The following is a 57671-nucleotide window of genomic DNA, read 5'->3' on the forward strand; positions in this document are numbered from 1 at the left end:
CGACGAACAGCACGTCGCCTTTTTGCACCACCTGGTTGTCGCGCACTAGCACGTCCGTGACGGTGCCGGCCACGTCGGCGCTGATGTTGACGATGTCGGCCTTGATGCGGCCGTCGCGCGTCCACGGCGACTCCATGTAGCGGTCCCAGACGGTCTTGCCTGTCCACAGGGCGGCTGCCAATAGCAGCACGGTGATTGCATAGCGGGTCAGTTTGCTTACCATGGCGGCAGCCTTTCCTTGATGGGGTTGAACAGTTTTTTTATTTGAAGGTTATTTGTACAGCGACAGCGCCAGTGCGCCGAAGATGACGATGAAGATGCACAGCCGCGCCAGCGACGGGTGCCACACCATGCGGTACACGCCCAGCCAGCCCAGCACGCGGTCGAGCAGGGTTTGCAGGGTTATGCTGAGGAGGAACAGGGGCAGCAGGGTAGGAATCAGAATTCCGAACAGGGCGAATTCACGCGGCATGGTGGTCTCCGGCGCCAGGCGCCATGTGGTCGAGTAATGAGGTGTAGATCGAATGCAGGTCGGCCAGCGCCGTCTGCAGGCGCGCGCTGCGCTCGCCGGTCGCATCGGCTTCCGTCTGGGCCGCGCGCACGACGGCGCCCGCCTGCAGGGTGGCCGCCAGCGCCGCCTGCAGTGCCGTGTCGCTGCGCGTGCGCAGCCAGCCGGCGATGTGCTCCACGCACTGCTGCAGCGTGTGGCGCGTGGCGCCCGGGCGGGCGGTGGCGATCAGTTCGCGCAGTTCGATCACGGAGTGGCCGATTTCCAGCAGCGTCAAGGCCTGGCGCACGACGGCGCGCGTGGCCTCGCCCGGCGCCGGTCCGGCCGCCGCATTGAGCTGGCTGAGCAAGTCGCGCACGCGGTTGTCGAAGCGGTGCTTGACTCTTCGCGCCGGTGCCGTGCATGCATGCAGCGCTTCGCGCCACAGGGCGCGGCCGATGTGGTCTTTGTGGCCCATCGTGTGCTCGGGCAGCAGCACGGCAAACACGAGGGCGGCCAGCATCAGTCCCACGATCAGTGCCATGCCGGTGTTCAAAAAGGCCGCGCCATCGACGTGCATCACGTTCGTCGGCGCCATCTGCGTGATGAAAGTCGACACGCCCAGGCCCACGCCCAGCTTGGCGGGATTGGTCATCAGGTACAGGCCGACGGCGAGAAACGGTGCAAAGCTCAGTACCAGCATGGGGAAGCCGTCGCCGTGCACCAGCACGAAATACACGCAGACGAGCGACAGCGGCATGGCGATCAGAAAGCCCGTCAGCACTTGCCGGATCATCAGGATGGGGCGTGGCGAGGACGAGGCCAGCGCGCAGAACACGGCCGCCATCAGCATCGCCGTGCTGGCGTAGGGCCAGGCGAGGAAATAGGCGCCCACCGCCAGCAGGGCCAGGCTGATGGCCGCGCGCGCGCCGCTGGCGATGACCAGCGCGGGCGGCGTCTTCGGCGCATACGCCTGCGGCGTGCTTACCTCGAGCGGCGTGTCGTGCACGAGGCTGAAATACACTTCGTGAAAGCGGCTCATGTCGCGCGCGAAGCGTTCGAGCAGCTCGCACACGGTGTCGAAATCGATGCGCTGCGCATGCGCGACTGGAGCCGCTTCAATATCTGTGCGCGCCTGCGCCAGCGCCGTTTGCAGATGCCGCTGCATGGTGTCGAGCGAGTCTTGCGAGGGCGTCGTTTGCAGAGATTCGGCGACGATGGCGTACAGGGGCGCGCAGGCCTGCATGACCTGGGTTTCGCCATCGCGCTGCAGCCGGTCGAACAGGCGGTGGAAGGTGTAGAAGGTGGTCAGCGCCGTCATGAAGGTGGCGTTGAAGGCGTGCAGCTTGCGGTTTTGCGCGCGCACGTGGCTCACTTTACTGGTGACTTCGAACAGCGCGGCCGAGCGGCCCAGCTCCAGCGCCGCCACATCGGCGGCGAACTGCAGATGCGTCAGTTCCACCTGGGCTGGCGTGAGCTGTTGCTGCAGCACGTCCTGGCAAAAGGTGAGGAATTTGCCGTAGCGCGCCTGCACCGTGCGCATCACCTGCGTGCCCTGGTGGCGCGGCAGCAGTACGCTGGAGACGGCCGCCGAGCAGATGATGCCCAGGCTCACTTCAGCCACGCGCGTGACGGCCAGCGAGAACACCTGCATCGGCTGCTCGATGGCGGGCAAGACGATCATGCAGGCCGTGTAGCCGGCCAGCACGTACACATACGACTGGGCGTTGCGGTGCAGGGCCGAGCCGCTCGTGCACAGGCCCACCCACAGGGCCAGGCCGGCGAACAGCAGCACGGGCTGCTGCGGGAACAGGCCGATCAGGGTCAGCGCGGCCGTGCATCCCAGCAGGGTGCCGCACAGGCGGTAAAAGCTTTTTTCCAGCACCATGCCGCTGCTGGGCAGGGCCAGGATGATGGTGGTGGTCATCGCCGTGCTGGGCGAATCGAGTCCCAGGCGGTAGGCCAGCCACAGGGCGCAGAATGCGGCGATGAGGGTCTTGCCGACGTAGATCCAGCGTTCGCCTTCCGTCTTGCGCCAGTCCTGCAGCGCCAGCGCCAGCCAGTGGGCCGCCCGGCTCAGGGGGCCATATGTAGGTGTTGTGGCTGGCGTCATCGATAGGCTATCAGTTCTGGTTGTTGAGATTGTTCAAATTGCGCAACTGGCGCATGTACAGCTTGTCGAGCACTTGCAGCTCTTCTTGCGTGAAGCCTTCGTACAGGGCCGAGGTTTCCTGGTACACGTCGGGCAGCGCCGTTTCGATCAGCGCGCGGCCCTTGTCGGTCAGCGAGATCATCACCGAGCGGCGGTCGCCGGGGCGCGTGCCGCGATGGATCAGGCCGCGCGTTTCCAGGTCGTTGCACACGCGCGTCAGGTTGGCCGGCTTTTCATGGCAGGCCATGCCCAGGGTGCAGGCGTTCGAGGTTTCATCGTCCGTGCCGTACAGCACGGCCAGCACCATGTAGCTGGCATCGACCAGGTCGTGCTTTTTCAGCGCCGCGTTGGTCAGATCCTTCATGCCTTTTTGAATGTGGTACGTCATGCGCAACAAACGCATCAGTTCCATGGGGAAGGCTGGCATGCGCGTGCGGATGTTTTGCAGCCGCTTGGAGGTGGCGTCAAAAGCGGTCATGTCATATTCCTTCATGTGTGAATAAAGTGCCGATTGTATCTTGTTGAGCTAGGGCAATGCCAGGATTGCCACACTAGATGCCGCCTCCCAATGCATTCATCAAGGAAACGTACAGATCGAGCTCGCGCGCTCCATTTTGCGCCTGCTGCTGTTCTTCCGCCAGCAGCGCCACTTGTGTGTTGAGCATGGCGATGGCGTCGCTCATGCCCGCCTTGTAGGCTTTTTCCGCCAGGTCGCGCGCGCGCTGCGCCGTGGCCAGCGCCTGAACGGTCAGCTGGTGCTGTCTGGCCAGCGACTGGGCGCGGGTGACGGCATTGGCCACGTCCGACATGGCGTTGATGACGGTAGCGTTGTACTGCTCCACGGCGCCGTCGTACATGGCCGTCTGGCTGCCCAGCTGGGCGCGTAAACGGGCGCCGGCAAAGATGGGCAGGCTCAGCGCGGGCGAAACGCCGCGGATGTCCGAGTTGGCGTCGAGAAAGTGGCTGAAACCGAAGGCCTGGAAGCCGGCAAAGGCCACCAGGTTGACGTTCGGGTAGAACTCGGCCTTGGCCGCATCGATGCGCTGCGCCGCCGCCTCGACTCGCCAGCGCTGGGCGGCGATGTCGGGGCGGCGGCCGATCAGGTCGGCCGGCAGGGCGGCGGGAATGGCCAGCGGCTGGTCCAGGCGCAGCACGGGGCGCGTGAGCGCCGCACCGGCGGCCGGACCCTTGCCCGCCAGGGCCGCCAGCTGGTTGCGCAGCAGGGCCAGCGATTCGGCCGACTGTTCCAGCTGGCGGCGGCCGGCCGGCAAGGTGGTTTCGATTTGCGCCACGTCAATATCGGTGCCGATGCCGGCTTGCTTGCGCTGGCGCGTGATGTCGAGGATGCGGGCGCGCTGCGCCAGGCTGCGTTCGATCACGTCCTGCAGCTGGAATTCGTACGACAGCTGGATGTAGGTGCGCACCAGCGCCGTTTCCAGCGCCAGGCGGGCCATCTGCGATTCGGCCGACGCCAGTTGCACGTCGCCCAGCGCGGCGGACAGGGCGGCGCGGTTGCGGCCCCACAGGTCCAGGTCGTATGAAGCCGTGACGGTGGCCTGGTTGCGCCACGCGTAATTGCCGGCCAGCGGCGCCGGCGTGCTGCCGTGCTGGGAATACAGTTCGCGGTTGATGGAAACACTCGCGTCGGCCTGCGGGCGGGTCTTGTCTTCCGCCGCACCGGCCAAGGCCTCGGCCTGGCGCACGCGCGCCTGGGCGCCGCGCAGGGTGGGGCTGTCGGCCAGCGCCTGGTCCATCAAACGGTTCAATTGGGGGTCGCGCAAGTCTTGCCACCATTGCGCGCGCGGCCAGGCGATCGCTGCGCTGGCGGCGGCATCCATGGCCTGGCTCGCTTGCAGTTTGTTTGCGTCGAGCATGGCCGATTGCGGCGCGATATGGCCCATGTCGGCGCACGCGCTCAAGGCAAGGGTCAGGCTGGCGGCAAGCAAACGGCGGTGCAGGGACATGCAGGGACTCCGGAAGGTGGTGTTGGGGCGATGCTGACAGCTCGCCGCGGTGAGCGCCGGGAGTGGCCCGGCCGGGGTAGGCCCGGATGCTGCGCCGCAACTGAGTTGTTACTGACTGAAACCGGCTGACTGGTTTCTTATTGCACGACGTGCTTGGTGGTTTGCGCAACATCAAAGTCCGCTTCCGTTTGCGGGATCAGGCCAGCCTTGCGGGCGGCGTAGAACTCGGCCATGACTTGTTCGCGCGTCACCTTGCTGGCGGCGGTAGCCGGCATTTTCGGGTAGTCGACTTCGCTGGTGGCGATTTCGCCGGCATTGCGGGCGCGGATGTATTCGGCTGTGACTTGCTCGCGCGTCAATTGCTGGCCCGTGGTGGCAGGCGCGGCGCTTTGGGCAAAAGCCGACGTGGCGGTGGTGATGGCAAACAATGCTGCGATGAGTGATCTGGCTTGCATGATAAGACTCCAAAATGTGCTTGATGGCTGGGTGGATGGGCCGGCTCGCCACGTACCGGTCGGTTCGGCGGCATGGCGCTGGTGGGCGCCGTGCCGCCGATGAAGCAATTTCTGGATGAGAAGATGCTTACTTGAATTAACTATAGCAATGAATAGTACATTTGTGAAGTAATTTTTGAAAATAGTTGTGCGATGCCGCATTTCCCCTTGGTAGTGCCGTGCAGGCGTGCGCCGCTGGCCAGGGCAGGGGAGTAAGCTGGTTTTTTGATCAATGGGAGTCAGCCATGAGCAGCAGCACACTCGATCCGGACAATTTGCCCGTCATCCCCGACCGCGTGCTGGGCAGCGGGCATGGCAAGGGCGCGCTGGGGCCCAGCGACAGCTCCGACAGCGGCAGCGACATGCAGGGCGTGCCGGGCCAGGACCCGGAAGAGCTCGACAACGACAGCGATGCGGCCGGCACGGGCGAGCGGGCCGGCGTGGAGCCGCGCAATACGGCGCCCGATGGCGGCGACATCGACGTCGATCATGTGGAAACCCTGGCGCCCGTGCGGCCGGCAAAGGAAGGTGGTGGCGAATCGCCCCCATGAATTACTGCCTCGCCTGCGCCATCAGCGTAAAATGCAGGCAAGGCGGCGTGCGCGCCGCCATGGCCAGCCGGCCGGCACAGGATAGGATGTCAGAGGATGCAAACGCAGATGTCGCAAGAGAAAGAAAAAGGCTTGATGTCGATGTACCGCGAGACGCGGCCACGCGAGTTTTTTGGCGAAAAAAGTAACACCAATCACCTGGCCTGGAGCGTGCTGGTGGTGTTGCTGGCGCTGGTGTTCTGGCTCGTCGTGGCCCTGGCGGCGGCGGAAAACCAGCGCTATGCCCTGGAAACGAAGGCGTGCCAGGATCATGTGTTTCCTGCGGAGATCGACACGTCTTGCCTGAAGCAGGTCAGGTCGCGCGATCACTGGTGGCAGCACGTGGGCCACGCGCTGGTGCGCATGGGCGCCTGAGCATGGCGCAAGCTGGCTGAATAACCTGGCTGACCCTGCGGCGGCAAGTGCCGCTGCGGTGATGGGTGACGGGGGATACAGCGATAGTGCGGGAGGCATCATGCCACGCGATCACTCGCGCGAGCAGCCGCAATGGCTGCTGGCGCGCCACAGTGCCTTGACGGCGCGCCAGTTGCTGCGCGCCTATGGCTTGCTATGCCTGTTTTCCCTGACGATTGCCGCCGCCTTTGCGCTGCGCGGCATCTGGACCATTCCCATCTTTTCGTTCGCCGAACTGGGCCTGGTGGCCATCGCCTTGCTGCATTACCTGCGCCATGCGCGCGACTATGAGCACATCGCCTTGCGCGACGGCGAGCTGGTCATTGAACAGGTCAGTGCCGGCCACTGCCGGCGCCACCACTTTTCGCCGTGGCGCACGCGCATCGCTATGCCGCAAGGGCCGCGCCAATTGATACACATCAACGATACCGGAGCTGGCGGCGCGCAGGTGCAAGTGGGCGTGTACGCCACGCCTGAGCGGCGCCGGCAGGTGGCGCAGGAACTGCTGGCCCTGCTGCCACCGCCAATGTCGCCGCCAGCGCCACCGTGAATGCCTTACACGGCCCGCGACGGACCTTCCCACAGATTGATATGGCCTTCGCGCGCCTGCACGTCGATGGCGGCCAGCTCGTCGGCCGTGAACGACAACTGCTGCAGCGCGGCCACGTTTTCGCGGATTTGCGCGCTGCTGCTGGCACCGATCAGGGTCGACGTGACGCGGGGATCGCGCAGTACCCAGGCCAGCGCCATCTGCGCCAGGGTTTGCCCCCGCTGCGCGGCGATCTGGTTCAGTGCGCGCACGCGGGCCAGGTTTTCCGCGCTCAGGTGCTGTTGCGTCAGCGAGCCGCCGCCGGGCCGGTTGACGCGCGCATCCTGCGGCACGCCGTCCAGGTATTTGTCGCTGAGCAGCCCCTGCGCCAGCGCCGTGAACGTGATGCAGCCCATGCCTTGCTCTTGCAGGGTGTCGAGCAAGCCGTCTTCCTCGATCCAGCGGTTGAGCATGTTGTAGGCCGGCTGGTGGATCAGACACGGCACTTTCCATTCTTTCAGCAGGGCGGCCGCCTCGGCCGTTTTTTGCGGCGAATACGACGACAGGCCCACATACAGCGCCTTGCCTTGCTGCACGGCGGTGGCCAGCGCGCCCATGGTTTCTTCCAGCGGCGTGTCGGCGTCGTAGCGGTGCGAGTAAAAGATGTCGACGTAATCGAGGCCCAGGCGCTGCAAGCTCTGGTCCAGGCTGGCCAGCACGTATTTGCGCGACCCGCCGCCCTGGCCGTACGGACCGGGCCACATGTCCCAGCCCGCCTTGGTGGAAATGATCAGTTCATCGCGGTACGGCAGAAAATCGTCGCGCAGCAGCTTGCCGAAATTGCTTTCCGCGCTGCCATACGGCGGGCCGTAGTTGTTCGCCAGGTCGAAATGCGTGATGCCCAGGTCAAACGCTGTGCGCAGCATGTCGCGCTGCGATGCCAGATTATTGCTGTCGCCAAAGTTATGCCACAGCCCCAGGGACAGCAGCGGCAGTTTCAACCCGCTGCGCCCGCAAGTGCGGTATGGCATGCTGTCGTAGCGGTTCTCGGCGGCGTGGTAGGTCATGGCATCTCCTTGTCAATGAATCGCCTATTTTGGCGCAAAATCAAGGTGTGCGTGCATGCGCCTTGCGCGCGACGGGCCGCGCCTTACAATGGGCGTTGAGGAATCTCCAGGGAGCGGTCATGGAAATCGAATTGAAATTGCTGCTGGCGCAGGAAGATGCATGGCGTTTGCGCGCGCACCCGTTGCTGGCGCAGGCTGCGCAAGGGCCACTGGTGCTGCAGATGCACGATATCTATGTCGATACGCGCGATTTGCAGCTGTGCCGCCACCAGGCGGGCTTGCGCGTGCGCCAGGTGGACGGGCGCTGGGTGCAAACCCTGAAGGCGGGCGGCACGGTCAGCGGCGGCTTGCACAGCCGCCACGAATGGGAAGGCGAGGTGCCGGGGCCGCAGCCGGACCTCGCCGCGCTCGACGCTGCCATCGGCCGCAAGCAGCCCATCCGCGCGCTGCTGCGCCAGGATGCCATCCGCGACGCCTTGCAGCCCGTGTTTACCACGCGCATCGAGCGCACCGTCTGGCAGCTGCGCACGCCGCAGGGCGACGAGATCGAATGCGTGCTGGACCAGGGTGTCATTGAAAGCGGTGCGGACGGTGCCGATGGTGCCATACGCAGCGTGCCCGTCAGCGAGATCGAGCTGGAGTTGAAGCAGGGGCAGGCCGCCAGCCTGTTCGATGTGGCGCTGGCGCTGCTGCAGGAGGTGCCGCTGCAGCTGGGCCACATGAGCAAGGCGGAACGCGGTTACCGCCTGGTCGCGCAGCAACCCTTGCGCGCGGTCAAGGCCCAGCCCGTGGCGCTGGACGCGGCGATGTCGGTGGAGCAAGCGTTTCTGGCCATCGCCGGCAATTGCCTGGAGCAGGTCAGCGGCAACCAGGATGGCGTGGCGGGCGGCGCGGATGTGGAGAGCGTGCACCAGATGCGCGTGGGCTTGCGGCGCCTGCGCTCGGCGCTGGGCATGTTCAAGTCCCTGCTGGTGCTGCCGGACGCCTTGAAGAGCGAACTCGACTGGTTGGGCGGCGCGCTGGGCGAGGCGCGCGACTGGGATGTGTTGGCAGGCAATACCCTGGCGCAACTCGATGGCGAGGCGCAGGCGGATGCGGCAGCGCTGGCGCAGGCAGCGCACGCGCAGGCGCGGCTCAAGCATGTAGAGGCCGCCCAGGCCGTCACCTCGGCGCGCTGCACGGCTTGCATGCTGGGCTTGCAGCGCTGGCTGCAGGCGCGCGCCTGGCGCGACAGCTGTTCCGTGCGCCAGGCGCGGCGCCTGGACGCGCCCGTTTCCCCGTTTGCCCATGCTACCGTGCGCAAGGATCAGCGCCGCCTGATGAAGCGCGGCAAGCGCCTGCTGCATGCCTCGCCGCAGCAGCGCCACCAGGTGCGCATCGCGGCCAAGAAGACGCGTTACGCGACGGAATTTTTTGCCTCGCTGTTTGCCGCGCGCGCCGTGCAACCGTATGTGGGGCGCTTGTCGGCCTTGCAGGATGAACTGGGCTGGCTCAACGATGTGCAGGTGGCCGACCGGCTGCTGCAGCAATTGCCCGATGTCCAGGCCGACCAGGCGGACCAGGTTGACCAGTCCGCCCACGACGGGCTGCGGCTGCACGCGGCCTTCATCCGTGGCTATCTGGCGGCGCGCGCGCAGGCGCAGGGCAAGGATGGCCGCATGCACAAGGCGTGGCGGCGCTTCAAGGCGGCCCGTTTGCCGGCCTGAGCCCGCCCCGTTTGCGCCAGCGCAGCTTCAGTTCACAGCTTGCTGTTCTGGCAGCCGGCACTGACGCATTCGCGCACGCGGTCTTGCAGGAATTGCGCGCGTTCGATGGTGGTCTGGGTGGCGCAATCGAGGTTGACATAGAAGCCTGACGCTTCGCGTTTGGAACAGTTCTGGTTGCGGTTGGCTATCCACGCCAGCTGGCCCGATTTGAGCTTTTGCTTGCCGCCGGCATCGAGCTGGGCGCTCAGCTTCTTGTAGTTGGCGTTGAGTTCCTTGTCCGCTTCCTGGTACACCTTGTTCAGACAATACAGACCGTCGAAGTCGTTGCGCGGCGTGTCGCAGGCCGAGTTGGCGAAGGCGGAACCGGAGGCAAGGACGAGCAATGCAAGCATGAATTTTTTCATTATTTTCTTTCAGCAAGAGATGGCGGCGAGGCTGGCCGGCGAGCACGGGTGTGCACTTGCGTATTTTACAATGTCCCGCATGTGGATCTTGTTCGTTTGACCAGTGTGTGCCGCCTGCATGTACTTTCTGTCTGGACATAAAAAAAGCCCGCGCTCGCAAGCGCAGGCTTCTTTCCAGGACACGTCACTGCGGCGCAGGCCGCCGATACGTCCGGTTTACGTTGTCAGGAACCGCTTACGCGAAGTTCTTGGCAACGAAGTCCCAGTTGACCAGGCCCCAGAACGTTTCCACGTACTTGGCGCGCAGGTTGCGGTAGTCGATGTAGTAGGCGTGTTCCCAGACGTCGCAGGTCAGCAGCGGCTTGTCGCCGGTGGTCAGCGGGCAGCCGGCGTTCGAGGTGTTGACGATGTCGACGGAACCGTCGGCCTTTTGCACCAGCCAGGTCCAGCCCGAACCGAAGTTGCCCACGCACGACTTGGTGAATTCTTCCTTGAACTTGTCGAACGACGACCACTTGGCGTTGATCGCGTCAGCCACGGCACCCGTAGGCGCGCCGCCGCCGGCCGGCTTCATGCCGTTCCAGTAGAAGGTGTGGTTCCATACTTGCGCTGCATTGTTGAAGATGCCGCCCGACGATTTCTTGATGATTTCTTCCAGCGACAGGTTCTCGAACTCGGTACCCTTGATCAGGTTGTTCAAGTTGGTGACATACGCCTGGTGATGCTTGGCATAGTGGTATTCCAGGGTTTCTTTCGAAATATGCGGCGCCAGAGCGTCCATTTCATATGGCAGTGGTGGCAGAGTATGTTCCATGTGATGTCCCTTTATGGTGAGTGTTCGGAGTCTTCCAGCCTGTGGCCGGAGGGTTGAGCCTTGCGTGCTTGAATCAAGCATTCTTGCTGAACGAGCCACTATTGTAAAGCGGATGCGCCATTGCTGCAGATTCCCACACGCGTCGTGGATGCCGTTGGCGTAGTGATTCTCGTTCAGCGCCCGGCCTAGCGAATACGCCGCGTGGTTTCCCGCACGATCAGCTCCAGGGGCGGTATTGCTGCCTGCACGGCTTCGCCATTGATCAGGCCCAGCAGCGCTTGCGTGGCGATGCGGCCAATGTCGTACAGGGGCTGGTGGATGGTCGTCAGCGGCGGCGTCGTGTAGGACGAGCCGGGCAAGTCATCGAAACCGACGAGCGAGATATCGTCGGGCACGCGGATGCCCTTGCGGTACAGGCACAGGCGCACGCCGTAGGCGGACAGGTCGTTGGCGGCGAAGACGGCGCTGAATTGCTGCTGCGTATCGAACAAATGGTTCATGGCCAGCATCCCGCTTGCCTCGTGGAAATCGCCTTCCACCATCAGCTTCGGATCGATGGCGATGTCCGCTTCGCGCAGCGCGCGCTGGTAGCCCGTCAGGCGCTCGGCCGCATCCGTGTTGTTGGCGGGGCCGGCCACGAACGCGATGCGGCGGTGGCCCAGTTCCACCAGGTGGCGCACGGCCAGGTAGGCGCCGTATTCGTTGTCGAGCTTGAAGCCGATGGCGCTTTTCGTGGCCAGCAGGCGGCCCGTCGAGACGATGGGGCGCTGTTGCGAGAAATCGAGCACGCTCTCGTCCGAGATGCGTCCGGACAGCAGGATGATGCCGTCGACTTTTCTTGCCAGTAGCAAACGGATGCGGTCGGCCTCTTCCTGCGCATTCCAGTGTCCGCTGACGATGACGGAGGCATAGCCCGTGTCTTTCAAGCCATCGTCCACGCCGCGCAGGCTTTCATCGAAGAAAGGGCTGGAAATATCCTGCACCACGATGCCGATGGTCATCGAGCGGCCCTTTTTTAAGCCCTGCGCCATCTGGTTCGGCGCGAATTTCATGTGCGCAATGGCCGCCAGCACGGCATCGCGCTTGTCGTCGGACACCCTGGCCGTGCCATTGAGGATGCGCGAGACGGTGCTGGGCGACACGCCAGCCTGGCGGGCCACGTCGAGCAGGGTGGAAGGGGGAGCAGCGTGGGCGCTATCGTTCAAGGTGATTCCTGGGTATCAAGATGGCTGGTTGTCAGTGCTCTGAAAACCTTTTCAGTGAAAGATTACCATAAATGCCCACAGGGCCGTGGGTCGGGGCTTGAAAACGTTTTCACGAAAAACAACAGCATCTTGAAATGGCGGATTTTTTCGTCTTTTCATAGGAGAAAGCGCGCCAGGGCATGCATCTCGCCACGCTGCCCTCAATAAAAATGACAACTTTTTCGGTTGACTTGATTTTCTTTGCGGTGTTAAATGGACGCATGTTGTGAAAACGTTTTCAAGATAGAAGACGCTCAATAAACGGAGATGAAATAATGAAGTCAAGCATCCTTGGCGCCGCCCCCCTGGCAGCGCTGACCCTGGCCGCCAGTGTGGCCGCCGCGCCCGCCGCCGTCCCGCCGGCCACCGCCCTGCCGGCGCTGGCCCCGGCGACCATCACTGTCGCCTCGTTCCCCGACCTGGACCGCGCCGTCAAGACGGCCTTGCCCCTGTGGGAAAAGCTCTACCCGCAAGTGAAGGTCAAGCTGGTCAGCCTGCAGATCGACGACCACCATAACTCGATGACGACGGCACTGGCGGCCGGCGCGCGCCTGCCCGACGTGATGGCCATCGACTTCCGCTACGTCGGCAGCTTTGCCGAATCGAAGGGCATGGAAGATCTCTTGCTGCCGCCATACGGGGCAGGGCAGTACCGCGCCCAGTTCGTGCCATTCACCTTCGTGCAGGCGACCAGTTCGCGCGGCACCCTGGGCGCCATGCCGGCCGACCTGGGACCGGGCACGCTGTTCTACCGCAAGGACTTGATGGACAAGGCGGGCATCAAGGAAACCGACCTGACGCAATCGTGGGAGTCATATATCGCCGCCGGCAAGAAGCTCAAGGCCGCCACCGGCACCTATCTGCTGGCCGGCGCCAGCGACCTGGCCGACATCGTCATTCGCGCCAACCTGAAAGATGGCGAAGGCATCTATTTTGGCGACAAAGGCCAGGTGCTGGTCGACTCGCCCCGCTTCGTGAAAGCCTTCGAACTGGCCAAGGCGGCCAGGGTCGCCGGCATCGATGCGCGCACCGTGGCCTGGACGGGCGAGTGGGCCGAAGGATTCAAACGCGACAAGGTGGCCAGCCAGATGATGGGTTCGTGGTTGAGCGGCCACCTGGCCAAGTGGCTGGCGCCGGCGTCTGCCGGCCAGTGGCGCGCGGCCAACCTGCCGGCCGGCGCGCTGGCGTCGTATGGCGGCTCCTTCTACGGCATCCCGAAAAAGGCGGCGAATAAAACCCAGGCCTGGGAATTCATCAAGTTCATGACCGTCAACAAGGATATCCAGCTGCACTCGCTCAAAGAGATCGGCGCCTTCCCGGCCCTCAAGGCCGCGTATGCGGACCCGATGATGGACGAGCCGCAGCCGTATTTCGGCGGCCAGAAGACGCGTTTGCTGGCGCGCGACACGGCGGCGAAAATCCCCGTCATCCGCGTCGACAAATTCGACGCCGTGGCGCGCGACATCGTCAACATGGAACTGGAAAGCGTGCTGGCGCAAAACAAGGATATCAAGACGGCGCTGGCCGACGCCAAGGCCCTGATCACCCACCGCGCGCGGCGCTAGGAGCAGCATGACTACCTCCATGCCTTGTACCGAGGACGCGCCCGCTGCCGCTGCCGCGCGGCCCGCCAGGAAACGCTACAACATGAAGCAATGGGCGCCGTATATCTTCATCAGCCCCTTCTTCATCCTGTTCGCCGTCTTCAGCCTGTTCCCGCTGCTGTTTTCCATCTATCTGTCGTTCAACCAGTGGGAAGCGGCCAGCGGCGTGGAAGCCATGCAGTGGGTGGGCCTGGACAACTACAAGTATGCCTTGAGCGACCCGTGGTTTTTGCGCTCGCTGGGCAACACGCTGTGGCTGGCGCTGGCCTCGGGCGTGCCGCAGCACCTGGTGGCCATTCCGCTGGCAGCGTTCATCCACAACAGCTTCAAGCGCTCGCGCAACCTGGTGATCGGCATTTACTTTTTACCGTTCATCACCTCCAGCGTGGCCATCGCCATGGTCTTCAACACCCTGTTCTCGCGCGACTATGGGCAGATCAATGTGCTGATCCAATGGTGCGCCAGCCTGCCGCTCGTCGGCGGCCTGTTTCCGGCGGAATCGATCGACTGGCTGGGCAGCTCGCTGTTCATCAAGCCGGCCGTCGCCTTCGTGATTTTCTGGCGCTACCTGGGCTGGAATCTGGTGCTGTATCTGTCCGCGCTGCAGGTGATACCCAAAGACCTGTACGAAGCGGCCACCATCGACGGCGCCTCGAAACGCCAGCAGTTCTGGTACATCACCCTGCCGCAGCTGCGCCCCATGATCTACCTGGCCGTGACACTGACCATCATGGGCAACCTGCAGCTGTTCGAGGAGCCGTTCGTGCTGGTGGCCGAATCGAGCGGCGTGAGCCAGTCGGTGATGACGACGGCCATCTTCGTCTACAAGACGGCGTTTTCCTCGGGCGACTTCGGCACGGCGTCGGCCATTTCCTGGCTGCTGTTTTTGATCATCGCCAGCACCACCTGGGTCAATAACCGCATTTTCAGCCGCAACGAACGTAGAGAAAAACGCAAGGAGGTCCGATGAAAACCACCCGCTGGACGGCCTACGCCATGGTGGCCATCGGCGCCCTGATCATGGTCGCGCCGTTCTACTTCATGTTCGTCTTCGCCACGCACACGAGCGCCGAGATCTACAGCCTGCCGCCGCCGCGCTGGTTCGGCACGGCCCTGCTCAACAACCTGGAATTGCTGCAGGAGCGCCTGCCGTTCTGGCGCAATATCGGCATCAGCCTGTACGTGGCGCTGATGACGACGGCCCTGACCTTGTTCTTTTGCTCGCTGGGCGGCTATGCGTTTGCCATGTACGAGTTCCGCTTCAAGCGGCCCCTGTTCACCCTGGTGATGGCGTCGATGATCATCCCGTCTTTCATGAACATGATTCCCACGTTCATGCTGATGGATTTCCTCGGCTGGCTGGACCAGCCGCGCGCCCTGTACGTGCCTGGCGCGGCCGGCGCGCTGGGGATTTTCCTGATGCGCCAGTACATCGGCACGGCCATTCCGAAGGATCTGATCGAGGCGGCGCGCATCGACGGCTGCGGCGAATTCGCCATCTACTGGAGAGTCGTGCTGCCGCTGATCGGTCCCGCCATGGGCACCCTGGGCCTGATCACCTTCATCAACTCGTGGAACAATTTCATCACGCCGCTGGTCGTCATGCGCTCGGTCGAGAACTACACGATCCCGCTGGCTTTGCGCAGCATGCAGGCGCCGAACAACACGGAGTGGGGCGCGCTGATGACGGGCGCCGCCATCGCCGTGCTGCCGCTCTTGCTGATGTTTTTTGTCGCCTCGAAGCGTTTAATTGAAGGACTGACCCAGGGCGCCGTCAAAGGCTAGCACTCTCTTTAATCCACTCACACTGACATGACCACCATGCATAACGACGATATTGACACCAACTTCCCCGCCACCTTCACCTGGGGCGTGGCCACCAGCGCCTACCAGATCGAGGGCGCCGCCGCCATCGACGGCCGCGGCCCATCCATCTGGGATACCTTCAGCCACACGGATGGCAAGATCATCGACGGCAGCAATGGCGACGTGGCTTGCGACCATTACCACCGCTACGCGGAGGACGTGGAACTGATCGCCAGCCTGGGCGTGAACGCCTACCGCTTTTCCATGTCCTGGTCGCGCGTGCAACCGACGGGTTCCGGCGCCTGGAACGAGGCCGGATTCGATTTTTACTCCCGCCTGCTCGACGCGCTGGCCGCCAAGGGACTCGATGCGCACCTGACCCTGTACCACTGGGACTTGCCGCAAGCCTTGCAGGACGAGGGCGGCTGGCTCAATCGCGCCACCTGCTACCACTTCGCCGTCTACGCGGCCGAGGTGGCGCGCCGCTTCGGCCACAAGGTCGCCAGCATCGCCACGCACAACGAACCGTGGTGCACGGCCGTGCTGGGCCACGGCACGGGCCAGTTCGCCCCCGGCATGGCCGACCCGGCCGCCGCAGTGCAAGTGTCGCACCATCTGCTGCTGTCGCACGGCCTGGCCATGCAGGCGATGCGCGCCGTCAATCCGCCCGCCAAGCTGGGCATCGTGCTCAATCAATGGACGGCCACCCCGGCCACCGACAGCGCCCAGGACCGCGAGCTGGCAGAACTCGAATATGCGCGCTCGGTGCAGTGGTATATGGACGCCATCTTCAAGGGCCGCTACCCGGCCCTGGCCCTGAAACACCCAGATGCTTCCGCTTTATCTATCTTTGAAAACGATTTCATAGATATCAGGCAGCCTATCGATTTCCTCGGCGTGAACTATTACACGCGCGCTTTCATGAGCGCCGAGACGCCGCCGCGCAAGCCCGAATGCAAGCTCGGTGTCAACGACATGGGCTGGGAAACCTATCCGCAAGGCTTGACGGAACTGCTCGTCGGCCTGCACCGCGAATACCGGCTGCCGCCCGTCTACATCACGGAAAACGGCATGGCCGTGGCCGACAAGCCCGTCGACGGCAAGATCCACGACGCGCCGCGCATCGAATACGTGCAGCTGCACCTGGACGCCTTACGCGCCGTGATTGCGCAGGGCATCGACGTGCGCGGCTATTTCTACTGGAGCCTGATGGATAACTTCGAGTGGAACTCGGGCTACGCCAAGCGCTTCGGCATGGTCTACGTCGATTACGCCACGCAGCAGCGCAGCTTCAAGGACAGCGCCCTGTGGTACCGCGATTTTATTATCGCCCAGCGCGCATCCCATGCCGTTGCCCTGGCCGGGGAGCACTGACATGGCCGCCATTTCCCTGCGCGGTATCCGCAAGACCTACGGCGACGGCCCGGAAATCGTCAAGGGCCTGGACCTCGATATCCACGACGGCGAATTCATGGTCTTCGTCGGACCGTCCGGCTGCGGCAAGTCGACCCTGCTGCGCATGATCGCGGGACTGGAAGACATCAGCGCGGGCCAGCTGCGCATCGGCGACTTGCTGGCCAACGACGTGGCGCCGGCCGAGCGGGGCATCGCCATGGTCTTCCAGAGCTACGCCCTGTATCCGCACATGACGGCGCGCGACAACATGGGTTTTGCCTTGAAACTGGCCGGCAAGCCGGAAGCCGAAGTGCGCGCCGCCGTCGGCAAGGTGGCCGAGATTTTGCAGATCACGCACCTGCTTGACCGCAAACCCAAGGCCTTGTCGGGCGGCGAACGCCAGCGCGTGGCCATCGGCCGCTCCATCGTGCGACAGCCCAAGGTGTTTTTGTTTGACGAGCCGCTGTCCAACCTCGACGCGTCCTTGCGCGTGCAGACGCGCATCGAGCTGGCCAAGCTGCACCAGGAACTGGGCACGACGATGATCTACGTGACGCACGACCAGGTCGAGGCCATGACCCTCGGCGACCGGGTCGCCGTCTTCCACGGCGGCCACCTGGAGCAGGTGGGGGCGCCTTTGGACCTGTACCGCCATCCGGCCAGCCAGTTCGTCGCCGGCTTCATCGGCGCGCTGCGCATGAACTTTTTGCCGTGCGCCGCCGTCCCCGCGCTGGCCAGCCAGCTTGGCGGCGAGGCGCGCATGCTGGTCGGCATACGCCCCGAGCACCTGCGCCTGGTGCCGCGCCACGAGGGCTACGGCGCCACGGTGACCCTGATCGAGCAGCTGGGCGACGCACAGATCATCCACGCGACCCTCGACGGATGCATCGACGGCGGCCCGCACGCGGTGGCCATCAAGTTGCACGGCGAGGCGCGCCACAGCCTGGCGCAGGGCAGCGCCATCGGCTTCGCACCGGAAGAAGGCCATGCCTTTCTATTTGACACGGCCGGGCGCGCCGTGGCCACCCATTGACCCCGCACGGAGGCGACATGACTTCAGATTGACACCCAAAAAATGTGCAGCAATAGCCAAAGAGCTATGTGATCATCAATTAACCAGCGGTACAGGAGACAACAACAATGCAACAGCTCAAACGCAATACCATCGCCCTCAGCCTCGCGCATGCGACCTTCGCCCAGTTCATCTTGCTGGGCAGCGGCGCCGCGCTGGCACAGGACACCGCAGCCACGGACGCGGCAAAACCGGCCGCCGAACAGATGGACCGCATCGTCGTCACGGCCACGCGCCGCAATACCTTCGTGCAGGAGACGCCGCTGGCCGTCACCGCTTTCAACCAGGACACCCTGCAAAACAATCAAGTGAAAGACCTGGCCTCGCTGGCGACCATGGTGCCGAGCCTCGTCGTCGAACAGCATGGCGACTCGGGCGGCGTGCACGTCTACATGCGCGGCGTCGGCTCGGCCAACCACACGGAGCTGGGCGACCCGGCCGTCGCCTTCTATGTCGACGGCGTGTATTCGCCGCGGCCCCAGGGCGCCACGGCGCTGATGTATGACTTGAGTCACGTCGAGGTGGCGCGCGGACCGCAGGGCACCCTGAACGGCCGCAATTCGACGGCGGGCGCCGTCAACCTCGTGTCGGCCGCGCCGAGCACGGCCAAGTTCATGGGCTCGGCCGGCATCACCGTGGGCGACAAGCGCCATCTGCAGACGCAGGGCATGCTCAATATCCCGTTGTCCGACGACGTGGCGCTGCGCATCGCCGCCATCAAGGATAGCCATGACGGCACGGTGGACTTCCGCCGCGGCTCGAACGTCATGCCGGGCACGGCCAAGTATGGCGCCGGCGACCAGATGGGCGTGCGCGCCTCGCTGCTGTGGAAGTTCACGCCGCAGCTGCGCGGCACCTTCATCGCCGACTACTTCCTCGACCAGGGTGCCGGCAACGTCTACCTGGCGGCCGAACCGAAACCCGGTGAAAAGCTGCGCTCGGCCCTGATCGACACGCCGGGCACCCTGGACCAGTCGATTCTGACCTACAAGGGCAAGCTCAATTACAAGCCGACCGATGCGCTGGACTTCACGTACCTGGGCAGCTGGAGCCGCTACAAGCGCCAGAACAGCAACGATTCCGATGCGGGCCTGTTCCCCGGCTTTAAGTCGGAAAACCGCACCGACTGGGCGCAGTTCGACAGCTATTCGCACGAGCTGCAGGCCCGTTCGGACGACGATGCGCCGTTCCAGTGGGTGGCCGGCGTGTTCCTGTTCAATGAAAAGAACAAGGTGCGCTTCGATATCGACCGCAGCCAGATTTCGCAGGCGGCCGTGCAGCAGGATATCGCCAACGGCGCCGTGATTTTCGTGCAGCCGACCGTGGGCCAGTACGCGTCCTCGATGTCCTTCATCCAGGGCGACCGCCAGCTCAAATCGAAAGCCGTGTTCGGCCAGGTCAGCCAGCAGCTGACCGATACGCTCAAGCTGACGGCCGGCGCGCGCTACACGAAAGACCATAAATTCGACGTCGGCGGCAAGAACTGGGCTTGCCCGAACTGGCCCGCCAACACGCCGCTGGGCACCACGGTACTCACTGCCGACCAGCTGCGCCAGCTGGTCACGCCCGGCACGGGCCTGGCCAATACGCACAATATCGGACCGGGCGGCGCCATCACTGCCGCCGCCTGCGGCAATACGCCGGGCGACAATACGGCCGACCTGAAATACGGCCAGGCCACCTGGCTGGGCCGCATCGAGTACAAGCTGCGCCCGGACATTTTGCTGTTCGGTTCCGTGACGACGGGCTTCCATTCGCCGGCCATCGGCGACGGCGGTGCCACCACCAAGCCGGAAAAGCTGACCAGCTATGAAATCGGCTTCAAGTCGGACTTGCTGAACCGCGAACTGACCCTGAACCTCGATGCGTTTTTGATGAAGTACAAGGACAAGCTCGAATCGCAGGTGGTCAACAGCGTGCTGGCCAACTTCAATGCGGCTGGCGCCACCGTCAAGGGGTTGGAAGCGGAGTGGGTGTGGCGCCCAACGAAGGTCGACCGCCTGACGGGCAACGCTACCTGGCTCAAAGCCGTGTACGATGATTTCATGTCGTGCGACGTCGATGCGGCGCGCGCGAATGGCCAGTCCTGCGGCTCGACGGCGCCACTGGTGAACGTGGGCGGCAGCACCATGAAGCATGCGCCGAAGTTTTCCACGACCGTCCAGTACGAGCATGATTTCAGTGTCGCCGGCGGCCAGCTCACGCCGCGCGCTTCGGTGCACTATGAAACCATGTCGTACGTGGGCGCGGGCGCGTTCAACGGCGACGTGCCGGGCCACGCCGGCGTCAAGCGCCAGGAAGCGTACACCACGCTGGACCTGAGCCTGCGCTTCCAGCCGGCCAACAAGGCCTATACGGTGGAAGCGTTCGTGCAGAACGCCACCGACAAGGCGGTCAAGCTGGACGTCAATGAAATCTGCACGGACGTGGGCATGCCATGCCAGCCGACGCAGCAGATCTACGGCGCCTTCTACAACGCACCGCGCACGTTTGGCGCGCGCGTGTCGATGAAGTTTTAATCAGGTCGTGTGAAAGAGCCGTTGCAGTAGCAGTCCACTCAGTAGGGAAGGTGTTGGGCCGGGGTTCTTCCCCGGCCTTTTTTACTCTAATGTCGCTTGCACGCTGGCGATGCCGATCTGCGCGCTGCCTTCGGCCAGGCGTACGTTGACGTTCTGGCGCGCCTGCAACTGGGCCGGCGAGCGCACGATATTTCCCTTTTCATCGCGCAGGATGGCGTAGCCGCGTTCCAGGGTGCGCTGGGGGTTGAGCAGTTCCAGCTGCGCCGCCAGGCCGTCGAGGCGGTGGCGCCGCTGCGCCACCAGTTGCACCATGGCCGCGCCGCCGCGCCGCTGCATGTCCGCGAGGCGGGCGCGCGGCGCCGTGACGTCGGGCCGCAAGGCGGCCCAGCGCGAACGCAGGCGTTCGAGCGCGTACTGCGACTGGTTCACGGGCGCGCGCGCCGCATGCGTCATGGCCGTCGACAGGGCCAGCAGTTGCAAGCGCTGCTGCTGCAGCTGCGCCTTCGGGTTGAGCAGGCGGCGGCTGTGGCGATCCAGCGTTTGCGCCGCATCGTCGAGGCGGCGGCGCATGGCGCGGCGCAGATCGGCAGCATCGGCGCGCAGGGAAGCCATCCAGTCGGCGCGCGGCGTGGCCGCCAGTTCGGCCGCCGCCGTCGGCGTGGCCGCGCGCAGGTCAGCCGCGAAGTCGGCGATGGTGAAATCGGTCTCGTGTCCCACGCCGCTGATCACCGGCATGGAACAATCGGCGATCGCATGGGCGACGGCTTCATCGTTGAACGACCATAAGTCTTCGATGCTGCCGCCGCCACGACATACCAGCAGCACGTCGCACTCGGCCCTTGTGGAGGCAGTGCGGATGGCGTGCGCGATTTTTTCCGGCGCTTGCTGGCCCTGCACGGGCGTGGGGTACAGAATGATGGACACGTGTGGCGCGCGGCGCTTGAGCGCGATCAGCACGTCGCGCAGGGCGGCCGCCTGCGGACTGGTGACGATGCCGATGCTGCGCGCGAACATGGGAATGGCGCGCTTGCGTTCCTGGTCGAACAGGCCCTGCGCGGCCAGTTTTTCCTTCAGGCGCTGGAACGCTTCGTACAGGGCGCCCACGCCGGCGCGGCGGATGGCTTCGACGTTGATCTGGTAATCGCCACGCGCGCCGTACAGGGTGACGAGGGCGCGCACTTCCACCTTGTCGCCTTCGCGTGGCGTGAAGCCGGCAAACTGCGCGCGGCCACGGAACATCACGGCGCGCACCTGGGCGCCATCGTCCTTCAAGGTGAAGTACCAGTGGCCGGAAGCGGCGCGCGTAAAGTTGGAAATCTCGCCGGCGATCCAGGTCAGGGGGAACGAGCGTTCGAGCAGGCGCGCGACGGCCTGGTTCAGGGCGCTGACGGTCAGCACGGGCGGGGCGGCAAAGCCGCTGTCAGTTGGAGTATCGGTCATCATCTGGTGCTATGGGGGAGGAAACTGTCCACATATTATCGGCGAGGTCATGCTTATGTCATATATCGTGCAAAACAACAAGTTCTATTTCTAAGTATTTGATTTCATGCAGAATTCCCGTATGCCTGATTTGCGTGCACAGGGAAAAAAACCTTTAATATCAAGCACATCAGTAAAGCCCGTGCCACTTACGCACAAAGTTATCCACAGAAAGTGTGCGGAACTTTTTGCCGTGGACAATTGTTGCCGGACAGGCCCCTTTCGACAAAGGAAAATGCCCTGCTACATTTTTACGCACTGAAATAAAGTACATAGGAATCAAGCGCTTAGTATGCCATGCATGGCCTTGCGCACAATCTTATCCACAAAAAATGTGCAGAACTCTGGTGCAGCGCTGGAATTATCCACTGAAACGCCCAAGGCATGGCTTGCCTGAATTTTGCGCAGCATAAAAATAACCATACAAATCAAGGGTGTAGCATTCGTGCCTAGGCCTTGCTCACAATCTTATCCACAGAATGTGTGCAAAACTGCATAAACCGTTTCGCGGCTTGTCCGGGTTTTCCACCGCGCGAACATGCCGAATTGCTGCCTCATTTTTAAGCATTGAAAAAAACTCCTTTTAAATCAAGGGTCTTGCGTGGAGTCAATCGGCTTGCTCACAATCTTATCCACACTTTATGTGTGGAACTGCATTCTCGGTGGAAAAGTATTGTTTGGCGATAGTTTTTGGCATGAAAACCTCCGCTTTTCACGCCCTGCTACATTTTTACGCAGGGAAATAAAAACGATATAAATCAAGGTACTTGGCGTCTATTCTTGCGCTTGCGCACAATCTTGTCCACAGATTGTGTGCAGAACTTTGACGCTGAAAATGCCGCATGTGTCGCTCCGTTTGCCACTTTTTTGTGCATTGATTTAATGTCGTTTAAAATCAATGGCTTAATTGAATTCCTTGGCTTTGCGCACAATCTTGTCCACAGTTAATGTGCAGAACTCTGTAATCATTAATTTATTGACATTGACTACTGCCGATAAGCTGCTATGCCTGTATTTTGCGCAGAGCGATATTGTTCATGTAAATCAAGTACTTACGTGCAGCACTTCATGCTTGCTCACAATCTTATCCACACAAAGTGTGCAAAACTGTGCGCTCGCCGCGCCCGCCCGCCGCGCGGTGTGGACAAGTACGCATGCGGGCGCCACTTGCCGCCGGCGCGGCAACGCGCTACATTGCGCCATTCCCGCGCCGACATGCCATCGCTCTTCGGCGCTCGGTACAATACAGGCTGTCCGGGCGGTTCACCGCCTTCCCTTTACCAGGAGTTTCTTTTGCTCGCTATATTTCAAGCCGCTGGCTGGCCCATCTGGCTGTTGCTGATCGCTTCCATCGTCGCCCTGGCCCTGATCATCGAGCGCCTGCTGTATTTGCGACGCGCCAAGATTCTGCCCCGCAAGCTGTTCGATGAAGTGGTGCTGGTGTATCGCAACGGCAAGATCACGCCGGACACGGTGGCCAAGCTGGAAGGCAATTCGCCGCTGGGCGTGGTGCTGGCCGCCGCCCTGCGCAACGTCGACGCACCGCGCGAGGTGATGAAGGAATCGATCGAAGAGGCGGGCAGTGGCGTGGCCCACACGCTGGAACGTTTCCTGACGACCCTGGGCACGATCGCCACCCTGGCGCCGCTGATGGGCCTGTTCGGCACGGTGGTGGGCATGATTGAAATCTTCGGTTCGCAAAACGCCAGCGGTTCGAATCCCGCACAATTGGCGCACGGTATTTCAGTGGCCTTGTACAACACGGGCTTCGGCCTGGCCATCGCCATGCCGGCCCTGGTCTTCTACCGCCACTTCCGCGCCCTCGTCGACAGCTTCGTCATTGACATGGAGCAGCAAGCGGTCAAGTTCGTCGACATCGTCCACAGTGGCCGCCAATGAACTTCCGCAAAGGCAAGGGGCGTGAAGACCCCGAAATCAACCTGATCCCGTTCATCGACGTGCTGCTGGTGATCCTGATCTTTTTGATGGTCAGCACCACCTACAGCAAGTTTACGGAACTGCAGATCACCTTGCCGACGGCCGACGCCGAGCAAGCCAAGGACAAGCCGCAGCAGATCGACGTCACCATCGATGCCAAGGGCAATTACACGGTCAACCGCGAACCGGTCTCGTTCCGCGACGTGGCCGGCCTGGCCGATGCCCTGCAAAACGCGGCAAAAACAGCCAACGGCGGCAAGGCGCCCGCGCAGACGCCCGTCGTGGTGGTCAACGCCGACCAGTTTGCCATGCACCAGATGGTCGTCCACGTGATGGAAGCGGCGCGCCTGGCCGGCTATGAAAAGCTGACGTTTGCGGCGCAGGCCGGTGGCAGCAAGTAGCGTTCTCCGCACGGGGTCAGACCCGCCGGGTCTGACCCCAGCCTTCCTTTGCGCTCCCTTTTCATGAATACCCCATGCCCACACCTTCCCCCGCCAAGCTTGAATCCACATTGACCCGCGCCTGGCTGCGGCGCGGCCCGCTGGCGTGCGCGCTGTGGCCCGTCTCCCTGCTGTTCGGCGCCCTGAGCGCCGTGCGGCGCGGCCTGTACCGCGCCGGCGTGTTGACGTCGACGCGCCTGCCCGTGCCCGTCGTCGTCGTCGGCAATATTTTTATCGGCGGCACGGGCAAGACGCCGCTGACGATCTGGCTGGTGCAAGCCTTGCGCGATGCGGGCATGCGCCCGGGCGTCATTTCACGCGGCCATGGCAGCGCCGACCGGCTGCCGCGCGCCGTCAGCGCCGCTTCGACGCCGCAGCAGGTGGGCGACGAGCCGCTGCTGATCTTCCAGCGCGGCGGCTGCCCCGTGATGGTGGGCCGCGACCGCGCGCAAGCCGGCAGGGCGCTGCTGGCCGCGCATCCCGACGTCGACGTGCTGGTGACGGACGACGGCTTGCAGCATTACGCCTTGCGGCGCGACGTGGAAATCGTGCTGTTCGACGGCCGCGGCGCGGGCAACGGCTGGCTGCTGCCGGCGGGGCCTTTGCGCGAATCGCCGCGCCGCCGTCGCGACGTGACGGTGATTAATGCGGCCGAGCTGGCGCCGGCCCTGGTGGACCAGGTCGCGCCCAAGGGCGGCCTGGTGGTGCAGATGCGGCTCGATGGCGGGGTGGCTGAACGCTTGACGAACCGCAGCGAATGCCTGCCGCTTGCCACCCTGGCGGCCAGCGGCCAGCGCATCGTCGCGGCGGCCGGTATCGGCAATCCGCAGCGCTTCTTTGCCATGCTGCGCGGGGCCGGACTGGATTTTACGGAACTGCCCTTGCCCGACCATCACGACTTCCTCGACCAGCCATTTGCGGCACTCGACACGGATCTGATCTTGATCACCGAGAAGGATGCAGTAAAATGTGCGCAAATTGAACATCTCAAAGACGACCCGAGACTGTGGGTCGTCCCCGTCAGCGCGCGCATCGATGGCGCGCTGGCCCAACAAATTGTGGAGAAATGTCGTGGACGCTCGACTGCTTGATATCCTGGTCTGCCCTGTTTGCAAGGGTCCGCTTGAACACGATAAGAAGGCGCAGGAACTGATTTGCCGCGCCGACCGCCTGGCCTATCCGATCCGCGATGGCATCCCCATCATGTGGGCGGACGAAGCGCGCACGCTACAAGACGCAGTGGAATAACGATGGCGTTCATCGTCATCATCCCGGCCCGCCTGGCCTCGACGCGCTTGCCGGGCAAGCCGCTGGCCGACCTGGGCGGCAAGCCCATGGTGGTGCGCGTGGCCGAGCAGGCAGTCCTGTCTGGCGCCGCGCGCGTCATCGTCGCCACCGACCATGAATCCATTCGCGCCGCCTGCGTCGCGCATGGCGTGGAAGTGTGCATGACGCGCAGCGACCATCCGTCGGGCACGGACCGCATCGCCGAAGTGGCGCGCACGCTCGCCTTGCCGCCGGACGCTGTCGTCGTCAACCTGCAGGGCGACGAGCCGTTGATCGATCCTTCCCTGCTGGCCGCCTGCGCCGCGCAGATCAGCAGTACCGTGCCCATGGCCACGTGCGCGCATCCGCTGCACGATGTGCCGGATGCGTTCAATCCGAACGTGGTCAAGGTCGTGCTGGACAAGAACGGCCGCGCCTTGTATTTTTCGCGCGCGACGATTCCGTGGCACCGCGACGGCTTCGCGCAGTCGAAAGACAGCCTGCCGGCCGGCTATGTGCCGCTGCGCCATATCGGCCTGTATGCCTACAGCAATGCTTTTTTGCAAACGTATCCCACGCTCTCCGCTTCGCCGCTGGAGGCCATCGAGGCGCTGGAGCAGTTGCGCGTGCTGTGGCATGGCTATGCCATCGCCGTGCATGTGACCGATAGCGCGCCGGCTGCCGGTGTCGACACGCCGGAAGATCTTGCCAGGGTGCAAGCCCACTACGGCGTTCTGTAACGCGTTACCCGCAAAACGGCAGGCGTGCAAATATAATTTGTGCGCCTGCAGTAAAAACCACATTTTGAAACGTCCGTCTCGCTAATTGCTGGCTTTGATCAATCAGAGCATGGCAATTCGATAGCAAACTGGCGTTCCGGGGATTTTTTGTGGTAAGTTTCGTAGGGAAAGATAGTCATAGCAACATCATCTAAAAAAAAATAATTACACATACCACCATCCAAAATCTGTTTTTTAGGAACTTTCAATGCGTCTGATACTTTTAGGAGCACCCGGTGCCGGCAAGGGCACCCAAGCTAACTTCATCAAAGAAAAATACAACATTCCACAAATCTCCACGGGCGACATGCTGCGCGCGGCGATCAAGGAAGGCACGGAACTGGGCCTGGCAGCGAAAAAAGTCATGGACGCGGGCGGCCTCGTGTCGGACGACATCATGATCGGCCTGGTCAAGAATCGCCTGCAGGAAGCCGATTGCGCCAATGGCTACCTGTTCGACGGCTTCCCGCGCACCATCGCGCAAGCGGACGCCATGAAAGATGCCGGCATCAATGTCGACTACGTGCTGGAAATCGACGTGCCTGACGCTTCGATCATCGAGCGCATGGACGGCCGCCGCAGCCACCCGGGTTCGGGCCGCGTCTACCACGTCAAGTTCAATCCGCCGAAGGTCGACGGTGTCGATGACATCACGGGCGAACCGCTGATCCAGCGCGACGACGACAAGGCCGAAACGGTCAAGAAGCGCCTGGATGTGTACCACAACCAGACCAAGGTCTTGCTCGGCTACTACAACGACTGGGCCAAGTCCGGTCTGCCGGGCGCACCGAAATACCGCCGCATCGCCGGCGTCGGTCCGGTCGAGCAAATCCGCGACAGCGCCTTTGCCGCCCTGGCGGAATAAGCAGTTTTTAAAAGCGGACCTGAGTGTCCGCTTTTTTTCTGCCCGCTTTTCAGGCAGACTGCCAGCATGGCTGGATGCATAACGTTTTCGTGGTTCAGGTTTTTTGCAGGTCGTGTTTTCCTGGTTGCGCGTGCCTACCCGGTGCGGTCTGCAGCTGTTGGCAATGACGTCGGATAAAAACAGAAGGGGACGATATGGCAGCCAGTTTGTGGTTTGCGGTAGCCTGCGGCGTGGTCGCAGTCATTTACGGTTTGGTGTCGCGCAGCTGGATCCTGCGGCAGGATCCCGGCAACGCGCGCATGCAGGAAATCGCGCTGGCCATCCAGCAGGGCGCGGCCGCCTACCTGGCGCGCCAGTACCGCACCATCGCGTTTGTGGGCGTGGTGCTGCTGATCGCCATCTACCTGTTGCTGGGCTTGCACACCGCGCTGGGCTTTTTGATCGGCGCCGTGCTCTCGGGCGCCTGCGGCTTCATCGGCATGAATGTCTCGGTGCGGGCCAATGTGCGCACGGCGCAGGCGGCCACCCTGGGCATCAACCAGGCCTTGAACGTGGCTTTCAAGGGCGGCGCGATCACAGGCATGCTGGTGGTCGGCCTGGGCTTGCTGGGCGTGACCCTGTTCTACTGGCTGCTGGTGACGACGGGCGCGCCCGGCCTGACCCAGCATGATTTGATCAAGCCTTTGATCGGCCTGGCCTTCGGCGCCTCGCTCATTTCCATCTTCGCGCGTTTGGGTGGCGGCATCTTCACCAAGGGCGCCGACGTGGGCGCGGACCTGGTGGGCAAGGTCGAGGCGGGCATCCCCGAGGATGATCCGCGCAACCCTGCCGTCATCGCCGACAACGTGGGCGACAACGTGGGCGACTGCGCCGGCATGGCGGCCGACCTGTTCGAAACCTATGTCGTGACCCTGATCGCCACCATGCTGCTGGGGGCCTTGCTGATGGCAGAGGCCAGCAGCACGGCCATCATCTATCCGCTGCTGCTGGGCGCCGTCTCCATCCTCGCGTCCATCGTCGGCTGCTCGATGGTGAAAACAAAACCGGGCGCGAAGATCATGTCGGCCCTGTACACGGGACTGTGGTGGGCCGCCGGCCTGTCACTGGTCGGCTTTGCCGTCGTCACCTGGCTGCTGTGGCCCGACGATGCCATGCGCTACAAGATGCTGGGCGCCACCGTCGTCGGCATCGTGCTCACGGGCCTGATGGTGTACATCACCGAGTACTACACGGGCACGGACTTCAAGCCCGTGCGCCACATCGCCGAAGCGTCGACGACGGGCCACGGCACGAACATCATCGCCGGCCTGGGCGTGTCGATGAAGTCCACCGCGTATCCGGTGCTGGCCGTCTGCATCGCCATCCTCGTCTCGTATCAATTGGCCGGCCTGTACGGCATCGCCATCGCGGCCACGGCCATGCTGTCGATGGCGGGCATCATCGTCGCGCTCGACGCGTATGGCCCCATCACGGATAACGCGGGCGGCATCGCGGAAATGTCGGGCCTGCCCGACTCCGTGCGCGCCATCACCGACCCGCTCGACGCAGTGGGCAACACCACCAAGGCCGTCACCAAGGGCTATGCCATCGGCTCGGCCGGGCTGGCCGCGCTGGTGCTGTTCGCCGACTACACGCATGCGCTTGAATCCGTGGGCCAGCACATCACGTTTGACCTGTCGAACCCCATGGTCATCGTCGGCCTGTTCATCGGCGGCCTGATACCGTATCTGTTCGGTGCCATGGCGATGGAAGCCGTGGGCCGCGCGGCCGGCGCCGTGGTGGTGGAAGTGCGGCGGCAGTTCCGCGACATCAAGGGCATCATGGAAGGCACGGCGCGGCCCGAGTACGACAAGGCCGTCGACATGCTGACGGCGTCAGCCATCCGCGAAATGATCGTGCCGTCCCTGCTGCCCGTGGTGGTGCCCATCGTCGTGGGCATGCTGCTGGGGCCGGCGGCGCTGGGCGGGCTCTTGATGGGGACCATCGTCACTGGCCTGTTCGTGGCCATCTCCATGACCACGGGCGGCGGCGCCTGGGACAATGCCAAGAAATACATCGAGGATGGCCATTTCGGCGGCAAGGGTTCGGACGCGCACAAGGCCGCCGTCACGGGTGACACGGTGGGCGACCCGTACAAGGATACGGCCGGCCCGGCAGTCAACCCCTTGATCAAGATCATCAATATCGTGGCCCTGCTGCTGGTGCCGCTGCTGCCGGCCACGGGCTGGCTGGCCGTCAAGGCGCCGGCGCCCATCCACGCGCCCGTGCCGCCCATCATGGCGCCGGCCACACCCGTGCAAAGCTTGCCGGCGCAATAAACCCCACGTCAAACAGCCCCGTTCCCAAGGGCTGTTTTTACGTCGGGCATCTCAAAATTTCCTGGCTTCCATATCGCGCGCGTATCAAAAGTGAGCAATTGTTACAGCGCCTTGCCTGCGCCGGCCGCCTGCCAATAATGAAGCAGTTACTTCAGGCAGCACAGGACAGGAGGCATCATGAACAAGGACAACAAGCGGCGCTGGCTGATGCTGGCTGCGGCGCTGGCGCTGGCCGGCAGTGCCTGGGCCGCTCCCGGCGGACATGGCTTTCACGGCCACCATCACGGTCACGGTCACGGCCATTTGCATGGCCGCTCGCATGTGGGTGTGTGGCTGGGGTCTGGCTGGGGCTACGGGCCGGGCTGGTACGGCGACCCGTGGTATGGCCATCCGTACGGACGCACGGTCGTGGTAACGCCGCTGCCCGTCGCGCCGCCCGTGTATGTGGAGCAGGGCGCGGTGCCGACGGCGCCGATGTGGTACTACTGCCGCCAGCCGCAAGGCTATTATCCCTATGTGACAAGTTGCACGCTGCCGTGGCGCGCTGTGGCGCCGGGCAGCGTGCGCTGAAGGCGAGGTGCGACATGAATGGACAAACAGGCGCAGTGTGTGTGGGCGTGCTGGCGCCCCTTGTGCTGGCGGCATGCACGGTGATGCCGCAAGGGCCGTCGGCCATGGTGTTGCCCGGCACGGGCAAGAGTTTCGCGCAATTCCAGGGCGATGATGTCCATTGCCGCGGCTACGCGCAGGCGCAGCTGGGCGGCAGTTCGGCGCAGCAGGCCGCGGCCGACAGCGGCGTGCGCAGCGCGGCCCTGGGCACGGTGCTCGGTGCGGTGGCCGGCGCCGCCATCGATGGCGGCCATGGCGCCGGCGTGGGTGCCGGCACGGGGCTGGTCTTTGGCGCGCTGGCCGGCACGGGCGCGGCCGACAGTTCCGCGTATGGCATGCAGCGCCGCTACGACGACGCTTACCTGCAATGCATGTATGCGAGCGGCCACAAGGTGCCCGTGGCCGGGCAGATGCTGGGCGGCGTGCCGGCCAATGCCGCCACGCCGCCGCCCGATACGCCGCCGCCCCGCTACTAGCCGATTAGAAGCGCGACGTCAGGCCGACAAACATGCGCCGTCCCGGCACGTAGTAGGTGACCAGGCCGTCGTTGGCCGGTCCCTTCTTGAGCAGATTTTCCACGCCGCCGCGCACGGTCCAGTTGGGCGTGATCTTGTAAGACATGATCGCGTCGACGATGGTGTAAGCCTTGTTGGGCTTGCGGCGCGTCGCGGAGCGCGTTTCGGCGTCCAGTTCCTTGCCCGTGTACTGGGCCGACACTTCGCCGTACAACTGGTCGTTCACTTGCCAGCCCAGCGCCGAATACAGCGACACTTTCGGCGTCGACAGCAGGTTGACACCCGTGGTCAGGTTTTTCGCTTCCGCCATGTAGGTCAGGTTGTTACGCCAGTTCAGGTTCTTCGTCAGCGGAATGGTCAACGTGCCTTCCAGCCCGCTGGTGCGCGCCTTCTGGATGTTCGTCATCTTGGTCCACCATTGTCCCTGGAAGAAGCCCAGCGGCGTGTAGTCGATCTTGTTCTTGAAATCCGTGTGGAAATACGTCAGCCCTGCATCCCAGCCGTTGTGTTCGTACGCCACGCCGAATTCGGCCGCCGTGCTCGTTTCCGGCTTCAAGTCCGCATTGCCGGCCATGTAGCAGCCGCCCGTGATGTAGCCCATCGGGCGCAAGCCGTTGCAGCCGTTGCCGCCCGATTGGGTGGCGGCGCCCGGTGCATTTTCCTTCAGGCTGGGGGCGCGGAAGCCTTGCGACACACCGCCCTTGATGGTCCAGGCAGGCAGTGGGTGGTACACCAGGTACAGGCGCGGGCTGTAGTGGTTGCCGAACTTGCTGTGGTGATCGAGGCGCAGGCCAGCCGTGGCCGTCAAGTCCTCGCGCAGGAACAGCTGATCTTCCGCGAACAGGGCCGAGGTGGTGCCGGACAAGGTCGCGCCGCTCACGGGATTGCCCAGGTAATCGGTGGGCACGGTGCCGATGGTGTCCGTATTCGTCAATTCCTGATGCTTCCATTGGCCGCCCATCACCAATAATTGCTCGATGCCCCAGCCCAGGCGTTTCTCCAGGGTTGCGTCCAGCGTGCTGTCCTTGGACTTGGCCACCGTGCCGATGAACTGGTTGTCATAATCGTTGTGGTACAGATTGACCTTGGCCTTGCCGAAATCGTAGCGGCCGTCATAGCCGAGGCTGGCGCTCTTGCGTATCAGCTTGCTGGCGCCCCAGGCGCCGAACAGTGGCCTGCCTTTTGCGTCCACCGTGGGCGAATCGCTCGCTTCCTGGCGGCCATAGCTGGCGTCCAGCGACAGGCTGTGCTTGTTATTCAGCGCCCAGTTCAGCTGACCGGTCACGGTCTGGTTGCGCTCGCCGCCAATGCCGCCCGCCTTGCCGCTGCTGCGCTCATCGGGATTTTGCTTCGATTGCGCCACGCCGAGGCGCATGCCCACCGACTCCGACAGGGGCCCGGCCAGGTTCACGCCCAGCTGGTGCGCCGTGCCGCGGCCGCTGTCCTGCGGCTGCGTGTAGTTGGCCGTGGCCGAACCATTCCACTTGCCCGGCACCTTGCGCGTGATGATGTTGATCACGCCGCCCATGGCGTCCGAGCCGTACAGCGAAGACATGGGGCCGCGCACCACTTCGATGCGTTCGATCATCTCGGGCGAGATCCAGTTCAAGTCCTGGCGTCCCAGATCGGGACGGTAAGCCGTGTCGGCCGAGCTGCCCATGCGCTTGCCATCGACCAGGATCAGGGTGTATTTATCGGGCAAGCCGCGCAGCTTGATCTTCGATTCCTCGCCCGTGGGGCTGGTGCCACCCGTCACGCCGGGGATGCGGCGCAGCAGGGTGTTCAAGTCATACACGGGCTGGCGCTCGATTTCCTCGCGCGTGATGACGCTGATGCTGGCCGGCGCATCCTTGATGTCGATGGCCGTGCCGGACGCAGTGACGACCACCGTGTTCATGGTGGGATCGGCGGCCACAGTGCCTTCGGCCCAGGCGCTGCCGACGGCCAGCGAGAGCAGGCAGGGCAGGAGCAGGGCGGTGGAATGGATAGCACGGGCGGGAGTGGCGACGGGGGCTGCGAAGGTTGCGAAGGCGGGACTGCGCTTGGTCATGGTGAACTTTCCGGATGTTGTTTTTTCCTGGCTGCCTTCCGGGTGGCTCGGGTATAAATGGTTGAAAATGCAATAAACTGCGCCCCTATTCCGCGAATGAGAATAAGAATCGTTCTTATTGTAATGCCATCCTGGCAAGAAGGAAAGTGCTGAAAGGAAATAAAACACTGTTGCAGTGTGTGCATGGCATCTGACGCCATGTGTGCCAATAATGAAAGCGGTATGATCGATGCATGGGGAGGTGGCATGAAAACGATGATCAAAACCATACCGGCGCTGGCCTGTGCCCTGCTGCTCGCTGGCGGCCATGCAGACGCCCGGGAGCCGGCCGCTTCCGATGATTTGCCCGTGTGCCAGCTCGACCCGCGCGACAGCGGCAAGCTGGCCGTGGAACCATGCCGTCCGGCGCCGCCCGTGCAGCCGCGCCGTTCCGTGGCACAGGTAATTGGCCGCATGCCGGCTCAGCCTGCGCCGCCCGTCGTGCCCATGGCGCCCCTGCCGCCTAGCCCGGCCGTGCCCATGCCCCGTGCGCCGCAGCCCATCGGCGCATGCGACACGGGCGGCTGCCGCGATGCGGCCGGCGCGCGCTACAACGGCGCGGGCAACGCCACGCTCGACGCCAACGGGCGCATCTGCCATCGCAACGGCGCTTTCATCCAGTGTTTTTAACCCTGCCACTGGCTGGTGTTGCAAGTTTTCGCTCGGTGAGCGCAAAAATGGCTACAATTGTCGTCGACATTACGTTTACGTAAACGTAACTATGGCACCATGCAACCATCAGGCGCCGGGAACACGGCACTTATTACTCAGGAGATTTCATGCAGATTCAGGACAATGTATTCATCATCACGGGCGGCGCATCGGGTTTGGGCGCGGCCACGGCGCGCATGCTGACGGCCGCTGGCGGCAAGGTCGTGCTGGCCGATGTGCAGACGGAGGCGGGCCAGGCGCTGGCCGCTGAACTGAACGGCGTGTTCGTGCAGTGCGACGTGACGTCGGAAGAAGACGGCATGGCCGTGGTGGCAGCGGCTATCAAGCTCGGTACCTTGCGCGGCCTGGTCAACTGCGCCGGCGTGGCGCCAGCCGTGAAAACCGTGGGCAAGGACGGCCCGCATCCGCTGGCCCTGTTCCAGAAAGTCGTCAACATCAACCTGGTCGGCACCTTCAATATGTGCCGCCTGGCGGCCGATGCCATGGCCAAGCAGGATGCGACCGCTGAGGGCGAGCGCGGCATCATCATCAACACGGCGTCCGTGGCGGCCTACGATGGCCAGATCGGCCAGGCCGCGTATGCGTCGTCGAAGGCGGCCGTGGTGGGACTGACCCTGCCGATGGCGCGCGATTTGTCGCGCAACGGCATCCGCGTGATGACGGTGGCGCCCGGCATTTTCGAGACGCCGATGTTGCTGGGCATGCCGGCCGAAGTGCAGGATGCGCTGGGCAAGATGGTGCCGTTCCCATCGCGCCTGGGCAAGCCGGGCGAATACGCGCAACTGGTGCAAGCCATCGTGGAAAACGTCATGCTCAACGGCGAAACTATCCGCCTGGACGGCGCCATCCGCATGCAGCCGAAGTAAGCCCTCGGCCGGGGTGCAGCGCCGTGGCCGGCATTTGAGGTAGCATACCCGGGTATCTTTACCGGAGTAAGCATGATCACATTGAAGCCGCTGGCGCTGAGCCTGACCTTGCTGGGAGCCTTGGCTGCCCATCCTTCCTTTGCGGAAGTGCCGCAAAAGGCGCCGGAAATCGCCACCGCGTATGCGGAAAAAAGTGGCTGGGCGGCGCAGAAATTCATGGTCGCCGCAGCCAATCCGCTGGCCGCCGATGCCGGCTACCAGATGCTGAAAAAGGGCGGCAGCGCCATCGACGCCGCCATCGCCACGCAGCTGGTGCTGACCCTGGTCGAGCCGCAATCGTCGGGCATCGGCGGCGGCGCCTTTTTGCTGTACTCCACGGCCAAGGGCGTGCAGGCATTCGACGGGCGCGAAACGGCGCCGGCCGCCGCCGATGAACACCTGTTCCAGAATGCGGACGGCAGCCCCGTCTCGCGCGCCACGGGCGTGGTGGGCGGGCGTTCCGTGGGCGCGCCGGGCGTGCTGCGCATGCTCGAATTGGCGCACAAGGAACACGGCAAGCTGCCGTGGGCGACTCTGTTCGGCCCCGCCATCAAACTGGCGCACGGCGGCTTTCCCGTCAGCCAGCGCCTCAACGGCCTGTTAAGCTGGGACCAGGCCCTGAAGCGCGACCCTGTCGCTGCCGCGTATTTCTATGACAAAGAGGGCAAGCCCTGGCCCGTCGGCCATGTGCTGAAAAACCCGCAACTGGCGCGCACCCTGCGCGAGATCGCCCGCGGCGGCGCCGACGCTTTTTATAGCGGCCGCATCGCGCGCGACATCGCCGCCAAGGTGGCGTCGCATCCGACCAATCCGGGCAAGCTGACGGCGGCAGACATCGCCGGCTACCGCGCCAAGGTGCGTGAACCCGTCTGCAGCGATTACAAGGCCTGGACCGTGTGCGGCATGCCGCCGCCATCGGCGGGCGGCATCGCCATCGCGCAGATGCTGGGCATGCTGGAAGTGAAGGACATTCGCCCGTATGCGCCCGTCGACGGCGTGCTCGATGTGCAGGCGATCCATTTGTTTTCGGAAGCGGGGCGCCTGGCCTACGCGGACCGCAACCGCTACGTGGCCGACACGGACTTCGTGCCGCTGCCGGGCAATGGCGTCGCCTCGATGCTCGATAAATCCTATCTGGCGCAGCGCGCCTCGCTGATCGGCGACAAATCCACGGGCAAGGCCATGCCCGGCACGCCGCCCGGCATGCAGGTGGCGTGGGGCATGGACAACGCCTTGCAGCGCCCGTCGACGTCGCACCTGGTAGCCGTCGACGCTTTTGGCGGCGGCCTGTCGATGACCACGAGCGTGGAAGACGCGTTCGGCTCGCGCCAGATGGTCGACGGCTTTTTGCTCAATAACCAGCTGACGGATTTCTCGTTCGATTCGCGCGATGCCGCTGGCCCCATCGCCAACCGGGTCGAAGCGGGCAAGCGCCCGCGCAGCGCCATGTCGCCCACGCTGGTGTTTGAAAAGGGCACGCATAAGCTGGTGCTGGCGACAGGGTCGCCCGGCGGCTCGTCCATCATCAACTATGTCGCCAAGGTCCTCGTCGGCACCATGGATTGGGGCTTGAACGTGCAGCAGGCGATCAACCTGCCGAACTTCGGCAGCCGCAATGGCCCCACGGAGCTGGAAAAGGGCCGCGCGCCTGCCGCCCAGGTCGAGGCACTGCAAGCGATGGGCCATGAGGTGCGCGTCATCGAACAGAATTCCGGCCTGCAGGGCATCATGCGCCTGAATGCGCACGGCAAGGATTTCTGGTTTGGGGGGGCGGACCCGAGAAGAGAAGGGATGGTTCGAGGAGACTAATCACCCCCGAATCTTTTCCACAAAGTATCAAGACCCTGCTAATCTGCCTGCATGGGAATGCAAAATAAAACAGGCTTGATACTCACGGGAGGGGGCGCCCGTGCCGCTTACCAGGTGGGCGTGCTGCAGGCGATTTCGGCGATTCTGTGGGAAGCGGGCTGGGCGCCGGCGCGCAATCCCTTCGACATCATTTGCGGTACATCGGCCGGTGCCATCAACGCCACGGCGCTGGCCTGCCGCGCCGATAATTTTGGCGAAGGCGTGCAAAAGCTGCTCGACGTGTGGCAGCACATCGAAGTCGAGCAAGTGTACAGGGCCGATTCGCTGGGCGTGATCCGCTCGGGCGCGCGCTGGCTGTCCTTGCTGTCGTTCGGCTGGCTGCTGCGCCAGTGGCATGCCTCGCCGCCCAGTTCCCTGCTCGACAATACCCCGCTGGTCAGCCTGCTGCACCGCATGCTCGACCTGCCGCGCCTGGACGCGGCGCTGGCCGATGGGCTGCTGCATGCGCTGGCCGTGACGGCGTCGTCGTATTCGGGCAGCCGCCACATGACGTTTTACCAGACGGCCGAGGATATCGCGCCGTGGGTGCGTACGCAGCGCCTGGCCTTGCCGGACCAGATCGGCGTGGAGCACTTGCTGGCGTCGGCGGCGATTCCCTTCATTTTTCCTGCCGTGCCGCTGTACGTGGGCGGCCAGCGCGAATACTGCGGCGACGGTTCCATGCGCCAGCTGGCGCCGATTTCGCCGGCCATCCACCTGGGCGCGAACAAGGTGCTGGTGGTGGGGGCGGGGCGCATGACGGAACCGGCGCCCGCCGCGGCCGAAGCGGCGCGCTACCCGAGCCTGGCGCAGATCGCCGGGCACGCGCTGTCGTCGATCTTTCTCGATGGCCTGGCCGTCGACATCGAGCGCCTGAACCGCATCAACCTGACCCTGTCGATGCTGCCGCCCGAGTTGCTGGGCAAGACGGCCTTGCGGCCCGTGGAATTGCTGGTCATCGCGCCGTCCGAACGGCTCGACGCCATCGCCAGCCGGCATATCGGCAGTCTGCCGCGTCCCATCCGCACCATGTTGTCGGGCATCGGCGCGGCCGAAGCGCGCGGCGCGGCGCTGGCATCGTATTTATTGTTCGAATCGACGTATACTAACGAGCTGATCCGTCTTGGACAGCGCGATACGCAGGCCCGCAAGGACGATGTACTGGCGTTTTTTGGTTCTTGAGACGGCCCCCGGAGCAGTTGCCGGAGTTTTCGCGTTTTTTTTGACAGGACGATCGTGCTGGTATTTCGACGTGTTTTCGATGTTGCCTTACTGTTGATTTTCATGGTGGGCGGATGGGCCGCGGCGGCGCCTGCGCCCACCCTGCGTTTCGATCAGCTCAGCGTCGAGCAGGGCCTGGCGCAGGAATCGGTGCTGGCCATCGCCCAGGACCGGCAGGGTTATATGTGGTTCGGCAGCCAGTCTGGCCTGAGCCGCTACGACGGCTATCGCATGGTCGTCTACAAGAATATCGAGGGCGACAAGACCAGCCTGGCCGACAACTGGGTCGGCGAACTGCACGTCGATAGCCAGGGGCAGCTGTGGGTGGGCACCGACAATGGCCTGGACCGCTTCGACCCCGCCAGCCAGACCTTCACGCATTACGCCCCGGCCGAAAAGAGCAAGCGCGGCAACGGCAACCGTCACATCCACGCCATCCTCGACGATGGCGCGCGCGGCTTCTGGATCGCCACCTCGGACGGCTTGCAGCATTTCGATCCTGCCACGGGCACCTTCCGCACCTGGCACCATGAAGAAGGCAACCCGCATAGCCTGGGCGACAATGAAATCAAGGCGCTGGCGCTGGACGCGCAACAGCGCCTGTGGATCGGCACCGTCACGGGCCTGGACATGCTGGCGCCGGGCAGCAACCGCTTCGAGCATTTCGCCGTCGACACGCAGCCCGGTTCAAAATACAATGTGATCCAGTCGCTGCTGGTGGACCGCCAGCAAAATCTGTGGATCGGCACCATGGCCGGCGCCGAGCGCTGGCGCCTGGGAGGCGCCGGCCAGGCGCCGCAGTCACGCCTGCGCCTGAATGAAAAACAGGGCTTTTCCGCCATCCGCGTGGCCAGCCTGTACCAGGATATCGACGCCACCGTCTGGCTGGGCAGCAATGCCGATGGCCTGTTCCGCTGGCTGCCCGAGAGCGACACCTTCCTGCAGTACCGCCATCAGACGGGCGACAAGTTCAGCGTCGCCGACAACCAGCTGTCATCCTTGTACCGCGACCGCGCGGGCACCTTCTGGGTCGGCTCCTGGTACAACGGCGTGAGCCGGGTCGACCTGGGCAGCGGCGGCTTTTCGCGCATGGCGCGCGCGCCCGGCGATGTGGGCGCGCTGGCGGACAAGAAAGTGCGCGCCGTGGCCGACGCGGGCAATGGCAAACTGTGGCTGGCCACCAAGGGCGGCCTGAAACTGTACGACACGCGCGACGGCAGCTCGCGCCTGTTCGACCTGCGCAGCTCGCCCGGCATGTCGCGCGACGAGCAGGTCACCACCCTGTACAAGGCGCCGGACGGCGTGCTGTGGGTGGGCGGCTCGACGGGCTTGCACCGCTTCGATCCGGCACTCGGGCGTTTCTTTACCATGCGCTTTGCCGCCGGCGACCCGAACAGCGACACCATCCGCAATGTCGTGAGCGACCGCAGCGGCATGCTGTGGGTCTCGACGCGGGGTGGCGTGCACCGTTTCGACCCCGCCAGCCGGACCTTTACCACTTACCGCCACGATCCGGCCAACCCGAACAGCCTGTCCGACAACATGGTGCGGCCCGTGCTGGAAGACGGCAAGGGGCGGCTGTGGATAGGCTCCTTCCACGGCCTCGATTTGCTCGACCGCGCCACGGGCCACTTCCGCCATTTTCGCCACGATCCGCAAAACCCGCATAGCCTCAGCCACGACGAGGTGCACTATCTGCACGAGGACAAGCGCGGCGTGCTGTGGGTGGGCACGGCCAATGGCCTGAACCGCATGGATGTCGATGCGAAGGGTGATATCCGCTTCCGGCGCTTCCTGCGCAAGGATGGCATGGCCGATGATGCCGTCGCCAGCATCCTCGGCGACGACAATGAGCAGCTGTGGCTGAGCACGAATAGCGGCATCACGCGGCTCGACATGCGCAGCGGCCTGTTTCGCAACTACGACAGCGCCGACGGCACCGTGGAAGGCTCGTACTTCGATGGCGCGGCCCTGCGCGCGTCCGACGGCACCATGTATTTCGGCGGTTTTAACGGCATGACGGCGTTCGTGCCGCAGGATATCCACGACAACCGCGTGCCGCCGCTGGTGGCCATCACGGAACTGCAGATCTTCAACAAGCCGGTGGCCATCGGCCGCGGCGAATTCGCGCACGTGCTCAGGACGGCCATCGACCATACACGGGAGCTGATGCTGACCAGCCGCGAAAGCGTCTTTTCGCTGGAATTTGCGGCCCTGCATTTCGCCGCGCCCCAGCGCAATATGTTCGCCTACCGGCTCGAAGGCTTCGACCAGGACTGGGTCATGACGGATGCGGGGCGGCGCTTTGCCACCTACACCAACCTCGATGCCGGCAACTACGTGTTTCGCGTCAAGGCGGCCAACAAGGACGGCGTGTGGAACGAGAGCGGCGCCACCCTGGCCATCACGATCTTGCCGCCGTTCTGGAAAACCTGGTGGTTCCGCACCCTGATGGCGGCGCTGCTGCTGGGCGCCATCTATGGCGCCTACCGCCAGCGCGTGCGCGCGTTGCGGCGCCAGCAGAACGAGCTGGAAAAACTGGTCGGTGAACGCACGGCCGAGCTGCAGAGCAAGGAAATCGAAGTGCTGGCCCAGTCGGAAAAGCTGGCGCAAGTCAACAGCAGCCTGACGAAAAACGAGGAAAGCCTGCGCCAGGCCAAGCGCAAGGCCGAGGATGCGACGCGCCAGAAGTCGGAATTTTTGGCCAACATGAGCCACGAGATGCGCACGCCGCTGGCCGGCGTGATCGGCATGCTGGGCTTTGCCCTGCGCGACGAGCAGTTGCACGATGCCACGCGCGAGCAGATCCTGCGCGGCCAGGCCAACGCCCAGTCGCTGCTGGTGATCATCAATGACTTGCTCGATTTTTCCAAGATCGAGGCGGGCAAGCTGAGTATCGAAAACATCGACTTCGCACTCGGTGCGGCGATCGAGACGGTCGTCACCCTGTTCGAGGAGCAGGCGGCCGCGCGCAGCATCGGTTTCTCCATCGATTTCGCGCCCGACTTGCCGCCCTTCGTGGTGGGCGACCCGACCCGTCTGCGCCAGGTGCTGGTCAACCTGGTCGGCAATGCCTTCAAGTTCACCCAGCGCGGCGGCGTCAGCGTCTGCGTCGAGCGCGCCGGCGTGGCCAGCGGCAGCGGCGGGCGCCGTGTCAACCTGATCCGCTTTAGCGTCAGCGACAGCGGCATCGGCATCGATGCGGACGCGATGGCGCGCCTGTTCCAGAAGTTCGAGCAGGCCGACGCCAGCACCACGCGGCGCTACGGCGGCACGGGACTGGGCCTGGCGATCTGCCGCCAGCTGGTCGAATTGATGGAAGGCGAGATCGAAGTGGCCAGCACGCCAGGGCAGGGCAGCACCTTTGCCTTCACCTTGCCGCTGGCCGATGGCGTGGCGCCGCCGCTGGTGCCGCAGGTGGCGCTGGCGCCGCACAGCCACCAGTTGCGCGTGCTGTGCGCGGAAGACTTCCCCACCAACCAGATCATCATCCGCGTCATGCTCGAAGAACTGGGGCACAGGGTCGACGTGGTCGCCAACGGCGTGCTGGCCGTGGCGGCCTGCGTGCATACGCGCTATGACCTGATCCTGATGGACGGGCGCATGCCGGAGATGGACGGCGCCACGGCGACGCGCTTGATCCGCGTGGGCGGTTGGCCGGACCAGCCCGTGCGCGACCAGGAACTGATGATCGTGGCCCTGACGGCGAACGCCAGCGAGGAAGACCGCAGCCGCTATCTTGGCGTCGGCATGGATGATTTCCTCAGCAAACCGGTCGACGAGGCGGCGCTGCATGGCTTGCTGGCGCGCGCCATCGAGCGCCAGCTGCAGCGCGGTTTCATGTTGCCGCGCATGCCGTCGGACGCGCCGCGCGCCAGCGCGCGGGGGCAGGCCGAACTCGATGCCCTGTTCGGCATCGCGCCCGCTGCTCCCGCCGCGCCGCCTTCCCAGTCCATCCGCAGCGGTGAGCTGCAACGGCGCATCCGCGTCGCCTTCGTCGCCGACCTGGAGGGACGTTTGCGCGAACTCGACGCCGCCCTGGCGGCGCAGGACAGGGACAACGCCGGGCGCCTGCTGCACGGTTTGAAGGGCAGCGCCGCCTATCTCGATGAAACGCAGCTGCACATGCTGTGCACGGAAATGGAGGAGGCGGCCGACGGCGGGCGCTGGACGCAAGTGGCCCTGCATTTGCCGCGATTGCGCGCACTGTTGGCGCAAATAGCCGTTTCGGGCAAGGAAATGTAAAATAGGCAATGCCGGCCATCGAGCGCGCGGCCAAACTGGGTAGAATATGGCCAGGCACCGTGACGCTGCCGCCTATGGAGAAAGCAATGAAAGTACTGGTGGTTGACGATGATGTCGTGTCGCGCATGGTATTGATGCATCTGATCGACAGCTGCGGCGTGCACGATATCGTGGAAGCCGAAGATGGCGCGGCGGCGTGGGAGCAGCTCGAAGGCGGCTTGCGCCCGTCGCTGTGCTTCTGCGATTTGCGCATGCCGCGCCTGTCCGGCATGGAGCTGCTGCAGAAAATCCGCTCCGACAGCGCGCTCGATGCCATGCCGCTGGTGCTGGTGTCGTCGGCGAATGACCAGGACACGGTGCGCGACGCCGTGCAGGCTGGCGCCGCGGGCTACATCGTCAAGCCATTCCTGCCGGAGCAGGTGCGCCAGCATATCGATGCCTGCTTCGACGTCTCCGCATTGCCGGCCGAGGCGCCGCGCGACACCTTGCAGCGCCTCGGCATCGACGGCGAACGCTTGCAGGCCTATCTGACGGGTTTCCAGGCGCAGGTGGGCGCCGCCAGCGAACAGGTCGACGCCTTGCTGGCGCGCGGCGAACCGGCCCAGGCGCGCCAGCAACTGGAACGGCTGCATCTCGGTTGCCGCACCCTGGGCTTGCATGGCGCGGAGGCTGCGATGATGGTCCTGCTGCAGGCCTCGGTGCTCGATGGCGGCCAGATACAGGCGGCGCTGGCCGCACTGGCGCGCAGCGTGGCGCAGCAGGCGCGTTTGTTGCAACAGGACGGCGCTGACTGAATCTGCTGTTTTTCGCTTGCCGGGAAAATACTTTAGGTTTAAAGTATCTGTTTCCGGGCCTTGTGCATGCGCCCGCTACCAGCCAGGATGAGCATGAGCAGCGACCCTTCGCCCAGCACCGCATCTCCCCAGGACGACTTTGCGCGTGCCCACCTGCCGCCGCGGGCGCTTTGGCCGCAGCTGTGCCTGGACTTGCCCGAGCTGCAGTATCCGGCGCGCCTCAATTGCGTCGCCGCGCTGCTCGATGCGGCCGTCGCCAGCGGCGGCGGCGAACGCACCGCCATCGTTGCCGACGGCCAGCGCTGGACTTACGCGCAGCTGGCGCGGCAAGTCGACCGCATCGCCCACGTGCTGCGCGCAGACCTGGGCCTGATCCCCGGCAACCGCGTGCTGCTGCGCGGCGCAAATACCCCCATGATGGCCGCCTGCCTGCTGGCCGTGCTGAAGGCCGGCTGCATCGCCGTGCCCACCATGCCGCTGCTGCGCGCGCGCGAACTGTCCACGATTATCATCAAGGCGGAAGTCAATGCCGTGCTGTGCGCGCAAGGCTTGCGCGCGGAGCTCGATGGCGTGCCCGGCTTGCCGGCCATGCTGTGCTTTGGCGCCGATGACGCGGAACTGGAGCAGCGCATGGCGGCCCACGCCACACCGTTTGCCGCGTGCGACACGGCGGCCGACGACGTCTGCCTGATCAGCTTTACTTCGGGCACGACGGGCGTGCCCAAGGGAACCATGCACATGCAGCGCGACTTGCTGGCCATCTGCGACTGCTTCCCCCGCTCCATGCTGCAGGTGCGCGCCGACGATATCTTCATCGGCACGCCGCCGCTGGCCTTCACTTTTGGCCTGGGCGGCCTGCTGCTGTTCCCCCTGCGCTTTGGCGCTTGCGCCGTGCTGCTGGAAAAACTCACGCCCGAGAGCCTGCTGCGTGCCATCGGTACTTACCAGGCCACGATCTGCTTCACGGCGCCTACCTTTTACCGCCAGATGGCGCCGCTGGTTGCGCAGCACGACCTGCGCAGCCTGCGCTTGTCCGTCTCGGCCGGCGAGGCGCTGCCGCTGGCCACGCGCGACGCCTGGCAGGCGGCGACGGGCCTGGCCATGACGGACGGCATCGGCGCCACCGAAATGCTGCACATCTTCATTTCCGCCACGGGCGACGGCATCCGCCGCGGCGCCATCGGCAAGGCCATTCCCGGCTACCAGGCGTGCATCGTCGACGATGCGGGCGTGCCGCAGCCGCCCGGCGTGACGGGCCGCCTGGCCGTGAAAGGCCCTACCGGCTGCCGCTACCTGGCCGATCCGCGCCAGCGCGAATACGTGCAGAACGGCTGGAACCTGACGGGCGACACCTTCGAAATGGATGCCGATGGTTACTTCTATTACCGCTCGCGCAGCGACGACATGATCGTCTCGGCCGGCTACAACATCGCCGGCCCGGAAGTGGAAGAGGCGCTGCTGCGCCATCCGGCCGTGGCCGAATGCGGCGTGGTGGGGCGCGCCGATGCCGAGCGTGGCCAGATCGTCGAAGCGCACATCGTGCTCAAGGACGGTTTCCAGCCCGGCGACCTGCTGGCGGCCGAACTGCAGGACTTCGTGCGCCAGCAGATCGCCCCGTATAAATACCCGCGCGCCATCCGCTTCCTGCCATCGCTGCCGCGCACGGAAACGGGCAAGCTGCAGCGCTTCAAACTTCGCACGGACACCGCATGAATATCGTTTGCATCGGCGGCGGCCCCGCCGGCCTGTATTTCAGCCTGCTCATGAAAAAGCAGAACCCGGAGCACCGCATCACGGTCATCGAGCGCAACCGCCCGTATGACACGTTTGGCTGGGGCGTCGTGTTTTCCGACCAGACCCTGGGCAACCTGGCGAATGCGGACGAGCCGACTGCGCGTGCCATCCTGCAGGCGTTCAACCACTGGGACGATATCGAGATCCACTTCAAGGGCGAGACCGTGCGCTCGGGCGGCCATGGCTTTTGCGGCATCGGCCGCAAGCGCCTGCTCAACATCCTGCAGGCGCGCTGCGAGGAACTCGGCGTGCAGCTGGTGTTCGAGACGGAAGTGCAGGACGACCAGGCCATCGCGAAGCAGTACGGCGCCGACCTGGTGATCGCCAGCGACGGCTTGAACAGCCGCATCCGCACGCGCTACGCGGCCAGCTACCAGCCCGAGATCGAGCAGCGCCATTGCCGCTTCGTCTGGCTCGGCACGCGCAAGAAATTCGAGGCGTTTACGTTTGCCTTCCGCCAGACGCCGCACGGCTGGTTCCAGGCGCATATCTATCAATATGACGGCGACACTTCCACCTTCATCGTCGAGACGCCCGAGCACGTGTGGCGCGCGGCGGGCCTGGATAGCATGAGCCAGGAAGAGGGCATCGCCTTTTGCGAAGCGCTGTTCGCCGAGGAGCTCGACGGCCACGGTTTGCTGAGCAATTCGCCCCATTTGCGCGGCTCGGCGCAGTGGATCACCTTCCCGCGCATCGTCTGCCGCCAGTGGGTGCATGTGCAGAACGGCGTGCCCGTGGTGCTGATGGGCGACGCGGCCCACACGGCCCATTATTCGATCGGTTCGGGCACCAAGCTGGCGCTGGAAGACGCCATCGAGCTGGCGCGCTGCTTCGGCCAGCATGGGGATAGCGATGGTGCGCTGGCCGCCTACCAGCAGCTGCGCGCCATCGAGGTGCTGAAAATTCAGAGCGCGGCGCGCAATTCCATGGAGTGGTTTGAAAACGTCGAGCGCTACAGCGCCATGGAAGCGCCGCAGTTCGCCTATTCCATGCTCACGCGCAGCCAGCGCATCTCGCATGAAAACCTGCGCCTGCGCGACCCCGCGTATGTGGCCGATTATGAATTGTGGCTGGCGCGCCGCGCCGCCGAACAGGCTGGCGTGGCGGCGCCGGACGGTGCCTTGCCGCCCATGCTCACGCCGTTCAAATTGCGCGGCGTGCTGCTGAAAAACCGCATCGCCGTCTCGCCGATGGCGCAGTACAGCGCCGTCGATGGCGTGGCGGGCGACTACCATCTGATGCACCTGGGCGCGCGCGCCATGGGCGGCGCAGGTCTCGTGTTTGCCGAGATGACGTGCGTGTCGGCCGATGCGCGCATCACGCCCGCCTGCCCCGGCATGTACAGCGAAGCGCATACGCAGGCATGGCGGCGCATCGTCGATTTCGTGCATGCGAACAGCGATGCGAAGATCGCCCTGCAGCTGGGCCATGCGGGGCCGAAAGGCTCGACGCGGCCCATGTGGGACGGCATCGACCTGCCTTTGAAAGAGGGTAACTGGCCGCTGCTGGCGGCCTCGGAACAGCAATACCTGGCGGGCGTGTCGCAGACGGCGCGCGCGGCCACGGAAAGCGACCTGGCGCGCATCGAACAGGACTTCGTGCGCGCCACACTGGCGGCCGCCGTCGCCGGTTTCGACTGGATCGAGCTGCATTGCGCACACGGCTATCTGCTGTCGAGTTTTATCTCGCCGCTGACCAACCGCCGCACGGACGAACATGGCGGCAGCCTGGAAAACCGCTGCCGTTATCCGCTGCGCGTATTTCGCGCCATGCGCGCGGCCTGGCCGCAGGATAAACCGATGAGCGTGCGCATCTCGGCCCACGACTGGGTCGAAGGCGGCATCACGCCCGACGATGCGGTCGTCATCGCGCGCCTGTTCAAGCAGGCCGGCGCCGACCTGATCGACTGTTCCTCGGGCCAGGTCAGCAAACTCGAACAGCCCGTGTACGGGCGCATGTTCCAGGCGCCGTTCGCCGACCGCGTGCGCAACGAGGCTGGCATCGCCAGCATGGCCGTCGGTTCCATTTTTGAAGCCGACCACGCCAACAGCATCATCGCCGCCGGGCGCGCCGACCTGTGCGCCGTGGGCCGCCCGCACCTGGCCAACCCTGCCTGGACCTTGACGGAGACGGCGCGCATCGGCTACAGCGGCGCCGGTGCAGGGACAGGTGCAGCTTGGCCGAAACAGTACCGGCCGGGCCAGCAGCAGCTGGAACGCAATCTGCAGCGCGAGCGCCAGCTGGCCGCCGCCAACACGGGCCTCACCCCGCAACAGGTGGCCGCGCGGCTGCTGGAAGGATGAGATGAAGACGCAAGAATTAATCGACAAACACGCGCTGGTGACGGGCGCCGGCAGCGGCATCGGCCTGGCCTGCGCGGGCGCCTTGCTGGTCGCGGGCGCCAGGGTCACCCTGGCCGGGCGCGACGGCGCGCGGCTGGCGCGCGCGCGCATGCAGCTGGAAGAGGCGGGCCACGCGGGCAGGGTCGCCATCTGCGTGCTCGACGTGAGCGTGGAAGCGTCCGTGCAGACGGGTTTCGCGCAGGTCGCCGCGCATTTCGGCCGCATCGATATCCTGGTCAATAACGCGGGCCAGGCGCATGCGGCGCCCTTCGGCAAGACGGATGCGGCCATCTGGCAGCAGATGCTGGCCGTGAACCTGACGGGGGTGTTCCACTGCTGCCAGGCGGCCATGCCGGCCATGCTGGAAGCGGGCTGGGGACGCATCGTCAACGTGGCGTCGACGGCGGGCCTGAAGGGCTATCGCTACGTCAGCGCCTATGTCGCCGCCAAGCATGGCGTAATCGGCCTGACGCGCGCGCTGGCGCTGGAAGTGGCGCCGCGCGGCGTCACCGTCAACGCCGTCTGCCCCGGCTACACGGAAACGGAGATGGTGGCGCAGGCCGTGCAGAACATCGTGCGCAAGACGGGGCGCGGCGAAGACGCGGCGCGCGCAGAACTGGCGGCGTCCAATCCGCAGCAGCGGCTGGTGCAGCCGCAGGAAGTGGCCGATGCGGTGGCCTGGCTCTGCCTGCCCGCGTCGTCCGCCATGAATGGACAATCGATCGCCGTCGCCGGCGGTGAAGTCATGTAACTGAAATGTAGACCATGGATAAAGAACCCGAAAACTTGCACGACGAACCCGTGCTGGATCTGGCCAGCCGCCTGACGCAGGACCACCACCAGTCGCTGAAATTGTGGCTGCGCATGCTCTCGTGCACGGTGAAGATTGAAAACGAGGTGCGCACGCGCTTGCGCGCCACCTTCGGCATCACCTTGCCCCGTTTCGACCTGATGGCGCAGCTCGAGCGCTTTCCCGAAGGCTTGCGCATGGGCGAACTGTCCAAGCGCATGATGGTCACGGGCGGCAATATCACGGGCATCACCGACCAGCTGGAGCAGGAAAAACTGGTGCTGCGCGTGGTCGACCCGAAGGACCGCCGCTCGTACAGCGTCAAGCTGACGCCAGCTGGCCGGCGCGCCTTCGACGAGATGGCGCGCGTGCACGAAGGATGGATCGCCGAACTGCTGCACGGCGTGACGCCGGACGACAAGACCCAATTAATCGACCTGCTGTCGCACATGAAGCAGCAGTTGAATAACACCCCCATAAAGGACTGAGCATGCGCCATCTACCCGGCCAGCCGCAAGACCTGCCAGGCAACCGCGCCAGCCTGGCCGGCTACGCCGCGCGGCATTTTCTGTTTGCCGTCGACGCAGGTGTCGCCACCTTGACCCTGCACCGGCCCGAGCGCAAGAATCCGCTCACTTTTGACTCGTATGCGGAATTGCGCGAGCTGTTTCGCGCGCTGGCGCATGCGGACGACGTCAAGGCCGTCATCATCACGGGCAGCGGCGGCAATTTCTGCTCGGGCGGCGACGTGCACGACATCATCGGCCCGTTGACGCAGCTCGACATGCCCGGCCTGCTGGCATTTACCCGCATGACGGGCGACGTAGTAAAAGCCATGCGGGCCTGCCCGCAGCCCATCATCGCCGCCATCGACGGCATTTGCGCTGGTGCCGGCGCCATGCTGGCGCTCGCTTCCGATATCCGCCTCGGCACGGCGCGCAGCAAGACGGCCTTTCTGTTTACCCGCGTGGGCCTGGCCGGCTGCGACATGGGCGCCTGCGCCTTGCTGCCGCGCGTGATCGGCCAGGGCCGCGCCGCCGAACTGCTGTACACGGGGCGCTCCTTGGGCGGCGCCGAGGCCGAGCGCTGGGGCTGGCTCAACCGCCTGGTCGAGCCGGAAGAGCTGGACGAGGCGGCGCAGCTGTTCGCCGCCGGCCTGGCCAGCGGCCCCACCTTCGCACACGGCATGACGAAAAAAATGCTGCAGCAGGAGTGGAACATGGGCGTCGATGAAGCGATCGAGGCGGAAGCGCAGGCGCAAGCCATTTGCATGGCCACCAACGATTTTCACCGCGCCTATCACGCCTTCGTGGCGAAGGAAAAACCACAGTTCGAGGGCAATTGACATGCGTGATACGAGCTATCTGGACTGGCCATTTTTCGAGCCTCGCCATGCCGAACTTGAGCGCGAGTTCGATGCCTGGGCGACGCAGTACCTGGACGGCGCGCACGGCGGCGACGTCGATGCTGCCTGCCGCGCGCTGGTGGCGCAACTGGGGCAGGGCGGCTGGCTGAGATACGCCACCGGCACTGATGGCAAGATCGACACGCGCGCCATTTGCCTGATGCGCGAAACCCTGGCGCGCCACGATGGCCTGGCCGATTTCGCCTTCGCCATGCAGGGACTCGGTTCCGGCGCCATCGGCCTGTTCGGCAGCCTGGAGAACAAGGCGCGCTATCTGCCGGACGTGGCCAGCGGCAAGCGCATCGCCGCTTTTGCCCTCTCCGAGCCGCAGGCCGGCTCCGACGTGGCGGCGATGGCGTGCGCGGCGCGGCGCGACGGCGACGCGTATGTGCTCGACGGCGAAAAGACGTGGATCTCGAATGGCGGCATCGCCGATTTTTACGTGGTGTTCGCCCGCACGGGCGAGGCGCCGGGCGCGCGCGGCATCAGCGCCTTCATCGTCGACGCCGACAATCCCGGCCTGGAAATCGCCGAGCGCATCGCCGTGATCGCGCCGCATCCGCTGGCGCGCCTGCGTTTTGCCAATTGCCGCGTGCCCGTGTCGCAGCGCCTGGGCGAGGCGGGGCAGGGCTTCAAGGTGGCGATGGCGACACTCGACGTGTTCCGCACCTCGGTGGCCGCCGCCGCGCTGGGTTTTGCGCGGCGCGCCTTCGATGAAGCGCTGCGCCACGCGACAAAGCGCCAGATGTTTGGCCAGACCCTGGCGGACTTCCAGCTGACGCAGGCGAAACTGGCGCAGATGGCCACCGGCATCGATGCGGCCGCACTGCTCACCTACCGCGCCGCCTGGCAGCGCGACCAGGGCCGCAAGGTGACGAAGGAAGCGGCCATGGCCAAGCTGACGGCCACGGAAACGGCGCAGCAGGTGATCGACGCGGCGGTGCAGCTGTTTGGCGGCTTGGGCGTGGTCAGCGACCATCCGGTCGAGCGCCTGTACCGCGAAATTCGCGCCTTGCGTATCTACGAAGGCGCCAGCGAAGTGCAGCAATTGATCATCGCGCGCGAATTGCTGCGCGAAGCGGCGGTGGACGCATGAGCGGTATGAACAATCAGGAGAAGACAATGCAAGTGCTGCAACCACCGGAATGGGCCAGGCCGCGCGGCTATGCGAATGGCGTGGCCGCCAGCGGGCGCACGGTGTATGTCAGCGGCATGATAGGCTGGGATGCGCAGGGACAATTCCACACGGACGATTTCGCGGGCCAGGTGCGCCAGGCCTTGCAGAATATCGTCGCCGTGCTGGCCGAGGCGGGCGCCTTGCCCGAGCACATCGTGCGCATGAACTGGTATGTGCTCGACAAGAAGGAATACGTGGCGGCGTATCCGCAAATCGGCGTGGCCTACAGGGAAATCATCGGCAAGCATTTTCCTGCCATGACGGCGGTGCAGGTGGCTGGTCTGATCGAGGATCGCGCCAGAGTGGAGATCGAGGTGACGGCGGTGCTGCCTGACTATTAGTCCATACTGAAATATTGCACATCAGCATCGTTTCCGACAGGCTAGAGCGCCATCTGTCATGCTCGCGCCTGGCAAGCTGTCAATGGCGCGCGCCAGCCTGTATAATGCCGCTGCGCGTGTCGCCATCGTACAATGGATAGTACAAGGTCCTCCTAAGACTTAAATGCAGGTTCGATTCCTGCTGGCGACACCACATTTCCACGCAGCGCGCGTCGGCAGCCTGACTTCATGCGGGCAACAATTACAGGTCGATAGCGATTGAAGTCCGAGATATCGGTACAATGCGTGCTTCATTCATCTAATCGGCAGCTGTTTTGCACACCACGCGGTGTGCGCAAGACGGCGCCCGAGCACTCTTACTCATTATGGCTGTCATTTCTCTTTCATCGGCGCAACTTGCGTTCGGTCACGTCGCGCTGCTCGATCACGCGGAATTTTCACTGGAAACCACGGAGCGGGTCGGCTTGATCGGCCGCAACGGCACGGGTAAATCCTCGCTGTTGAAGGTCATTTCGGGCAAGTTCAAGCTCGATGACGGCTTGCTGGTGATGCAGCAAGGCATCAAGATCGCGTATGTGGAGCAAGAACCGCAATTCGACCCGGACATGTCCGTGTTCGACGCCGTCGCTTCCGGCATGGGCGAATCGCAAGCCTGGCTCAAGGAATACGACGAGTTGACGGGCCAGTTTGGCCAGGGCAATGACGACGAATTGATGGAACGCATGCACGACATCCAGGTCAAACTCGATGCGGCCGATGCCTGGAGCTTGCCGAACAAGGTGGAAACCGTGCTCGACCGTCTGAACCTGACGGGCGACATGGCCATGAAAACCCTGTCCGGCGGGATGCAAAAGCGCGTGGCGCTGGCGCGTGCGCTGGTCTCGGCGCCCGACGTGCTGCTGCTCGATGAACCGACCAACCATCTGGACTTCAGCTCCATCCTGTGGCTGGAAGGCTTGTTGCGCGACTTCAAGGGCAGCGTGCTGTTCATTACCCATGACCGCTCCTTCCTCGACAACGTTGCCACGCGCATCATCGAACTCGACCGCGGCCGCTTGCTGTCGTATCCGGGCAACTTCACGGCTTACCAGACCCGCAAGGCGGAGCAGCTGGAAATCGAGGAAGTGGAAAATGCCAAGTTCGACAAGTTCCTGGCGCAGGAAGAAGTGTGGATACGCAAGGGCGTCAAGGCGCGCCGCGTGCGTGACGAAGGCCGCGTGCGCCGCCTGGAAGCGCTGCGCCTGACGCGCAATGCGCGCCGCGACCAGCAGGGACAAGTCAAGCTGGACGTGTCGGCCGGCGAACGCTCGGGCAAGATCGTGGCGGACCTGGAAAACGTTTCCAAGATTTATGGCGACAAGGTCATCGTCAAGGATTTCAGCGCCACCATCTTGCGCGGCGATAAAGTCGGCCTGATCGGCGCCAACGGCGCCGGCAAGACCACTTTGCTGAAGATGATCCTGGGCCAGGAAGAGTCCGACACGGGCAGCATCCGCCTGGGCACCAAGCTGCAAGTGGCGTATTTCGACCAGATGCGCACGCAGCTGAACGAAGAAGCGAACCTGATGGAAACCATCGCGCCGGGCAGCGACTGGGTCGAGATCAATGGCCAGCGCCGCCACGTGATGACGTATCTGAACGATTTCCTGTTTGCGCCGGAACGCGCCCGTTCTCCCGTCAAGTCGCTGTCCGGTGGCGAGCGCAACCGTTTGCTGCTGGCGCGCCTGTTCGCCAAGCCGGCCAACGTGCTGGTGCTCGATGAGCCGACCAATGACTTGGATATCGATACCCTCGAATTGCTGGAAGAGTTGCTGGAAGAATACACCGGCACCGTTTTCCTCGTCAGCCATGACCGTACCTTCCTCGACAACGTCGTCACGCAAGTGATCGTCGCCGAAGGCGAGGGAAAGTGGCGCGAATTCGTCGGCGGCTACACGGACTGGGAGCGCGTGCGCACCTTGCCGATCGCCACGGCGCCAGCCAGCAAGCCGGCCGTGAAGGTCGAGGCTGCCACACCGGCGGCCAAGCAGAAAAAGCTCAGCTACAAGGAGCAGCGCGAACTCGACGAACTGCCGAACATCATGGCGGCGCTGGAAGATGAGCAAGCCGTGCTGGCAGGGCAATTGTCGCATCCCGATTTCTACAAGAAAACGCCGGCCGAAGGCAAGCGCCTCAATGCGCGCGTGGCGGAAATCGAGCAAGAGTTGCTGGCGGCGCTGGAAAAGTGGGAAGCGATCGAAGCGCGCGCCAAAGGCTGAGTTGCTTTTCATTGATTGTCGCCTGCGGCAATTAATATCAAAATTGATACTGTAGTGATAAACTCTGGCTGAAGCGGGTGTTGCCGCCCGACGCGTGTAGCGTGTCGGGCGACAACATACTCTCCGTTACAGACCCCGGAGCGGCATTGCGTCTTGTTGATGCATCAAAGACAATATTGCTGATACTATTCCCCGTGTTGTTACCGTCGCGGCGCCAGCCGCAAGCAATCTGCATTTGCCAGCCATCACAGACCGGAAACGGGGGAGCGCCTTCATGTTTGACCGACTCGCGCTGCCACGCGTGCTGCCTTTTTTTACTTATCTATTTTTTATTCTTATTGCTGATGTGTTAATATGGGCGGGCTATGCTCAGGAGCAACTACGCTACTTGTATGTGGTGAAAATCGGCGTCGTTCTGGCTCTGCTATGGCTATATCGCCGGCACTATACGGAGCTGGCCTGGCCCGGTCCTGCGCTCATGGGATGGCGTGCCATCGTCTGGGCCGTGCTGGCGGGCATCGTGGTGCTGGTGCTGTGGCTCAACCTGGGCGCGTCCTGGATGGTCATCGGCGAGTCGGCCGGTTTCGATCCGCGCTCCGGTCATGGCTATGACTGGCCGCTGCTGGTGGCGCGCATCGCCGGTGCCGCGTTGGTGGTGCCCGTGATGGAAGAGTTGTTCTGGCGCTCCTTTCTATTGCGTTGGTTACAATCGCCGAATTTTCTGGCCGTTGAACCGTCACTGCTGAGATTTCGCTATATTGTTGTTACGGCGATACTGTTTGGCTTTGAACATAATTTGTGGTTTGCGGGCATTCTTGCCGGCTTAGCATATGGGTGGCTCTACGTGCGTTTTCGCACCCTGTGGTCGGCCATCATCGCGCACGGCGTGACGAATGGCTTGCTGGGTGTCTGGGTACTCATGACTGGGCAATGGGCTTATTGGTAATCGCGTCATCGGCGCCATTAGTTAATGCAGTTAATGCAGTAATCACAAAGATGAAAAAAATGTTGAGCTTGACTGAAAAAAAGTGCGCTGCCTGTGATGCAGCGCGAGCGGTTTTTCGCACGCCCCGCCTGGGCGCGCTGTCGCTGCTGATCGGCGCTGCCTTCAGCACGGCCGTCCATGCCGAAATCAGCGACACCATCCATCCATTCATCCGGACGTCGACTGCCTATGACGACAATTTGCTGCGCCTGAGCGAGTTTCCGGGGCAAACGCCGGATCTGAGCGATACCAGCCGGACGGTGCAAGGCGGCCTCCTGTTCGAACGTCCCGTCGGCCGGCAGTTGTTCACGGGCTACGCCAAGCTGAGCCGCGTGACCTTCAACCGCTTCACGGAACTCGATTACAACGGCAAGGACGCGCTGGTCGATTGGGCCTGGCAGTTGGGCAACCACGTCCAGGGCCATCTGGGTACCAGCTACCTTGAAACGCTGACGCCATTTGCCGATACCAATTCCAAGGACCGCAATTTGCGCACGCAGCGCCGCCATTATGCGGATGTGAGCTGGCTGTTCCATCCCAGCTGGCAGGTGCGCGCAGGTGTCTCGCGCTTCGATGCGGACTATGAATTGCTCACGCAAAAGATCAACAACCGTTCGGAAGATGCGACCGAACTCGGTCTCGATTATCTCGCCGCCAGCGGCAGCAAAGTGGGCGTGCAGCTGCGCCGCCTGAAGTCGGACTACCAATTCAAGGGCGGCGCAGGGACGGGTTTTCCCGATAACGATTACACGCAGGATGAAATCAAGGCCAATGTGCTGTGGCTCGTCAGCGGACCGACCAAGCTGTCATTTCTCGGCGGCTGGGTGCGGCGTACGCATCCGCTGTCGGGTTCGGGCAGCAGCAGCGGCGCCAACGGCCGCCTGATTGCCGATTGGGTGGCAACGGGCAAATTGCGATTCAATGCGGCACTGTGGCGCGAATTCCAGGTGGTTGAAGGCGGCATCGTCGGTAGCAGCCTGAACAAGGGTGCCAGCGTGGCGGCCTTCTGGAGCGCTACGGCCAAGGTGGGTGTCAATGCCCAGCTGCAGCACGAGAAGCGTGACTTCAGCACCATCAATGGTTTCACGGCCTTGAGTGGCCTGTCCGATGCGAGCACCAGCGCTTCGCTGGGCGTGACTTACACGCCACTGCGCAACATCACGCTGGAAGCGGACACATTTCGCAGCAGGCGCAGTGGCAATCCTATCGTGGGCAGCAATAGTTACCGATCCCAAGGGGTTTCGTTCTCCGCCAATGTTCAATTCTGAAAAGTAAAATGACGATTAACGATATACCTCTGATTTCCTTTTTTCAGCGTGTGCTTGACCCCCTGGTCATCATGTTCACGCTGTATGTATGCTCGATCATACTCGGTTCTTCCTTCGACGGTTATGCCCTGGTATTGATGATACTGGCGTTTTTCATTTCCTCGTCCATCTACCAGCATATCGACCCGTATCGCGCCTGGCGTGCCGGGCGCATGTGGGCCTATGCGCGCGACGTGATCGTCGGCTGGGCCGTCACGGCGCTGATCCTGGTCATGCTCGGCGTGGTCAGCGGCCTGGCGCAGCATTATCATGTCAAGGCCGTGTATGCCTGGTTTGTCATCACGCCGTTGCTGCTGATTTTCCTGCAACTGGCGGTGCGCCGCGCGCATTCCATCCAGGGCAACGGCGACGAAGTGCGTTCTGTCGCCATCATCGGCGCCAACAATGTCAGCGTGCGCTTTGCCGACGCCATCAGCAAGCACCCGAACCTGTTCATGCAGGTGGACGGCTACTTTGACGACCGGGAAGAGGAGCGCTGGCCAGAGGGCATGTATCACCCGATGCTGGGCCGAATGGATGAGATTGCCGCTTACGTCCGCAGCAAGCAGACCAAGATGATTTTCATCAGCCAGCCCATCTCGGCGCAGCCGCGCATCCGCAAGTTGCTCGATGAATTGCAGGACACCACCACCTCGGTGTATTTCCTTCCGGATATTTATGTATTTGACCTGATGCAGGCGCGTTTTGACAATGTGTGCGGCATGCCCGTCATCGCCATCTGCGAATCGCCATTTACAGGCTGGAACAGCACGATCAAGCGCATGAGCGACCTGGTGCTCGCCTGCCTGATCCAGTTGTGCCTGCTGCCGCTGATGCTGATGATTGCCATCGCCGTGAAGGTGACCTCGCCCGGTCCCGTCATTTTCAAGCAGCGCCGCTACGGCCTGTATGGCGAAGAAATTATCGTCTATAAGTTCCGTTCGATGACGGTGTCGGAAGACGGCGCCAAGGTAGTGCAGGCCACCAAGGATGACCAGCGCCTGACGCGCATCGGCGCTTTCCTGCGCCGCAGCTCGCTCGATGAGTTGCCGCAGTTTATCAATGTGTTGCAAGGGCGCATGAGTATCGTTGGTCCGCGACCGCACGCAGTTGCGCACAATGAACAGTATCGCAAGTTGATCAAGGGCTATATGTTGCGCCACAAGGCCAAGCCGGGCATTACCGGCTGGGCGCAGGTCAATGGCTTGCGGGGCGAGACGGAAACCCTCGACAAGATGGAAGCGCGCGTGCATTTCGACCTCGACTATCTGCGTAACTGGTCGCTGTGGCTGGACCTGTGGATCGTGGTGCGCACGGTGCAAGTGGTGCTGAAACGGGAAAATGCCCATTGATGGTGTAACAGACTATCAAGAAGATTGCTGCACAGCCAAGCATTGTGGCGTAGCGACAACTTCCAAGTCGCCCGGCGTCCGGCTTTTATGTTGACTAAAGAAAATTAGTTGCATTATTTGTGATTTCTATAATTCTGTTGCATAATTTGTACCTGTTGCATGCTAAAGTGATTGCAGGACCTGTAAGATGACGTGCTGAAACAATGTAGTGCATGCATCGTTTTGACCCGCCTGCCCGAAAAGCGTGGCAGCGCTTGAAAACATGTTGAACCCTCTGAGATGGCGAGTCCGATGAAAATGAAACGAATTGATGTACCACGCCGCATCCTGACCGCTGGCGTTATCCTGCTGACGGTGGCCGGCCTGGCCGCCTGTGGTGGCGATAAGCAGAAGAAGGTGGGCCAGGCGCTCGCCAGCGTGAATGGCGAAGAAATCACGGCGCTGCAGCTGAACGAAGAATTGCAGCGCGCCGGCGTGCCGGCGGCGCAGCAGGAAACGGCCAGCAAACAATTGCTCGAAGCGCTGATCGACCGCCAAGTGGTGGAGAATGTCGCGTTGAAAGAAAAGATCGACCGCGATCCGAAGGTCATGCAAGCCATCGAGCGGGCCAAGGCGCTGATCATCAGCCAGGCTTACATGCAAAAGAAATTGAGCGGCATTACGCCTCCGAGCAAGGCCGAAGTGGAAGATTACTTCAACAAGCACCCTGAGTTGTTCAGCAATCGCAAGCAGTTCGACATGCGCCAGTTGCTGATCGCCAGCAAGGATATGAACGATGCGCTCAAGCAAGTGATCGACAAGAGCAAGTCGCTCGATGAGGTAGCGGCCTGGATGGAGAGCAGCAAGATCGGTTTTGCGCGTGGCCAGGTGTCGCGCACGACGACGGATCTGGCGCCGGAACTGGTGACCAAGTTGCAAGCCATGCCGAAAGGCCAGCTGTTCATCATCAATGAAGGTGAACGCGCGATGCTGATGACGATCGTCGACATCAAGGATGTACCGGTCAAGCTGGCCGCCGCCGCGCCGCAGATCGAGCAGTACCTGGTCAATACCAGGACCAAGGATGCCGCCAAGCAAGAAATGGAGCGCCTGCGCGCAGCGGCCAAGATCGAGTATCTGAACCAGCCTGCTGCTGCAACCGCGGCATCGGCTGCGGCTTCAGCAGCCTCGGCAGGCTCCAGCGCTGCGGCTACCGCACGGGGCGTTGCTGGCCTGAAATAAGCATGCCTGGCACCATTGATATTTTGCATAACTAACCGTAATGACCGACGAGATCGAGCTGATGATGAAACGACTGATACTTTTGATAATGACCTCACTGCTGGCCTTCACGCTGGGCAGTGCCAATGCCGGAGAAGTCATGCTCGGCGCGGGCGATGTGCTGAAGATTTCCGTCTACGGCAACCCGGATCTGGGCGTGGAAACGCGCGTCAGCGAAGCGGGCGACATCACGTTCCCCCTGATCGGCCAGGTCAACGTCATGAAAATGGCCGTTGCCGAGGCGGAAAAGAAGATTGCCAACAAGCTCGAAACGGGCGGCTTTGTGAAAAAGCCGCAAGTCAATATCATCGTGACCTTGTTGCAAAGTCAGCAAGTGTCGGTGCTGGGCCAGGTGAACCGACCGGGCCGTTATCCCGTCGATGGACGCCGCAGCCTGCTTGACTTGCTGGCGCTGG

50 protein-coding genes and 1 tRNA gene (2 of these 51 only partly in view) are annotated in these 57671 nt (G+C 63.5%); 39 read left to right on the forward strand and 12 right to left on the reverse strand.

Annotated features, from left to right (window positions below):
• The 6 genes from CLU91_RS23120 to CLU91_RS28305 form a co-directional block, all read right to left on the reverse strand.
• Positions 1-223 carry the start of an efflux RND transporter periplasmic adaptor subunit gene (locus CLU91_RS23120; protein WP_100875986.1) on the reverse strand. Its footprint begins 674 nt before the window's first position, so 223 of the gene's 897 nt are visible here — the first part of the coding sequence; the start codon lies at positions 221-223; the stop codon falls past the left edge of the window.
• A gap of 48 nt (positions 224-271) precedes the next feature.
• On the reverse strand, positions 272-472 hold the full coding sequence (locus CLU91_RS23125) for a DUF1656 domain-containing protein (RefSeq protein ID WP_100875987.1): 201 nt from the start codon (positions 470-472) through the stop codon (positions 272-274).
• Positions 462-2600: an FUSC family protein gene (locus CLU91_RS23130; RefSeq protein ID WP_232730848.1), complete on the reverse strand. Its 2139-nt coding sequence runs from the start codon at positions 2598-2600 to the stop codon at positions 462-464. The genes CLU91_RS23125 and CLU91_RS23130 overlap by 11 nt, the downstream gene beginning before the upstream one ends.
• Positions 2601-2610: 10 nt before the next feature.
• The gene (locus tag CLU91_RS23135; protein ID WP_100875988.1) at positions 2611-3117 is read right to left on the reverse strand and encodes a MarR family winged helix-turn-helix transcriptional regulator; all 507 of its coding nucleotides are present in this window, start codon (positions 3115-3117) and stop codon (positions 2611-2613) included.
• 73 nt (positions 3118-3190) lie between these two features.
• Positions 3191-4603 carry an efflux transporter outer membrane subunit gene (locus CLU91_RS23140; protein WP_100875989.1) on the reverse strand — a complete coding sequence of 471 codons (1413 nt, stop codon included), beginning with the start codon at positions 4601-4603 and terminating at the stop codon, positions 3191-3193.
• A 137-nt stretch (positions 4604-4740) separates the two neighbouring features.
• Positions 4741-5058 (reverse strand): DUF4148 domain-containing protein, encoded by a 318-nt coding sequence (locus CLU91_RS28305; RefSeq protein WP_198521391.1) that lies wholly within the window; start codon positions 5056-5058, stop codon positions 4741-4743.
• A gap of 284 nt (positions 5059-5342) precedes the next feature.
• On the opposite strand from CLU91_RS28305, the gene CLU91_RS23150 reads away from it, so the two are divergent.
• The 3 genes from CLU91_RS23150 to CLU91_RS23160 all read left to right on the forward strand — a co-directional run bounded on the left by CLU91_RS23150 (position 5343) and on the right by CLU91_RS23160 (position 6651).
• A complete protein-coding gene (locus CLU91_RS23150; RefSeq protein WP_100875991.1) occupies positions 5343-5648 on the forward strand; it encodes a hypothetical protein in 306 nt (101 codons plus the stop codon).
• A gap of 96 nt (positions 5649-5744) precedes the next feature.
• The gene (locus tag CLU91_RS23155) at positions 5745-6062 is read left to right on the forward strand and encodes a hypothetical protein (RefSeq protein WP_100875992.1); all 318 of its coding nucleotides are present in this window, start codon (positions 5745-5747) and stop codon (positions 6060-6062) included.
• A 100-nt stretch (positions 6063-6162) separates the two neighbouring features.
• Complete coding sequence (locus CLU91_RS23160) at positions 6163-6651, forward strand: DUF2244 domain-containing protein (protein WP_157814784.1); 489 nt, start codon at positions 6163-6165, stop codon at positions 6649-6651.
• Positions 6652-6656: 5 nt separating this feature from the next.
• Here the strand turns inward: CLU91_RS23160 and mgrA are convergent, their stop codons facing one another.
• Entirely contained in the window at positions 6657-7697 is a 1041-nt protein-coding gene (gene mgrA / locus CLU91_RS23165; protein ID WP_100875994.1) for an L-glyceraldehyde 3-phosphate reductase, read from the reverse strand.
• A 119-nt stretch (positions 7698-7816) separates the two neighbouring features.
• Here mgrA and CLU91_RS23170 point away from each other — a divergent pair, with 119 nt between their 5' ends.
• On the forward strand, positions 7817-9403 hold the full coding sequence (locus CLU91_RS23170; RefSeq protein WP_100875995.1) for a CYTH and CHAD domain-containing protein: 1587 nt from the start codon (positions 7817-7819) through the stop codon (positions 9401-9403).
• A gap of 32 nt (positions 9404-9435) precedes the next feature.
• On the opposite strand, the gene CLU91_RS23175 is transcribed toward CLU91_RS23170, so the two are convergent.
• The 3 genes from CLU91_RS23175 to CLU91_RS23185 all read right to left on the reverse strand — a co-directional run bounded on the left by CLU91_RS23175 (position 9436) and on the right by CLU91_RS23185 (position 11826).
• Positions 9436-9795: a lysozyme inhibitor LprI family protein gene (locus CLU91_RS23175; RefSeq protein WP_232730849.1), complete on the reverse strand. Its 360-nt coding sequence runs from the start codon at positions 9793-9795 to the stop codon at positions 9436-9438.
• A 247-nt stretch (positions 9796-10042) separates the two neighbouring features.
• Positions 10043-10621 carry a superoxide dismutase gene (locus CLU91_RS23180; protein WP_070224622.1) on the reverse strand — a complete coding sequence of 193 codons (579 nt, stop codon included), beginning with the start codon at positions 10619-10621 and terminating at the stop codon, positions 10043-10045.
• A gap of 185 nt (positions 10622-10806) precedes the next feature.
• The gene (locus CLU91_RS23185; RefSeq protein ID WP_100875997.1) at positions 10807-11826 is read right to left on the reverse strand and encodes a LacI family DNA-binding transcriptional regulator; all 1020 of its coding nucleotides are present in this window, start codon (positions 11824-11826) and stop codon (positions 10807-10809) included.
• A 314-nt stretch (positions 11827-12140) separates the two neighbouring features.
• Here CLU91_RS23185 and CLU91_RS23190 point away from each other — a divergent pair, with 314 nt between their 5' ends.
• The 6 genes from CLU91_RS23190 to CLU91_RS23215 all read left to right on the forward strand — a co-directional run bounded on the left by CLU91_RS23190 (position 12141) and on the right by CLU91_RS23215 (position 20261).
• On the forward strand, positions 12141-13430 hold the full coding sequence (locus CLU91_RS23190; RefSeq protein ID WP_100875998.1) for an extracellular solute-binding protein: 1290 nt from the start codon (positions 12141-12143) through the stop codon (positions 13428-13430).
• A gap of 7 nt (positions 13431-13437) precedes the next feature.
• Positions 13438-14439, forward strand: coding sequence for a carbohydrate ABC transporter permease (locus tag CLU91_RS23195; RefSeq protein ID WP_100875999.1), 1002 nt, complete (start codon positions 13438-13440; stop codon positions 14437-14439).
• Positions 14436-15254 (forward strand): carbohydrate ABC transporter permease, encoded by an 819-nt coding sequence (locus CLU91_RS23200; protein ID WP_034751746.1) that lies wholly within the window; start codon positions 14436-14438, stop codon positions 15252-15254. The genes CLU91_RS23195 and CLU91_RS23200 overlap by 4 nt, the downstream gene beginning before the upstream one ends.
• Before the next feature lie 27 nt (positions 15255-15281).
• Positions 15282-16649 (forward strand): GH1 family beta-glucosidase, encoded by a 1368-nt coding sequence (locus tag CLU91_RS23205; RefSeq protein WP_100876000.1) that lies wholly within the window; start codon positions 15282-15284, stop codon positions 16647-16649.
• Position 16650: 1 nt separating this feature from the next.
• Complete coding sequence (locus tag CLU91_RS23210; RefSeq protein ID WP_100876001.1) at positions 16651-17703, forward strand: ABC transporter ATP-binding protein; 1053 nt, start codon at positions 16651-16653, stop codon at positions 17701-17703.
• 107 nt (positions 17704-17810) lie between these two features.
• Positions 17811-20261, forward strand: a complete 2451-nt coding sequence (locus CLU91_RS23215; protein ID WP_100876002.1) for a TonB-dependent receptor — start codon at positions 17811-17813, stop codon at positions 20259-20261.
• An 81-nt stretch (positions 20262-20342) separates the two neighbouring features.
• Here CLU91_RS23215 and xseA read toward each other — a convergent pair whose 3' ends face one another.
• Positions 20343-21704, reverse strand: a complete 1362-nt coding sequence (gene xseA / locus CLU91_RS23220; protein WP_100876003.1) for an exodeoxyribonuclease VII large subunit — start codon at positions 21702-21704, stop codon at positions 20343-20345.
• A 1329-nt stretch (positions 21705-23033) separates the two neighbouring features.
• On the opposite strand from xseA, the gene CLU91_RS23225 reads away from it, so the two are divergent.
• The 9 genes from CLU91_RS23225 to CLU91_RS23265 all read left to right on the forward strand — a co-directional run bounded on the left by CLU91_RS23225 (position 23034) and on the right by CLU91_RS23265 (position 30431).
• A complete protein-coding gene (locus CLU91_RS23225) occupies positions 23034-23639 on the forward strand; it encodes a MotA/TolQ/ExbB proton channel family protein (RefSeq protein WP_100876004.1) in 606 nt (201 codons plus the stop codon).
• Entirely contained in the window at positions 23636-24079 is a 444-nt protein-coding gene (locus CLU91_RS23230) for an ExbD/TolR family protein (RefSeq protein ID WP_100876005.1), read from the forward strand. The genes CLU91_RS23225 and CLU91_RS23230 overlap by 4 nt, the downstream gene beginning before the upstream one ends.
• A gap of 74 nt (positions 24080-24153) precedes the next feature.
• Positions 24154-25209 carry a tetraacyldisaccharide 4'-kinase gene (gene lpxK / locus CLU91_RS23235; RefSeq protein ID WP_100876006.1) on the forward strand — a complete coding sequence of 352 codons (1056 nt, stop codon included), beginning with the start codon at positions 24154-24156 and terminating at the stop codon, positions 25207-25209.
• The gene (locus CLU91_RS23240) at positions 25190-25366 is read left to right on the forward strand and encodes a Trm112 family protein (protein WP_010395789.1); all 177 of its coding nucleotides are present in this window, start codon (positions 25190-25192) and stop codon (positions 25364-25366) included. The genes lpxK and CLU91_RS23240 overlap by 20 nt, the downstream gene beginning before the upstream one ends.
• A gap of 2 nt (positions 25367-25368) precedes the next feature.
• Positions 25369-26124, forward strand: a complete 756-nt coding sequence (kdsB, locus tag CLU91_RS23245; protein WP_100876007.1) for a 3-deoxy-manno-octulosonate cytidylyltransferase — start codon at positions 25369-25371, stop codon at positions 26122-26124.
• Between the two features lie 247 nt (positions 26125-26371).
• Positions 26372-27028, forward strand: a complete 657-nt coding sequence (gene adk, locus CLU91_RS23250; RefSeq protein WP_071078917.1) for an adenylate kinase — start codon at positions 26372-26374, stop codon at positions 27026-27028.
• 194 nt (positions 27029-27222) lie between these two features.
• Positions 27223-29346, forward strand: a complete 2124-nt coding sequence (locus tag CLU91_RS23255; RefSeq protein WP_100876008.1) for a sodium-translocating pyrophosphatase — start codon at positions 27223-27225, stop codon at positions 29344-29346.
• Between the two features lie 177 nt (positions 29347-29523).
• Complete coding sequence (locus tag CLU91_RS23260; protein ID WP_100876009.1) at positions 29524-29916, forward strand: hypothetical protein; 393 nt, start codon at positions 29524-29526, stop codon at positions 29914-29916.
• Positions 29917-29930: 14 nt separating this feature from the next.
• Entirely contained in the window at positions 29931-30431 is a 501-nt protein-coding gene (locus tag CLU91_RS23265) for a glycine zipper family protein (RefSeq protein ID WP_100876010.1), read from the forward strand.
• 4 nt (positions 30432-30435) lie between these two features.
• Here CLU91_RS23265 and CLU91_RS23270 read toward each other — a convergent pair whose 3' ends face one another.
• The gene (locus CLU91_RS23270) at positions 30436-32520 is read right to left on the reverse strand and encodes a TonB-dependent receptor domain-containing protein (RefSeq protein WP_100876011.1); all 2085 of its coding nucleotides are present in this window, start codon (positions 32518-32520) and stop codon (positions 30436-30438) included.
• 246 nt (positions 32521-32766) lie between these two features.
• Between CLU91_RS23270 and CLU91_RS23275 the strand changes: the two genes are divergently transcribed.
• The 20 genes from CLU91_RS23275 to epsE all read left to right on the forward strand — a co-directional run.
• Positions 32767-33189, forward strand: a complete 423-nt coding sequence (locus tag CLU91_RS23275; protein WP_157814785.1) for a hypothetical protein — start codon at positions 32767-32769, stop codon at positions 33187-33189.
• Between the two features lie 149 nt (positions 33190-33338).
• Entirely contained in the window at positions 33339-34097 is a 759-nt protein-coding gene (locus tag CLU91_RS23280) for a 3-hydroxyacyl-CoA dehydrogenase (protein WP_100876013.1), read from the forward strand.
• A 72-nt stretch (positions 34098-34169) separates the two neighbouring features.
• The gene (ggt, locus tag CLU91_RS23285; protein WP_100876014.1) at positions 34170-35945 is read left to right on the forward strand and encodes a gamma-glutamyltransferase; all 1776 of its coding nucleotides are present in this window, start codon (positions 34170-34172) and stop codon (positions 35943-35945) included.
• 51 nt (positions 35946-35996) lie between these two features.
• Positions 35997-37166: a patatin-like phospholipase family protein gene (locus CLU91_RS23290; RefSeq protein ID WP_100876015.1), complete on the forward strand. Its 1170-nt coding sequence runs from the start codon at positions 35997-35999 to the stop codon at positions 37164-37166.
• A 102-nt stretch (positions 37167-37268) separates the two neighbouring features.
• Positions 37269-41450 (forward strand): hybrid sensor histidine kinase/response regulator, encoded by a 4182-nt coding sequence (locus tag CLU91_RS23295; RefSeq protein ID WP_100876888.1) that lies wholly within the window; start codon positions 37269-37271, stop codon positions 41448-41450.
• Positions 41451-41536: 86 nt separating this feature from the next.
• On the forward strand, positions 41537-42244 hold the full coding sequence (locus CLU91_RS23300; protein ID WP_100876889.1) for a response regulator: 708 nt from the start codon (positions 41537-41539) through the stop codon (positions 42242-42244).
• Positions 42245-42337: 93 nt separating this feature from the next.
• Positions 42338-43957, forward strand: a complete 1620-nt coding sequence (locus tag CLU91_RS23305) for an AMP-binding protein (protein ID WP_100876890.1) — start codon at positions 42338-42340, stop codon at positions 43955-43957.
• Positions 43954-46341, forward strand: a complete 2388-nt coding sequence (locus CLU91_RS23310) for a bifunctional salicylyl-CoA 5-hydroxylase/oxidoreductase (protein WP_100876016.1) — start codon at positions 43954-43956, stop codon at positions 46339-46341. Before CLU91_RS23305 ends, CLU91_RS23310 begins: the two co-directional genes overlap by 4 nt.
• Position 46342: 1 nt before the next feature.
• Positions 46343-47131, forward strand: a complete 789-nt coding sequence (locus CLU91_RS23315) for an SDR family NAD(P)-dependent oxidoreductase (RefSeq protein WP_100876017.1) — start codon at positions 46343-46345, stop codon at positions 47129-47131.
• 14 nt (positions 47132-47145) lie between these two features.
• The gene (locus CLU91_RS23320) at positions 47146-47658 is read left to right on the forward strand and encodes a MarR family winged helix-turn-helix transcriptional regulator (protein WP_100876018.1); all 513 of its coding nucleotides are present in this window, start codon (positions 47146-47148) and stop codon (positions 47656-47658) included.
• A 2-nt stretch (positions 47659-47660) separates the two neighbouring features.
• Entirely contained in the window at positions 47661-48515 is an 855-nt protein-coding gene (locus CLU91_RS23325) for an enoyl-CoA hydratase family protein (RefSeq protein ID WP_100876019.1), read from the forward strand.
• 1 nt (position 48516) lies between these two features.
• On the forward strand, positions 48517-49671 hold the full coding sequence (locus CLU91_RS23330) for an acyl-CoA dehydrogenase family protein (protein ID WP_100876020.1): 1155 nt from the start codon (positions 48517-48519) through the stop codon (positions 49669-49671).
• A 26-nt stretch (positions 49672-49697) separates the two neighbouring features.
• Positions 49698-50093, forward strand: coding sequence for a RidA family protein (locus CLU91_RS23335; protein WP_100876021.1), 396 nt, complete (start codon positions 49698-49700; stop codon positions 50091-50093).
• 118 nt (positions 50094-50211) lie between these two features.
• Positions 50212-50286 (forward strand) — tRNA-Arg (locus CLU91_RS23340).
• Between the two features lie 172 nt (positions 50287-50458).
• Entirely contained in the window at positions 50459-52351 is a 1893-nt protein-coding gene (locus CLU91_RS23345; protein WP_100876022.1) for an ATP-binding cassette domain-containing protein, read from the forward strand.
• Between the two features lie 274 nt (positions 52352-52625).
• Positions 52626-53297 (forward strand): CAAX prenyl protease-related protein, encoded by a 672-nt coding sequence (locus CLU91_RS23350; RefSeq protein ID WP_100876023.1) that lies wholly within the window; start codon positions 52626-52628, stop codon positions 53295-53297.
• Between the two features lie 59 nt (positions 53298-53356).
• The gene (epsL, locus tag CLU91_RS23355) at positions 53357-54604 is read left to right on the forward strand and encodes an XrtB/PEP-CTERM-associated polysaccharide biosynthesis outer membrane protein EpsL (RefSeq protein WP_100876024.1); all 1248 of its coding nucleotides are present in this window, start codon (positions 53357-53359) and stop codon (positions 54602-54604) included.
• A gap of 8 nt (positions 54605-54612) precedes the next feature.
• The gene (locus CLU91_RS23360) at positions 54613-55995 is read left to right on the forward strand and encodes an undecaprenyl-phosphate glucose phosphotransferase (RefSeq protein WP_100876025.1); all 1383 of its coding nucleotides are present in this window, start codon (positions 54613-54615) and stop codon (positions 55993-55995) included.
• Between the two features lie 291 nt (positions 55996-56286).
• On the forward strand, positions 56287-57216 hold the full coding sequence (locus CLU91_RS23365; protein ID WP_232730850.1) for an EpsD family peptidyl-prolyl cis-trans isomerase: 930 nt from the start codon (positions 56287-56289) through the stop codon (positions 57214-57216).
• Positions 57217-57304: 88 nt separating this feature from the next.
• On the forward strand, positions 57305-57671 hold the beginning of the coding sequence (gene epsE / locus CLU91_RS23370; protein ID WP_232730851.1) for a polysaccharide export protein EpsE. It continues 398 nt past the right edge of the window; the window shows 367 of its 765 coding nt (coding positions 1-367); the start codon lies at positions 57305-57307; its stop codon lies beyond the right edge, outside the window.

The sequence above is a fragment of the Janthinobacterium sp. 64 genome, from assembly GCF_002813325.1.
In the GTDB taxonomy this organism is placed as follows: Bacteria; Pseudomonadota; Gammaproteobacteria; order Burkholderiales; family Burkholderiaceae_D; genus Janthinobacterium.

Excerpts from the sequence above, each read along its gene's own strand:
- CLU91_RS23125 (WP_100875987.1), bottom strand. The coding sequence starts at position 472 with ATGCCGCGTGAATTCGCCCTGTTCGGAATTCTGATTCCTACCCTGCTG.
- CLU91_RS23130 (WP_232730848.1), bottom strand. The coding sequence starts at position 2,600 with ATGACGCCAGCCACAACACCTACATATGGCCCCCTGAGCCGGGCGGCC.
- CLU91_RS23135 (WP_100875988.1), bottom strand. The coding sequence starts at position 3,117 with ATGACCGCTTTTGACGCCACCTCCAAGCGGCTGCAAAACATCCGCACG.
- CLU91_RS23140 (WP_100875989.1), bottom strand. The coding sequence starts at position 4,603 with ATGTCCCTGCACCGCCGTTTGCTTGCCGCCAGCCTGACCCTTGCCTTG.
- CLU91_RS28305 (WP_198521391.1), bottom strand. The coding sequence starts at position 5,058 with ATGCAAGCCAGATCACTCATCGCAGCATTGTTTGCCATCACCACCGCC.
- CLU91_RS23150 (WP_100875991.1), top strand. The coding sequence starts at position 5,343 with ATGAGCAGCAGCACACTCGATCCGGACAATTTGCCCGTCATCCCCGAC.
- CLU91_RS23155 (WP_100875992.1), top strand. The coding sequence starts at position 5,745 with ATGCAAACGCAGATGTCGCAAGAGAAAGAAAAAGGCTTGATGTCGATG.
- CLU91_RS23160 (WP_157814784.1), top strand. The coding sequence starts at position 6,163 with ATGCCACGCGATCACTCGCGCGAGCAGCCGCAATGGCTGCTGGCGCGC.
- mgrA (WP_100875994.1), bottom strand. The coding sequence starts at position 7,697 with ATGACCTACCACGCCGCCGAGAACCGCTACGACAGCATGCCATACCGC.
- CLU91_RS23170 (WP_100875995.1), top strand. The coding sequence starts at position 7,817 with ATGGAAATCGAATTGAAATTGCTGCTGGCGCAGGAAGATGCATGGCGT.
- CLU91_RS23175 (WP_232730849.1), bottom strand. The coding sequence starts at position 9,795 with ATGCTTGCATTGCTCGTCCTTGCCTCCGGTTCCGCCTTCGCCAACTCG.
- CLU91_RS23180 (WP_070224622.1), bottom strand. The coding sequence starts at position 10,621 with ATGGAACATACTCTGCCACCACTGCCATATGAAATGGACGCTCTGGCG.
- CLU91_RS23190 (WP_100875998.1), top strand. The coding sequence starts at position 12,141 with ATGAAGTCAAGCATCCTTGGCGCCGCCCCCCTGGCAGCGCTGACCCTG.
- CLU91_RS23195 (WP_100875999.1), top strand. The coding sequence starts at position 13,438 with ATGACTACCTCCATGCCTTGTACCGAGGACGCGCCCGCTGCCGCTGCC.
- CLU91_RS23200 (WP_034751746.1), top strand. The coding sequence starts at position 14,436 with ATGAAAACCACCCGCTGGACGGCCTACGCCATGGTGGCCATCGGCGCC.
- CLU91_RS23205 (WP_100876000.1), top strand. The coding sequence starts at position 15,282 with ATGACCACCATGCATAACGACGATATTGACACCAACTTCCCCGCCACC.
- CLU91_RS23210 (WP_100876001.1), top strand. The coding sequence starts at position 16,651 with ATGGCCGCCATTTCCCTGCGCGGTATCCGCAAGACCTACGGCGACGGC.
- CLU91_RS23215 (WP_100876002.1), top strand. The coding sequence starts at position 17,811 with ATGCAACAGCTCAAACGCAATACCATCGCCCTCAGCCTCGCGCATGCG.
- xseA (WP_100876003.1), bottom strand. The coding sequence starts at position 21,704 with ATGATGACCGATACTCCAACTGACAGCGGCTTTGCCGCCCCGCCCGTG.
- CLU91_RS23230 (WP_100876005.1), top strand. The coding sequence starts at position 23,636 with ATGAACTTCCGCAAAGGCAAGGGGCGTGAAGACCCCGAAATCAACCTG.
- lpxK (WP_100876006.1), top strand. The coding sequence starts at position 24,154 with ATGCCCACACCTTCCCCCGCCAAGCTTGAATCCACATTGACCCGCGCC.
- kdsB (WP_100876007.1), top strand. The coding sequence starts at position 25,369 with ATGGCGTTCATCGTCATCATCCCGGCCCGCCTGGCCTCGACGCGCTTG.
- adk (WP_071078917.1), top strand. The coding sequence starts at position 26,372 with ATGCGTCTGATACTTTTAGGAGCACCCGGTGCCGGCAAGGGCACCCAA.
- CLU91_RS23255 (WP_100876008.1), top strand. The coding sequence starts at position 27,223 with ATGGCAGCCAGTTTGTGGTTTGCGGTAGCCTGCGGCGTGGTCGCAGTC.
- CLU91_RS23260 (WP_100876009.1), top strand. The coding sequence starts at position 29,524 with ATGAACAAGGACAACAAGCGGCGCTGGCTGATGCTGGCTGCGGCGCTG.
- CLU91_RS23265 (WP_100876010.1), top strand. The coding sequence starts at position 29,931 with ATGAATGGACAAACAGGCGCAGTGTGTGTGGGCGTGCTGGCGCCCCTT.
- CLU91_RS23270 (WP_100876011.1), bottom strand. The coding sequence starts at position 32,520 with ATGACCAAGCGCAGTCCCGCCTTCGCAACCTTCGCAGCCCCCGTCGCC.
- CLU91_RS23275 (WP_157814785.1), top strand. The coding sequence starts at position 32,767 with ATGAAAACGATGATCAAAACCATACCGGCGCTGGCCTGTGCCCTGCTG.
- CLU91_RS23280 (WP_100876013.1), top strand. The coding sequence starts at position 33,339 with ATGCAGATTCAGGACAATGTATTCATCATCACGGGCGGCGCATCGGGT.
- ggt (WP_100876014.1), top strand. The coding sequence starts at position 34,170 with ATGATCACATTGAAGCCGCTGGCGCTGAGCCTGACCTTGCTGGGAGCC.
- CLU91_RS23290 (WP_100876015.1), top strand. The coding sequence starts at position 35,997 with ATGGGAATGCAAAATAAAACAGGCTTGATACTCACGGGAGGGGGCGCC.
- CLU91_RS23295 (WP_100876888.1), top strand. The coding sequence starts at position 37,269 with ATGGTGGGCGGATGGGCCGCGGCGGCGCCTGCGCCCACCCTGCGTTTC.
- CLU91_RS23300 (WP_100876889.1), top strand. The coding sequence starts at position 41,537 with ATGAAAGTACTGGTGGTTGACGATGATGTCGTGTCGCGCATGGTATTG.
- CLU91_RS23305 (WP_100876890.1), top strand. The coding sequence starts at position 42,338 with ATGAGCAGCGACCCTTCGCCCAGCACCGCATCTCCCCAGGACGACTTT.
- CLU91_RS23310 (WP_100876016.1), top strand. The coding sequence starts at position 43,954 with ATGAATATCGTTTGCATCGGCGGCGGCCCCGCCGGCCTGTATTTCAGC.
- CLU91_RS23315 (WP_100876017.1), top strand. The coding sequence starts at position 46,343 with ATGAAGACGCAAGAATTAATCGACAAACACGCGCTGGTGACGGGCGCC.
- CLU91_RS23320 (WP_100876018.1), top strand. The coding sequence starts at position 47,146 with ATGGATAAAGAACCCGAAAACTTGCACGACGAACCCGTGCTGGATCTG.
- CLU91_RS23325 (WP_100876019.1), top strand. The coding sequence starts at position 47,661 with ATGCGCCATCTACCCGGCCAGCCGCAAGACCTGCCAGGCAACCGCGCC.
- CLU91_RS23330 (WP_100876020.1), top strand. The coding sequence starts at position 48,517 with ATGCGTGATACGAGCTATCTGGACTGGCCATTTTTCGAGCCTCGCCAT.
- CLU91_RS23335 (WP_100876021.1), top strand. The coding sequence starts at position 49,698 with ATGCAAGTGCTGCAACCACCGGAATGGGCCAGGCCGCGCGGCTATGCG.
- CLU91_RS23345 (WP_100876022.1), top strand. The coding sequence starts at position 50,459 with ATGGCTGTCATTTCTCTTTCATCGGCGCAACTTGCGTTCGGTCACGTC.
- CLU91_RS23350 (WP_100876023.1), top strand. The coding sequence starts at position 52,626 with ATGTTTGACCGACTCGCGCTGCCACGCGTGCTGCCTTTTTTTACTTAT.
- epsL (WP_100876024.1), top strand. The coding sequence starts at position 53,357 with ATGTTGAGCTTGACTGAAAAAAAGTGCGCTGCCTGTGATGCAGCGCGA.
- CLU91_RS23360 (WP_100876025.1), top strand. The coding sequence starts at position 54,613 with ATGACGATTAACGATATACCTCTGATTTCCTTTTTTCAGCGTGTGCTT.
- CLU91_RS23365 (WP_232730850.1), top strand. The coding sequence starts at position 56,287 with ATGAAAATGAAACGAATTGATGTACCACGCCGCATCCTGACCGCTGGC.